Consider the following 57671-nt stretch of genomic DNA (forward strand, 5'->3'; position numbering starts at 1 on the left):
GAGAGCTTCACGAACTATTCCGAAGCCCTGTTTATCGATTACCATTTTGGTAAAGAAGCCAGCCAGGCTTATGTCCACGGAAACAGACAAGGTATATTGAATGATAAACCTATGCAAGGCCCGTACGGGGTCAATAAAGAAGGTTCTGGCGACATGTACCCGAAGGGAGGTGTCCTGCTTAACATGATCCGGACGATTATTGACGACGACCAAAGATGGCGTGCCATCCTTAGAGGCCTAAATGAAAAGTTCTACCACAAGACTGTTGACTATCAGGATATCGTTTTATACATAAACGAGCAGAGTGGCTTAGATTTTACTAAGGTCTTTGAACAATACGTTCAGCATAGGAGCATCCCCGTGCTGGAGGTTAAGAAACAGAACGACGGTAGGATTGCCTGCCGATGGATTGCCGAGGCGCCTGGCTTTCGGATGCCTGTTCACCTGGGTATAAAAGGAACACGGCTCAACCGTTTCGACGTGACGTCAAGCTTTCAGATCCTGCCGGTTTCAGTCGACGACCTCGCCGATCTTGATGTCGACACGTTCAACTACTATATCGGCGTATTGAGGCAATGACGTGGTGCTTATTTCGAGGTTTCAAGATCATCCGCTTGTGACCAAAACATTTACGAAACGGCACATTTTTTACTTAATTACAGATGGATAAAACCATTTTTTTTGTTTAGGTTTGCATTAATTTTTTAAGATAAGACAATACATACTCCATGGGGTTATTTAACTGGTTTACGCAAGAAGTTGCTATCGATTTGGGAACTGCCAACACCCTAATCATACATAATGACAAAGTAGTAGTAGATGAACCTTCTATCGTTGCTTTCGACCGGACGACAAACAAAGTCATCGCAATCGGGCGTCAAGCCATGCAGATGGAAGGAAAAACACACGATAATATAAAAACAGTACGGCCGCTTCGCGACGGCGTTATTGCCGACTTCACCGCTGCCGAACACCTGATCCGTGGTATGGTGAAATTGGTAAACAACGGGAAGTCCTGGTTTTTTCCTTCATTGCGTATGGTCGTTTGTATTCCTTCCGGAATTACGGAGGTGGAGAAACGTGCTGTACGCGACTCTGCGGAAATCGCCGGCGCTAAAGAAGTTTATCTTATCCACGAGCCGATGGCGGCTGCAGTCGGAATTGGAATCGACGTTGAAGAACCTGTGGGCAACATGATTATTGATATCGGTGGAGGTACGACGGAGATTGCCGTCATTGCTCTTTCGGGAATAGTATGCGATCAATCCATCCGCGTTGCTGGAGACAATTTCGACTCTGACATTGTACAGTATATCCGCAGGCAACATAATATCATGATCGGTGAACGTACAGCAGAAAAAATAAAGATCGAAGTGGGCGCAGCCTTACCCGAGTTGCAAGACCCTCCGGCAGATTTTGCCGTTCAAGGTCGGGATTTGATGACCGGTATCCCTAAACAGATCACTGTCTCGTACACGGAGATCGCTCACTGTCTGGATAAATCTATCTCCAAAATCGAAGAGGCAATTTTAAAAGCATTGGAAATTACCCCTCCGGAGCTGTCAGCCGATATTTATCAGACAGGCATTTACCTGACAGGCGGGGGTGCTTTATTAAGGGGATTGGACAAACGGGTACAGGCAAAAACCAAGCTACCGGTTCATGTGGCCGAAGATCCGCTGCGCGCTGTGGTTAGGGGAACAGGAATAGCGCTGAAAAATATCGGCAGATTTAAATTCCTGATGCAATAACGGAATTAGAATAATTTATATCTCTGCGCGATATAGAAAAGTGTTAACGATTCTATATCGCGTATTTGTTGGAAGACTCATTAACAACGGACATTTATGAAGAACCTTTGGCTATTTCTTGTTCGATATAATGCCATTTTTTGGTTTATTCTCTTTTTTGTGCTGTCGGTTATCCTCGTAGTCAACAACAACAACTTTCAAAGGGCCTCCTTCATCAATTCATCCAATATTTTGGTTGGCTCCTTTTACAAGCAGGTCAACTCCTGGAAAAGTTATCTCTCTCTTTCCGACGCCAACGAAAAGCTTGCTGCGGAAAATGTCCTATTGCGGCAACAGATACAGAATCTCTTACAGGCTGATACGACAGCAGATTCTGTCTATCTTGCAGACTCTATTGAACAGGGCCGATATGCTTTTATCGTTGCGAATGTTGCGAATAACAGCGTGCACCAGAAGAGCAACTATTTAACGCTGGACAAGGGATCTGAAGCAGGTATTGAAAAAGGAATGGGGGTTATTACTTCGAACGGCGTCGTTGGCATCGTCCTTCAGACGTCGCGACATTTCAGTTCTGTACAGTCGCTGCTTCATCCGGACACGAAGATATCCGTTACGTTGGACAGTTCGGGGATTTTCGGCTCGCTCGTCTGGGGAAGCAATATCGACCCGCGCTTCGCCATGGTTCGGGATATCCCGAACCACGTACAGGTGAAACAGGGGCAGAAGGTTTTCACATCGGGCTATTCGTTGTTCCCTGAAGGTATTGAAGTCGGGGAAGTTATCGAGACCGGTATAAAATCGGGAGAAAGCTTTTTGGACGTCAAAATCAGATTATCGACAAACTTCTCCAACCTCAGCCACGTTTATGTCGTACGCGACCTATTGGTAAAAGAAAAGGAGACACTAGAAGAAACAAGTCAGGATAATGGGTAGAATCATCATCATAAATATCGTTCGTTTTTTTATATTGGTGCTTCTGCAGGTAGCCTTGTTCAAGAATATTGGATACTACAATGTGGCGGCAGCCTTCCCGTATATTTTCATAATTTTCCTTCTACCTATAGGCTTGCCGAATCTGCTTCTTTTTATTCTGGCTTTTTTAACGGGGTTGACCGTAGACGCCTTTTACGATTCCGTAGGCGTACATGCAGCAGCATGTGTAACGCTGGCACTTTACAGAATATTTTTCCACAAAGTAACGTTAGAAGTCGAGATAAAAGACTCCTTTAACACGCCGTCGCTCGGGGAGATGGGCACGAAATGGTTCCTTTCTTATATCTTTTTCGGAACGCTGATACATCATCTCGTTCTTTTCCTTCTCGAGACCTTTTCATTCGCAAATTTTCTTTATACACTGGCAAGCATCTTCTTAAGTAGTATATTTACAGTAGCTGTCTTGCTTCTGATGAGCCTGCTGGTTTATAGAAAAAAGTCGCGTATCAGCAACATATAATATAGAGTTTTACGTTCATGAATAGTTTTTTCGCACGTAAATTTGTTATCCAGGGAATATTTATTGCCGTAGCGCTGATTATTGTCGTACGGCTCTTCTACATACAGATTATCGATAAGACCTATCTACTCTCAGCAAATAACAATGTTTTACGTAAGGTGGTCGTTTATCCGGCCCGGGGAGTAATCTTCGATCGACATGGAAAGGTACTGGTTCAAAACGAACCGGTATACGACCTTCTCGTGACTCCGCGGGAGGCGAAGGACATCGATACGGCCCTATTATGTCAGCTCATAGACATCGATATAGAAGGTTACAAGACAAGGATGCAGAAGGCCCGGGAACATTCCCCCTACCGTGCTTCTATCTTTGAAAAGCAGCTTTCGTCGGCAACCTATGCCCAGCTGCAGGAGCACCTCTATAAGTTCCGTGGTTTTTATGTGCAGAACCGGACGGTCAGAAGTTATCCAGACAGCATAGCGCCCCAGTTGCTGGGCTTTATTCAGGAGGTCAATGAAAAGGACATTGAACGTTCCAACGGATTTTATCGTCCCGGAGATTATATTGGAGGTGCAGGTATAGAACGGTCGTACGAGGACCTGCTGCGGGGGCAGCGTGGTGTTAAAAACCAAATGGTAGATGCGCTCAACAGACCAAAAGGCGTCTTTATGGATGGCAAATACGACACCTTAGCCGTGTCCGGCGAAGGTTTGATTACCACCATCGACCGCGAACTGCAGGTGCTGGCTGAGCGGCTCATGAAAGGAAAAATGGGGTCCGTCGTGGCCATAGAACCGGCTACCGGCGAGATTTTGACATTTGTGAGCGCACCTTCTTACGACCCGAACATGATGGTAGGACGCCAGCGGGGCAACAATTACATGAAACTGCTGAACGATGAAACGCGCCCGATGTTTATCCGTCCTATCCAGGCCTCCTATCCCCCCGGATCAGTTTTTAAGGTCGTTGCAGCCTTGACAGCACAGCAAGCCGGCGTAATCGATCAAAACACCTCATTCTATTGTCCGGGAGGGTATCGCTATGGTGGTGGGCGGGCTATCATGCGTTGTACGCACGTTGACGGGTCGACGGATTTAATCAAATCGATTCAACGATCGTGTAATACCTACTATGGTTATACTTACGCCCGGATGATCGATTCCAGAGGGATGTCGGGGCCAAGAGCATACGACCTCTGGCGCGAAGGTCTTCTAAAATTTGGCCTCGGCCACAAATTGGGTATCGATTTACCTGGCGAAAAGCCGGGACTGGTTCCTACGTCAGACTTTTACACGAAGCGCTACGGCAGCGATAAATGGCGGTCGGGATTCAATATCTCGCTTTCTATCGGTCAGGGCGAAATGGGCATTACGCCCCTGCAGATGGCCAATATTATGGCAATTGTGGCCAACCGGGGGTTTTATTATCGTCCACACCTGGTAAAGGGTATAGGCGAGAAGAAAATCATCAAGAAGGAGTTTACGGAGAAGATCGATGCCGGCGTTGATGCGAAGTATTACGAGCCGGTGATCGAAGGCATGAGTAGAGCAGTGAATATGCCCGGAGGAACGGCCTATAGTGTTCGGATCCCTGGGATCGAAATGTGTGGAAAAACGGGTACTGCGCAGAATCCCCACGGTGAAAACCATGCCGTTTTCTTTGCTTTCGCCCCCCGCGAGAACCCTAAAATTGCGATCGCCGTGTTTGTGGAAAACGCTGGCTATGGTGGTACATGGGCGGGTCCGATTGCCAACATGCTCGTTGAGAAATATATCAATGACACGATTACGCTGCCCAAATACATTCAGGATAGAATTTATAACGCTAACTTCATTCCAAAGCCGGCAAAAAAAGAATCGATAAAGAAAGATACAACTAGCAGCAAGAAAGATGTCCCGAGGCAGACGGTGCGCAACACACCGCCAGAGGAACCTTCAAATGCAGCGTTTTATGTTCACCATAGTCAAATAAGAAACCGGTATGAATAGATTAGGGGAAAAGAGCTTTTTTGGACGTATTGACTGGCTGACTGTCGCGCTGTGGCTCACACTCTGTACGATCGGATGGTTTAATATCCATGCTGCGGTCTTCGATCCCGAACAGCCCAGTCTTTTTAACCTTGCAACAAACTACGGAAAGCAATCTATTTATATTTTTACTGCGCTGATTATCGGCTTTAGTATTCTGATTATTGATGAAAAGTTTTTTATCTCGACAGCGCCGTTGGTTTATGTTCTTGTCGTCCTGCTGCTCGTTGCCGTGCTTGTTATCGGCCGGAACGTGGGAGGAAACCAGGCATGGATACCGATAGGCAGTTTCCGCCTGCAACCGTCGGAGTTTGGAAAACTTGCTACTTGCTTGCTTTTGGCCAGTTACCTGAGCAGCCAGATAAACAAACACCCCAACAAGAAAACGCTTCTGATCGGGGCTTTAATTGTATTGTTTCCGGTGGCCCTCGTCATGTTGCAGCCCGATACAGGATCGGCACTGGCATTCTTCGCATTGATTTTCGTTTTCTATCGCGAAGGATATGTCGGAAACGAGCTTCTAGTTCTCGGCGGGTTGGCAATCTTATTATTTGTACTTGCCCTTCTGGTGAACCAGTGGATCATCATCGGCATCTTGTTTGTTGTGGCCGCGCTTTTTGCCTATGCGCTGCGTAAAAAGCGTAAATATCTTATTAATATAGGCGCCTTGTTTTTGGGAAGTTTGGTATATGTACTGTGCGTAGACTTTGCTTATGAGCAGGTCTTACAGCCCCACCAACGCAACCGGATTGACATCATCCTTGGAAAAATGGACGACCCCCGCGGACAGGGGTACAATTTAAACCAGTCGAAAATAGCCATTGGTTCCGGCCAGCTGTTCGGAAAAGGATATCTGCAGGGAACACAAACGAAGTACAACTTCGTTCCTGAACAGAGTACCGACTTTATCTTCTGCACGATCGGGGAGGAATGGGGATTTGTAGGCTGCGTTATTCTCATAGCGATCTATCTGACCCTGCTGGTGCGTTTGGTAAATATCGCAGAACGACAGCGGACGGCGTTTGCAAGAATCTATGCCTATGGTGTCGCCTCCATCCTGTTCTTCCATTTCTTTATCAACATCGGTATGACGATTGGAATCGTCCCTGTGATTGGAATTCCGCTTCCTTTTATCAGCTACGGGGGGTCTTCCCTGTGGAGTTTCACCGCGCTACTTTTTATCCTGCTGCGGTTCGATTCGAGCCGAAAGGGGCTGAACGGCTAGTGGATTCCCTGCGGGCCAATCGCGCTACAGGCGTTCAAGCACATGACGGATGGCCTTGTCGATTATTTCCTTTGGATTAGCCGCAAATGCATCGTTTACCCTGCTTGCTAAAATAGCATTTATGGACAGTGCGTGATGTCCAAACATGTTAGCGAGTGCATAAATACCCGCAGTTTCCATCTCCAGGTTCGTGATTGTCCGTCCTCCTACGTCGAAGGAGCTCGCACGCTGGATAAGGTCTGGGTAAACATTCATTGAACGGACGGAACGCCCCTGCGGGCCATAAAAGCCCGGAGCGGTCATCGTCATTCCCCTGGGCAGGTCGGAAGCAATACGGGCGAGCAGCTTTTCGCTCGCGCGCCCGACATAAGGCGTGAAGGACAACGTGTCAAAGGTTTTTTCTATAGCCTCCTGAATGACAAGTTCTTCGGCAGAATAACTTTTTACATAATATTGCATAAGCGTATCGAAACCGATCGCGAACTCACTTGCCAGGATGACGCCCATCTTTACATCGCCCTGAATAGAACCAGACGTGCCAATACGTATAATATCCAAACTGGTAAGTTCTTCCTTCAACGTCCGCGTTTCAAAATCAATATTAACCAACGCGTCAATTTCATTAAATACAATATCAATATTATCTGTACCTATTCCCGTAGAAATAACGGAGATCCTTTTATGCCCCAATACACCCGTATGGGTAATAAATTCGCGCTTTCCTTTCTTAACGTCGATACGGTCAAAGTATTTCGAGACCTCTCCCACCCGATCAGGATCCCCAACGAATATAATGGTAGAAGCCAAATCCTCCGGTAACAGATTAAGATGATAAATACTTCCATCTGCGTTAAGTATTAATTCTGAGTCAGCAATCATAATGTGGTTAGATAAAAATAGTTCACGCCCTCCATCGTTTCCAGTTGATGAACAACCTGATTGACTTGTGTTTTCCGGATCTCTACCTCGAGTGAACAGGTATTATCAAAATCCTGCTTTAATATAGTTAAATTTTCATCTTTTACCAAACGCATGATGTCATTCATCCGCAAATAATCGAAATCAATACGGTATACGTCATTGACGGTCCGCTGAACAACCTGGGCAGACGCCAACGCCTCGACCGTCGCATTTTTATAGGCGTTAATCAGTCCGGGCACTCCTAAAAGTGTCCCTCCGAAGTACCGGACAACCACAACCAGTACATTGGTAATATCCTTCGACAGCAGCACATTTAAGATGGGTTTTCCCGCCGTACCAGATGGCTCGCCATCGTCGTTGATGCGCCAGACTGATCGATCTGTGGATAGCCGGTAGGCCCAACAGTGATGGCGCGCCTTCGGATGAAGGGCTTTTAGTTTATTAATCGTATCCTTCAAGGTGGCTTCGCTCCGGAAGGGGAAGGCATAAGCATGAAATTTACTCCCTTTATCTCTAAATATTCCTTCGCTAACCGTTTCGATCGTTAAATAGGTATCTTCAAATAGACTCACAGAAATGCAATGATTAAAACAGAAATAACAGCCAACAACAGCCCAATCTTATTCCACCAGGTCAGCTTCTCGCCAAAAACACCGATACCAACCAAAGCACCCAGCAGGATAACGCCTACATTCATGCCTGTGAAAACGACAGAAGGGCTTTCAGAAAGCGCTCTATGCGCCTTCATGTAAAACAAAATGTTCCCAAAATTAAACAATCCCAGCAATAGACCCCACAAAACGGACCGGAATTCCATCCGTTCTTTGCGTTTCATCATACGATAAAATAGAAAGCTAAACGCGGATATCATGGACAACACAAAAACCATGAGCATGGAGAAAGCATACGGAACACCCTGGTACAAGGCCATTTTTTTAAATAAGATATCGATGACCCCCATTCCCACGAACACCGCAGCTGCATATCTCCATTTTCCGGACGTCCCCGACTTTTTTTGCCAGCCGATGGAAAGCAAGATAGCCAGAACGCCTATCGCTATACCGACGAACTTCGATTTGCTAATCTGCTCGCCAAAGAGAAAATATGCTGCCAGCAAGGGTATAAATAACGACAGCCGCTGTGCGACCTCCGTACGGACAATACCGCTGTATTGTATAGCATAAGCTATACACAGAAAGATGGATGGCAGGAGTACCGCCAACCCCAGATAAATTGTCCAGGGTAACTGGAGAACCGAAGAACCCGTCATCGGAGGCTTCAGAAAAAGTATGGTCGCCAAGGTGGCTACCGGATAGTTCCAGACAATAAGATGAAGATGATTGACGCCGTCTTTTCTCGCGTATTTGATAATAACAGACACGGTCACACTACAGACCACACTAATAAGCACGTATAGCATATATTCGAACCTCTATCGGTATTTGGCTTCAAGTGTACGAAAACTTCTCCACATTTCTCCCATATCGATGCTTTTCCCCGGCCCCGCATCTGAATCCCGGCGTCGGACGGTGCAGAGGAGCGCAAGATAAACCAATATCACGCAACAAAAATCTCGGCTTTACCAACAATTTATACATAAAAGTTAAGCAAAAAAATACGCCGTAAAAACAGAATAAAACACCCACATTTTACGCCCAAAAAAACACATTTTAAGGAACTACGAAAATGTACAAAAACGCCCAACAACAACCATAACATCCTATTAAACAGCTGTATAAACACAAACAAGAGAAACCAAAAAGAATAAAAATAAGAAAAAAATAGCACAAAAAATTGAGCATAAAAACGTTAAAAAAAACAAATAAAAATAATGAGTTTTTTAAGCCGATAAATAGCATAAAACATATAAAATTTAAAAAAAAATTTTGCTTAGTAATTTTTTAGTTCTACATTTGGATTGTAAATAGAGACATGAAGACAAATACGACATACTTTTACTTTGGTTACTTTTATTTTAAACGATAAAAGCCGGGAAGTGTGTGTCTAAAGTAGATAAGCAAAAAGGTCCCGGATAACATTCGGGACTTTTTTTTAGGATCACAGAAAGGAAATGAAACAAAAAATTGCGATACAGGGTGTAAAAGCGTCTTTTCATGAAGAGGCCGCTTATAAATATTTTGGCGAAGATATCGAAACCATTGAATGCGAATCTTTCAAAAAAACCTGCGACATGCTTAAACAGGGGAAAGCGGATTATGTCGTAATGGCTATAGAAAACTCTATTGCCGGCAGTATCCTCCCCAATTATAATTTATTACGGGATTACCGTTTTCATATTATTGGGGAAGTGCACCTAAACATCCAGCAAAACTTGTTGGTGCTCCCGGGGGTGAAAATTTCAGACATTAAGGTGGTGGAGTCTCACCCTATCGCTATCCGGCAGTGCGACGAATTCCTGAGCGATTATCCCGAGTGGACTATTAAAGAAGGAATGGATACCGCTGCCTGCGCGAAGAACATTGCAGACAATAAACTGAAAAATACCGCAGCTATAGCCAGCACAATGGCAGCCAAGTTGTACAATCTCGAGATTTTGGAAAAGCGGATCGAAACGAACAAGAAGAACGCGACACGTTTTTTAATCCTCTCTAATGAGGTTGTCGAGCAAAAAAATGCAAACAAGGCTTCCCTTTCTTTTCAGACGGGAAACGCTGTGGGCTCATTAGCAACGGTATTACAGTGCTTCGCCGAACAAAATGTCAACCTTAGCAAGATCCAGTCGATGCCGGTGGTTGGTAAGAGAAACGAATACGACTTTTATGTCGATGTGGAATGGAAAAAACAAAGCGACTACGACGCCGCTATCCGAAAAGTATTGAAACACACCGTGAATTTTAACATCATGGGCGAATACGTGAAAAACGAGAGAGTTTAAACAATTGACGAAAACAGATTATAAAACAGGCTTAAACCGGAAATTTAGTAAAAAATGAAACATACATTAGACATCGTCCCTTTGAAATCTTGGATCGACACTGGCGACAAACCATTGATTATTGCAGGCCCCTGTAGCGCCGAAACAGAAGAGCAACTTGTTTCCACAGCACATTTGCTGGCGAATACGGGTAAAGTAAACGTACTGCGGGCAGGTATCTGGAAACCGCGTACCCGTCCTGGTGAATTCGAAGGTATAGGCAGCGTCGGACTGGCGTGGTTGAGACGCGCAAAAGAGGAAACCGGCCTGCGGACAGCAACAGAAGTGGCAACAGCAAAGCACGTGGAAGAAGCATTGGCTGCGGGTGTCGACGTACTTTGGATCGGAGCCCGCTCAACGGCGAACCCGTTCACTGTACAAGAGATTGCGGATGCATTGAAGGGTGTAGATGTGCCGGTGCTGATTAAAAACCCGGTGAATCCCGACCTCTCTCTTTGGATTGGTGCGCTCGAACGTGTTAACCGTGCGGGCATAAAAAAACTTGGAGCAATACATAGAGGATTTTCTTCGTTCGAGAAAACGGCATTCCGTAACGAGCCGATGTGGGACTTGGCCATCCAGCTGAAATCGGCGTGTCCGGAATTACCTATCATAAACGACCCGAGCCATATCTGCGGCAATAGGGAGCTGATTCCGTATATAGCACAGAAGGCTATGGATATGGACTTACAAGGATTAATTATAGAATCTCATATCGATCCGTCAGTAGCATGGACAGACGCTAAGCAACAGGTTACGCCTGCCGCTCTCTCGGACTTACTGGATAATCTAGCTGTCCGTCATCCGGAGTCTAACAACCCCGCGTTCGAAGACAAACTTGCGGAGTTGCGTAAACAAATAGACAAACTTGACGATGCAATCTTACAACAAATCGGCGAACGGATGAAAATAGCTGAGAAAATCGGCGAATACAAACGCGACAACAATGTCACTATCCTTCAGGTTAATCGCTGGGATGAGATCGTCCAGAAAAGGCTACAGCTGGCAAAAGCTCTTTCACTGAGTGACGATTTTGCTTCTAAATACCTGGAACTTTTGCATAATGAGTCTATCCGGAAACAAAACGAGGTGATGAACATAAAACCTGTTGCCGAGGCATGATGAGTTCTGAGAAAATAAAACTCACCCACCCAACCAGAAAGATAAACGGCACGGTTCAACTTACAGGCTCTAAATCGGAGAGCAACCGTGCCCTTATCATACAGGCACTAAGCCATGGAGCGGTCCACGTGAACAACCTGTCAGAAGCGGCAGACACCGTTATCATGCAGAATGCGCTGGCGCTAGCAGATAAGGCGGCGCCGGAAGGACTGACAACAATCGATATTGGTCCCGCCGGTACAGCAATGCGGTTTCTGACATCGTATTTAAATTTGAAAAAGGGACGCTTCAGGTTGACAGGCACTGAAAGAATGCAACAACGTCCGATCGGTATTTTGGTCGACGCGCTGAACGATCTCGGAGCAGATATTCAGTACGAAAAGAAAACCGGTTATCCCCCGTTGGTCATTGAGGGTGGGATGCGTCAGCGAAAAGGACATGTTGCGATCCAAGGAGACATCAGCAGCCAATATATTTCTTCCTTATTGCTTATTGCCTCCTCGTTGGAAAAGGGCCTCCGCCTGGACATCGCCGGCGAGCTGACCTCCCGACCGTATGTGACAATGACGCTAAACATGCTCCAGGAAGCGGGAATACAACATGAGTGGACGGAGAATAGTATCGTTATCAAACCGCAGTCCTTCCAAGAGAGCACCATCTATGTCGAGCCCGACTGGAGCGCCGCGTCGTACTGGTATGCCATGGTGGCTCTGTCCGAGCAGGGATCTGTTCTTTTGCCGGGACTGAAAGCACACAGTTTACAAGGTGATATCGCTATCGTCGATATAATGGCTCATTTCGGCGTAGCAAGTTCTTTTCAAGAGGACGGCCTGCACATCGCCAAAGTGAGCAAGGGAAGCGACCAGGTTTATTTTGATTTTAAAGAATGCCCGGATCTGGCACAGACCGTTGTCGCGCTGGCGGCAGCGATCCGCCGCGATATATCGATAACTGGCGTGGAAACTTTAAAAATTAAAGAAACAGACCGGCTAGCCGCGCTGAAAGCAGAAATCGAAAAATTCGGTGCTACCATCATCGCAGAAGAAGAAACATATCATGTCAAAACCTCGGACGTCGTCTATCCACCGCAAGTCACGTTCGATACATACGAGGATCACCGGATGGCCATGGCCTTTGCTCCCTTAGCGTTAGTCTTCGATGAAGTATACGTTAATGAGCCCTTGGTTGTCGAAAAATCATATCCCGCGTTTTGGGACCACCTGATATCTCAGGGCTTCCAGATCAGCAAATAATAATACTAAATCAGCAATAATAGTTCCTTGTTATTGCTGATTTGGTATATTTACCGAACATTAACAATTTTATGGCAGGAAATTCATTCGGCAACGTATTTAGTATTACTACATTTGGAGAATCGCACGGCAAGGCCATAGGCGTCGTCATCGACGGTTGTCCACCTAATATCGACATCGACGAGGAATTTATTCAATCAGAATTGGATAAGAGAAAACCGGGGCAATCTAAAATTACCACACAACGGAAAGAAAGCGATATTATACAGATCTTATCAGGCACATTTGAGGGAAAATCTACGGGAACACCTATTGCCATTGTGATTCCTAATGAGGATCAGCGATCGAAGGATTATTCACACATAGCAGATAAATACCGTCCTTCTCACGCAGATTACACGTACCAACAGAAGTACGGCGTACGCGACTATCGGGGCGGGGGCCGTTCCTCAGCCCGCGAAACGGCCGCACGTGTAGCTGCGGGAGCAATAGCCAAATTATTTTTAAGAACAAAAGGAATTGAAATTTTTTCGCACGTCTCAGCGGTCGGCCGCCTGGAATCGCCGAATCTGGACACTGCGAACCTGGCTCAACTGCTGGAGATTCGGGAAAGCAACATTGTGCGCTGTGCCGATCCGGCAACGGCGAATGAAATGATCGCCCTAATCGATCAGGTCAGAAAAGACGGTGACACCATCGGAGGAAAGATATCTACGATTGTCCGCGGCGTACCCGTTGGACTGGGCGATCCCGTGTTTGACAAGCTACACGCCGATCTGGGAAAAGCTATGTTAAGCATCAACGCCGTACATGGGTTCGAGTACGGTTCAGGATTTAGCGGATCGGAAATGCGCGGGTCTGAACATAACGACATCTTCGTCAAGGATGGAGACACCGTGCGGACAAGAACAAATTTTTCGGGTGGTATCCAAGGAGGTATCTCCAACGGAATGGATATCACATTTCGAACTGCCTTTAAACCGGTAGCCACCATTATGCGCGATCAGGAAACCTTAAACGTATCCGGAGATCATACGACCATTTCGGGAAAAGGGCGCCACGACCCCTGTGTCGTCTCCCGGGCTGTCATTATTGTAGAGGCCATGACAGCATTAGTATTAGCAGATCATTTTTTAAGAAATAACGCATACGTAGATGAAAAGTAATTTTGTAGTCGCCTCGGATATTGGAGGCACCCATATCACGTCTGCGGTGGTAGATATAACAACATGGCAAATTTTGGAAGAAACGATTTCCAGAAGCCATGTTAATTCTCGGGCAGATGCTAAATCGATTTTATCCTCATGGAGTAGCTGCATACAACAAGCAGCGGACCTTTGTCACGACCAGGTTACCTCTATCGGCATTGCCATGCCCGGGCCGTTCGACTACGAGAACGGGATTTCCCTGATGAAAAATCAGGACAAATATGACGCATTGTACAACATGAATGTGTCGAACGGCATTTTAGAAAGGCTCTCAAAGGAAAAAGAAGTACGTTTTATTAACGATGCGGCAGCGTTTTTACAGGGAGAAATCTACGCAGGGAATCTCCAACACAAAACGGGCATTCTTGGAGTTACCTTAGGCACAGGACTAGGATCAGCCGTTTGGCACCAGGGTGAAAAGGCGTTCGATGCTGATTTATGGAATACGCCGTACAAAGATTCGATTTTTGAAGAGTACCTGGTTACACGCTGGCTGACGAGGAGATTCAAGGAGTTATCCGGCCATGAGGAAGAAGGCTTCAAAGATATTTTGACGAAACACCGGAATTCGACAGCCTTTGATCAGCTATTGACCGAGTACACACAATCTCTTGAGGATTTCCTTCAATATTTTTCCGATACACATGGGTCACGCTGCTTTGTGCTGGGGGGCAACATCACAAATGCGTGGGAACTTATCCGGTCGTATAACGAACAGGCATTTGACCAATATGAAATATTTACGGGAAAGTATGCAGAACATGCTGCTATCCTAGGAGCGGCCTCACTATTTAAAGGTTAGCCGATGCGATCCATATAGGTACCCTAAGCTTTTTAAAAAAGCTTAGGGTATTTTTGTTGATTATAATCGCTCATCATTTCGTATGCCAGCTCGATAACGTCGTCGACGGACGGTTTGGTGAAATAGTCGCCGTCCGAGCCGTAAGGAGGCCGATGTGCTTTGGCAGACAAGGTTCGGGGTTGACCATCGAGCAGAAAATAACCCTTCTGGTTTTCAAGGATTTCCTGAAGGATAAATGCGCTAGCTCCTCCCGGCATATCTTCATCGACCACCAACAGTTTATTCGTTTTCGCCAAAGAAGCAGCGGAGATCTGCGTCTGATCAAACGGCTGCAGGCATTGCGCATCGATAATTTCCAAGGAAATACCCAATTTTTCCAGTTCGATGGCCGCCTCCTGCACGATCCGCAATGTTGCGCCATAAGATACAACAGTGATATCGTTTCCTTCACGTATACGCTCGGCGACACCGATAGGAACAGTGAATTCTCCTACATTGGAAGGCATCTTTTCCTTCAACCTATAGCCGTTCAGGCACTCGACAACCAATGCAGGTTCGTCTGCACGTAACAGGGTGTTGTACATACCCGCCGCCTGCGTCATATTCCGTGGCACGCAAATGTGTATACCACGTAAACCGCCCAGCAGGACGCTCATCGGCGAGCCTGAATGCCAGATTCCTTCCAGCCGATGCCCCCGCGTGCGAATGATTACAGGCGATTTTTGCGTTCCTTTCGTCCGGTAGCTTAAGCTCGCGAGATCGTCGCTCAGGACGGGCATGGCGTAAATTAAATAGTCCAGATACTGAATTTCAGCGATGGGACGTAGTCCTCTCACCGCTAAGCCCAAACCTTTACCAATAATTGCTGACTCCCGAATACCGGTGTCGAAAATACGAAGCTCGCCGAACTTATGCTGAAGGCCGGCAAACCCTTGGTTTACATCGCCTATTTTCCCTACATCCTCGCCAAAGGCAACAATGCGTTCATCACGGGCAAAATTGGCGTCGAAGCAAGCATTCAACACCTCCCTACCGTCTACCACCGTCGCTTCATCGTCGTAACTCGGAGGAATAATCTCCTGTTTAAGGGGCGACTCTGCAGTATCCGTAAACAGCTTATCGTTGTATCGCTGGTAGTTCTCCTTTTTCTTGCGTTCATACCAGGTAAGCAACTCATCCTTCGACGAAGAGGCTGACATACGCAGATCGCGGATAGCGCGACGGACATTACTATAGATCTCCTTTAATGAAGGTTCTGCCAGCGACTGCAGCGTTTTCAGCGGAATATCCACCTCGGTGTGGTCTACTGCAGAAAGCAGCGAAATCGCCTCGTCCAAGTCAGTCTGAATCGTCTTGTGATAGTCGGCCCAAGCCCGGCGTTGCTCCTGACGGACAAAGTCTCTGGCTTCTTTTTCCAACGTTGCGAGCTCCTCTTCCTTGGCAATGCCAGACTGCAGCATCCATTCCCGCATCTTGACATTACAGTCGTACGCGTTTTCCCATTCCAGCCGTTCGGCAGATTTGTATCGCTCATGAGAACCCGACGTGGAATGGCCCTGCGGCTGCGTCATTTCCGTGACGTGTACAATACACGGCACATGTTCATCGCGCGCGAACTTCGCGGCTTGCTCGTATACCTCGCATAATGCAGGGTAGTCCCATCCCCTGACCTTGAATATTTCCAGACCGTTTCCTCCACCGTCGCGCTGGAACCCTCTTAATGCCTCTGAAATATCGGCTTTTGCTGTCTGCACCTCATTTGGCACAGAGATTCCATATCCATCGTCCCAGATTGAAATTACGACAGGAATCTGTTTGACAGCGACCGCATTGACGGTTTCCCAGAACACGCCCTCAGACGTGGATGCATTGCCCACCGTACAGAAAACAACCTCATTTCCTTTGTTGGAAAAGAAGGTTAGATAGTCTAAACGGTCGTTTTGGCGGTATAACTTAGAGGCGAGTCCCAGCCCCAGAACCCTGGACATCTGGCCTCCGGTAGTGGATATATCGGAAACGGAATTCTTTTGAGCAGTCTGATCTACCCATTTACCGTCGCTATCTAGCAGTTGGGTGGAAAAATGACAATTCATCTGGCGCCCGCCTGAGGAAATATCAGCCTCCAGATCGGGGTTAGCGTAAAGCTGTGAAAAGAAGTGATAAATATTTGAGATTCCGGAAGCAAAGGCAAACGTTTGATCGCGGTAGTATCCCGACCGCCAATCTCCCGGCTTAAACACCTTCGCCAAAGCAATCTGTGCGATCTCCTTGCCATCACCAAAAATACCAAACTTTGCCTTTCCGGTAAGCACCTCTTTCCTTCCAAAAAGGCTCACAAACCGACTTTGCACGGCAATCTTATAATCGTTCAGAATGATTTCGCGAAAGTCGTCGAAACTGATTTTCGACGTTTCAAAATCACTGTGTATGTTCATGGTGATATTTGACATAATTACTTATGGTTTCCAACAAAAGTAGTAAAATATACGGGTTATTCCCAATTCAAGGGGAGGGCGTACGCCTACATAAAATCGGAAAAGTAGTTTTTCTTTACAGCAATTATAGTTACTTTTAGGCTCTTTTTTAGGGTTTAGACGAGATGAGTATACGTGAAAATAGGCCGAACGGACAAGATAGCCTTTTAGGCGATCTAGAAAAAACGATCATTGTCAACCAGTTAATGGAGGTTCCATTTGCTGAGCGAAATGAAGCGTGGCGAGATAGGTTTCTGGGAAATATAGCCGGTGCAAATTTGAAGTTAGGTGATCCGGAGGTGATCCTAAGTAATGACGGTTTCCCCTATGTTCAGCTGCAGACAGTAAAAAACGACGAAAGCTTTCAGGCTTATGTAATCGAGCACCAGCTCGAGGTACTATTGGAACAGGGATTCGGTGTGGTCGTTAACGCCCATCTGGAGCAACCGGACTGGGTATTCTCCTATGGCGACCTGGTTAATTTAAAACAATGCGGTTCATTTTATACAGACAAGAGCTTTTTCTCCAATCCGAAGGAGTATAACAGCATTGGACAAGATGAAGATATATTGGTCGGCCAGCCATCAGAAGACATCTTCCCGTCCTATTTACGGAAACATGTCCGCGATTTTCTCCAATATGCAGGGGTCAAGCACCCGAAAGTTATGTTGATTGCGAGAAATTATACGGACGAAGAGCGTGCATCGCAAGATATTGTCTTTAACGTAATGCCTAAACAGTTTGCCAGCGAGAAAGATTTTACCAACCTCATGAACACGCTACAATGGTTTCTACCTAAGCATTATTCTTTTTTCGGTGTTGATGAGATGGCGATCGAGAACGGGTTTGAGCCGTTGTAACATAGACAACAGCTATGTCTCAACGGGAGAGGATGAATTCAAGATGTGGACTGGAAGTACGTGGTGTCAGGTAGGTGCCTGACACGTATCCATCTTTTAAAAGCGAAGTAATGTATTTATTTAATGTTCGCGTTTACGGTATCTTACTAAACGACGAAAACGAGGTTCTGATCAGCGACGAGAAGACGTCGAACGTGTCATTCACGAAATTTCCCGGAGGCGGCCTGGAATATGGAGAGGGTTTGCTTGACGCGTTGAAGCGGGAGTTCATGGAAGAATGCCAACTAGATATAGATATCGTACGGCATGTTTACACGACAGATTTTTACGAAAAATCAAGTTTCAACGAAAGTCAAATACTCTCTGTGTACTATGAAGTAAAAGCTGCTGGACCTATCACCTTTGAAGTAAAAGCAAGTCCTTTCGATTTTTCCCGGGAAAAGCAACAAGAGAAAATGGAAGTATTCCGATTCGTGCCGGCACAGGCACTCGCCGCTGAAGAACTTACCTTTAAAACCGATAAGAAAGCATGGGAAATTTTCAAGTCGTTGTTACCGAAAGTATAGCTCTTTCGGTAACAACGATTGGCTACCTATAGATATTTTATTAGAACAGACAATACGATGATGATTACGATGCAGGCAATAATCAATATCTTGTTCCTTCTACTGTCATTGTAGGCTTCTTCGCTTTTGAAACGATAGTCTCTTTTAAACTTATTCATGTCCATAACGCCTCCTTTTTTATTAGGATGAAATAATCTCTTAATTTACACATTTTTTTTACTCGTGATGATACGGCTCGCCGCGCATGATCGTAAAAGCACGATAAACCTGTTCTATAAAAAACAATCGGATCATCTGATGGGAAAATGTCATCTTCGAAAGCGACAGCTGCTGATTTGCCCGTTGATATACCTCCGAAGAAAAGCCATATGGACCTCCGATTATAAAAACAAGGCGCTGCACCGACGCGATCATTTTCTGTTCCAAAAACCTCGAAAAATCGATAGACCGGAACTCCTTTCCACGCTCATCCAGCAATATTACAACGTCGTTACGGCTTAATTGTTTAAGAAGCAACTCCCCCTCTTTTACCTTCTGCTGTTCTTGGCTTATGTTTTTTGCATTCCTGATGTCGGGAATGACAATAAGCTCAAAATTGATATAATGCTTCAGCCGCTTGGTATAGTTCTCAATACCCAACTTTACGAACTCCTCATCGGTTTTACCTATGCATAACAAACATATTTTCATCCATCTATCTGTTTAATGAGAAATAAATGCCTCTTCTTTATAGCGGTTAAACGATTGACGACACTAAAAATGCCGTAAGAGATTTATCCGGCTATACGTCCGCTTTTCATTTATAAACCAAAAATACATTATTTACCAAGAAGCGCGGGAAAAAGGACGCTATCAGGCGACATTTCTGCACTTACTGGGACGTAAGGTGGCGAAACTGTATTTTTAAAATTCCCTTTACCGCCTCAGATCCGCGATGACGCGGCTTCCCTCTCCCCTTTCCTGTGCAAAAAGAAAAGCCTGGAAGAATCGGGCGATTTTCCAGGCTTTAAAAATATAACCTCCTGTTGGAGGTAATCAACCTAAACCTGAGACAAAGGTAAAATATAATTTTTATAACCCGAAAACATTTTTTATTTAAATAGTAATTTATTTTTTGACAGACAGCTTAAAAGATTGATTATCAGGCACAAAAAAAAAGGTTTTCAAACGGGGAGAATGAAAACCTTAAATAACCAATTATAAACCTAAATTATGATAGAACAAAGATAGTGTATTTTTAACACTATACAAATTTTTTATTCTTTTTTTTCTAGAAGACGTATACGTACCTTTGTAAAAAGACACGATCAATATGTTTACCGGTATCATAGAAACGTTAGGGACGATAAAAAAAATCGAACAGGACAAAAGCAATCTCCATTTTTATATAGAGTCGGCCATTTCCAATGAATTAAAAATAGATCAGAGCGTATCGCACAACGGAGTATGCCTGACCGTCGTAGAGCTGGACGGGTCGGTACATAAAGTAACAGCTATCCGGGAGACACTGGCCAAATCAAACTTAGGAGACCTGCGGGTGGGCGATCTGGTTAACCTCGAGCGATGTACACCCGCCGGCGGAAGATTCGACGGGCACATCGTCCAAGGACATGTCGACCAGACGGCGCGGTGCATTAACAAAGAAGATCAGGATGGAAGCTGGCTTTTTACGTTTGAGTATGATAGAAACGACGAAAATATAACGGTTGAGAAAGGCTCTATAACTGTCAACGGTATCAGTCTCACTGTTGTAGATTCACAGACCGACCGCTTCTCCGTAGCAATTATACCATTTACGCTCGCCCATACCAACATGAAACAAGTGGAAATCGGACATGTGGTTAACTTGGAATTTGATATCATAGGCAAGTACGTCGCCAAGATGATGACCATGCGGGGCCAAAAGTTGCTGTGATCGGCACGCGGATCCGGCGACCACCTACTCCAGGTAATGCCCCTGTCTGACCAAGAGGGCCCGGTACTTGTTGAATACGCTAGACTTTGATATAAAGCCCAGGTACTTATGCTGTTCGTCTACAACCGGTAAGATCCATACGTCGTCCCGGTTCATCTTAGACATCACGACTTCCATGTTTTCCTTGTCCCTGATAATATCGTTTGGCTTTTGGACCAGCTTATCAAAGGTTTTATCCGCCCCGTCTTCCTCTCCCAGCAAGATAGCAAAAAGACGCTCGCTATAAATTATGCCCAGCAATATCCCCTTTTCGTCGACGATAGGGAAAATATTACGTTTGGAATGGATAATATCTGATTTCCGGTCGTTCGGCGTCTCCTGTGGCCGCAGCACGACAAAATTTGTCTCTAGAACATACCGGAGCTTCATCATACTTAAGACAGTACGGTCTTTGTCCTCGTAGGATAACAAGTCGCCGGACTCGGCCAGAACTTTCGTATAAATAGAGTGGGTCAGCATCGAGCGGTTAATCAGGTACGAGATAGAAGTCACCAACATCAGCGGCACCATAAGTGTGTACCCTCCTGTGATTTCAGCGATCAAAAACATCCCCGTCAACGGCGCGTGCATGATGCCCGCCAACGCGCCGGCCATGCCGGCCATAACGAAATTGGGTACATTGAGCATAACCACGCCCGTTTGGTTCATCCCATAAGCGAAAGCGAAACCGATCAATCCGCCCATCACCAGACTCGGACCGAAAACGCCGCCATTCCCACCTCCATTCAACGTAAAGAGAGCTGCAAAGGACTTCGCAAAAAGCGTGAGAACCGTGTAACATACCACTACCCAAGCCATATTTTTATAATCGGAGAAGAGGCTGTTCTTGACAATGGAATCGAACTGGCCGTCCAAAATCTGCTGGATCGTTATATAGCCCTCTCCGTACAAGGCCGGAAAAATAAATATCATCACGCCGAGCGCAATCCCGCTAAACCAGACCCGGTTGTACGGATTGCGGACCTTCACAAACCACTCCTTAACGACATTACTGATCTTTGCGAAATATACGGTATATAACCCGACGATAACGGCCAGAAACATGTAAAAGAATAGCGCTTCCACTTCCCATTCGGTTGTAGCGGTATGAAATAGGGGCTCGCTATATAACAAGCGGGAAACTACGGCAGCCAATGCGGCGGAGATCAGCAACGGGATAAAAGCCGGTATCGAAAATTCGGGCAAGAGTATTTCAATGGCAAAAATCATTCCGGCGATAGGACTATTAAAAGCTCCGGAAATTCCTGCCGCCGCGCCGCAGGCGAGCAACATCGTAATTTCTTTGTACTGTAATCCGAAAAAGCGCCCTGTATTCGAGCCTATAGCCGATCCACTGTAAGCAATGGGAGCCTCCAGTCCGCACGACCCTCCAAATCCCACTGTTATTGCGCTCGTGACAATCTGCGAATAGACATTGTGTACTTCGATACGGCTCGACTTCCTTGAAATGGCATAAATGATCGGCGTAATACCATGCTCGAACTTCCTGCCCCTCAAAAATTTCCGGACATATAATACGCTGAACAAAATTCCGAGCAGTGGCAAAACCAGGTAAAACGAATATTTAAAGTGCCACTCTATGTCATTCTGAAGTTTAGAAGCTATAAAGTGTGTTAACCCCTTTAGCAGCGCCGCCGCAAGCCCGCCGATGATGCCTACAGCAAAAGCCAAAATAACCAGAAAATTCCGGTTGGAGATTTTCTGCATCCGCCATCGGTTCAGCTGATCTAACTTTTGCTGTATTTTCAGTTTCATTATAGTAGTTGTTCGTTATCGACTGTGCCTGACCATCTCGTTGAATGACAGCTCCGCATTATCGCTGCAGTCTGCTTAGTGATCAAAACCCATGATCTCCTTTTTCTTCTTGCTCTTAAACCGTTCAGGGACGATGGCGAGTATTTCGTTTTTTAACGCATTAACAGCTTGCTTCTTCACGAAGTTCCTCGTTGTGACCAAACTGATTTCCCTCACGGGTTCCGGTGCCTTAAAATAACGGACATGACTCAGTTGATCTTCATCGTATCCTAAAATGCTCATTTCGGGCAGGATCGTGATGCCGGCGTTAATATCCACCATACGCTTGAGCGTCTCTACACTCCCCGTATTGTACTCGAAAGACGCATCAACGCCCTGATTATGTTTATAGTGACACAAGTTGAGAACCTGTCCACGCATACAATGTCCTTCATTCAGCAGCCACAGTTTTTCATTCGCTATCTCATCGGTAGTAACCATCTTTTTCTGATATAACGGACTTTTTTCCGACACATAAGCGACAAAGGTCTCGTAATATAAAGGTATTTCCTCTATACCATTCTCCTGTAACGGCGTAGATAAGATACCGCAATCCAGCCGTCCGACCCGCAGCTCCTGAAGTATGCGCTCAGTGGTGTACTCCCATATCTGTAGCTGCAATTTCGGATAAGCTTTCAGAAAACCCGTCAGGACGTCTGGCAACAAATAAGGTGCCACTGTGGGGATAACCCCTACCTTGAGCTCGCCCGAAATCTCCCCTTTCTCTTCCTGTAGCAGCTCTTCTATTTTTTTACTCTCATTGAGAATTACGCGTGCCTGCCTGATGATTTTCTCCCCTATTTCCGTCGGTACAACAGGCTGACGGCTACGGTCAAAAATCTTCGCTCCAATAGACTCTTCCAGTTTCTGTATTTGCATACTCAGTGTAGGCTGGGTCACGTAACAATGCTCCGCGGCAGCAACAAAACTTCGGTACGTATCTACAGCTATAACGTATTCCAATTGCACCAATGTCATTCTATAAATTTTAGCTATGCAAAGTTAGTAAAATGGTTTTGAGAAACCACTCTTTTTGCCAGAGCAAAACCGCACACGGAGAAGCAAAAGGAGCTACGCCCGAAAAAGTGCCGGCGTACACGCATCCTGACTACGGCAGACTAAGGCTGAAAAAGCCGTGTTGTGCCGTTTTTACGCGCATTTACTGACAAAATCTTCTTACCTTTGGGCAACGGTAAATTTGGAAGATTATGATAAAAACAACGTTTAAACGCAGCTTTATATGTGCTCTTTTACTTGGGATGAGCGCATTCCATTTTTCGGCGGCGATTCCCGACGAGGGCATGTTTCCTCTCAGTGAACTAAGTCGTGCAGGGTTAAAAAAAGCGGGGCTGAAAATATCGGAAAAAGATATATACAACCCAGGGCAGGTAGGACTGGTCGATGCGCTGGTACAGGTTAGCGGCTGTACGGGGTCCTTTGTTTCTTCCAACGGATTAATAATAACGAACCACCATTGCGCGTTCAGCGCTGTTCAGCTGGCGAGTACGCCCGAGTTCAATTATCTAAAGAACGGCTTTGTCGCCAATGCGCTGGAACAGGAGATACAGGCTAAGGGCCTAACCATTCGGATAACGGAGTCGTACGAAGACGTTTCGAACGAGATTCTCCAGGCGGTAGCCAACGTTACGGATCCCGTCGAACGGATCAACACCATCAACAAAAAACGGGCGGAGATCGCTGCAAGAGCGGAACAGCAAGATCCGACCATTAAAGCAGAAGTATCGGAAATGTTTATCGGAAAAAGCTATGTGCTTTTCCGTTATAAAACGATTGAAGATGTTCGGCTCGTATATATTCCACGACAGGATATCGGCGAATTCGGGGGCGAGACAGACAACTGGGTATGGCCCAGGCATACCGGCGACTTTTCTTTTCTCCGAGCGTACGTCGCGCCTGATGGCTCCTCCGCCAAATATGCAAAAGAAAATGTTCCTTATAAGCCGAAGAAGCATCTAAAAGTTAATCCTCGCGGCGTATCGGAAAATGATTTTGTATTTATTCTGGGATATCCGGGCCGCACGTTCAGGCACCGTCCGGCCGCCTACCTCGAGTATCAGCAGCAATTTCTTCTTCCCTACACCGCTGCGCTGTACGAATTCCAAAACGAGCAGATGCTGCTTGCCGGAAAGGACAACGTCGCAATGCAGCTAGCCTTAGCGACGCGTATAAAACGCAATGCCAACGTGTTGAAGAATTACCGCGGGAAGTTAAAGGGGCTACACAACCTTGGGCTGGTCGAAGAGAAACGCAAAGAAGATCAGGCTTTGGCGCAATTTATCGAAAGTAAGCCAGAACTTCGGGCGCAGTACGGTACGCTGATGTCGGACATTGATCAACACTACCGGACCGTCTTCGAGACAGCGCAGAAAGAACTATGGTTTAACAACATGTATAGCAGCCTTTCTCTTCTTCGCGTTGCCAGCGCTATAAACAGTTTCAAAAACGCCATCTTAAAACAAAATGGAACAGACGCACAGAAAGAGATTTTTGCGTTAAACATTGAGGAAGTAAAAAGACACCTGGACGGCATCTATGGCAGCTATAATCTCGCCGTTGACAAAGCAATCGGAGAGCGGATGTTCGGCGATGCATACGATTTCACGGGAGCAAACCGTATCGATTTTTTCGGTAACCGCGCCTTTTCAAGCAAAGAGGATGCTGTAGCCTACCTGTTAACGGCACTGGAGAAGTCCAAGCTGGGCGACAAGGAAGTGCTCTACAATACGATATTGAAAGATATTCAGTCTTTAAAAAACTATACCGACGACTTATTGAGTATACAAAAAGGTCTGGATGCAGAGCTTTCGTCCTTCAACGAAGAGCAGAGACGACGCGAAGGTATCCTAAGCCGTTTAATGGCAGATTACATAGCCGTCAAAGAACAGTATCAGGCAAAAAGGTTTATTCCTGATGCAAACTCCACCCTGCGCCTGACATTCGGAAATATCAAAGGCTACAGTCCGGCCGACGCCACGTATATGAATCCTTTCACCACGGTCAAGGGACTCATAGAAAAAGGGAACTCCGGATTGTCTGAGTTTACGTATCCGGAAAGTATCAAAAGCGCATGGCTGACAAAAAATTTCGGTGCTTACGCGAAAAAGGAACTAAATGATGTTCCGGTGAACATATTGTACAATATGGATACCACCGGCGGAAATTCCGGATCTCCGATTATGAACGCCCACGGCGAATTAATAGGCGTAAATTTCGACCGTGCGTACGACGCCACCATTAACGACTTCGCCTGGAACGAGAACTACAGCCGTTCGATCGGCGTAGACATCCGTTATGTATTGTGGATCGCCGATAAGATCGACAACGCTCAGTTTATTTTACGGGAAATGGGAATCTAACCATTAAAAATAACGGAGCGCAGATTAGCCTGCGCTCCGTTATTTTTAATGGCCTCCGGGTAAGCACCTACACTATGCAATCGCATGCACGGCCAGAGCCCGGACCAGTTACTGATTGTCTTTATTTTTATACTTGAGTTCCAGGTTGAGAATAATATCTCTTTTCTTGCCTTCAATCCATGACAGGTTACCCGCTACAAATACGCCTTTCTTGCCCGTTTTTTGATTTGATATCCCGTATACAGTAGACTCGTCATCAGGATTAGAGGGCCCCTCATAACGATACAGATGATCAATCTGGTAATCGTCTGCGTCTCGGAGGACTTCATCAAATTCCACGTTAAAATCGACCGTATAGCCCATTTCCTGTAGTTTGGCCAAAGCGACATCGGCCGTCTCGTAGTTATGCTTCGTTTCCATAAGTATAAATTTTCTTTCCGTTTAAAATAACAATCTATGGAAAGGTTCTGTTTTATTTAATTTCCAACACAGTCCATATATGCGGGTCGGGCGTCTACACCGGGGTTACGGCAGGTTCGAAATGTCAGCAGCGTCTCCTCTTCGCCTGTTGAGGGCAGGACTATATTGCATATAAAGATGAATTTACTTAGGTTTGAACTGCAAACAAAAGGCTTAAAAACAACACATGGGACACGAAGCTCCACAACCTCAGAACACGCCCGCAATGGCTTTTGAAAGACTATTGTCTATCCTCAACACGCTACGGGCAGAATGTCCTTGGGATCGCAAACAGACATTCGAATCGCTAAGACATCTGACGATTGAGGAAATGTACGAACTTACCGACGCTCTGTTGGAAAACGACTACGATGAAATCAAAAAGGAGCTCGGCGACGTGATGATGCATTTAGTTTTCTACGCAAAGATAGCTGATGAACAGCAACAGTTCACCATTACCGACGTGCTTAATGCGGTCTGCGACAAGTTGATCAACCGGCACCCCCACATATACGGCGATACGACGGTTAACAGTGATGATGATGTCAAAAATAACTGGGAAGCCATAAAACTGAAAGAAGGCAATAGTTCTGTTCTTTCCGGTGTGCCCAAAGGATTGCCCGCACTCATAAAAGCTTATCGTGTTCAGGATAAGGTCCGCGGCGTGGGCTTCGACTGGAAAGACAAAAGGCAAGTGTGGCAGAAAGTGGAAGAATAGCTTGCGGAGTTCAAGGCGGAGTTTAGCGTGGAAGAGCCCGCTGCAATAGATAAAAGCCGTGCCGAAGAGGAGTTTGGAGATCTTTTATTCTCGCTTATCAACTACGCACGTCATCTGGGGATTAATCCGGAAAATGCACTCGAACGGACCAATAAAAAATTTATAAAGAGGTTTATGCATATAGAAAAGAGGGCGGCAGAAAACGGGCTTCAGCTAAAAGAGATGACCCTGGAGCAGATGGATGTTTACTGGAACGAAGCGAAAAATCTCCCCGGGTAGTCGCGGCAACCCCGCACTGCTGCACTGTGAGGCACCTGTTTTTTTTGGATCCCAGAGTACCGTGCAGTTAGGCCCGTAAACGGCCGGCTTAAGATTGCGCCGCAAGAATCTTCTGCGGGCTTCCGGCCGGGAGCCGTCGTCTCCGACGACCTGTTTCAGCGGGGAGCCACTGGGAAAGCGGCAGATATGCTTCCGGAGCGTGCATCTGCTGCTGCCGAAGCGTCGTCCGGTTTAAAAGTAATATGGGCGCGTTGCTTTTAATTAGCAATTAATACGTAAATTCGCGACATGAAGGAAACTGTTGTTAGTGGTATCAGAAGTACCGGAAAATTACACCTGGGCAATTACTATGGAGCGTTGAGTAACTTCGTAAAAATGCAGAAGGAATACAATTGCTTCTTTTTTATAGCCGACCTCCATTCGTTAACAACCCACCCGACGCCCGGCGATCTGAGCCGTACTGTCAGGGAGGTGGTTGTTGAATACCTTGCCGCCGGTATCGATCCTGAAATATCGACGATTTACGTACAGTCTGACGTCCCCGAGGTCGCCGAACTGTACTTATATATGAACATGAATGCCTACCTCGGCGAGCTGGAGCGTGCTACAGCGTTCAAAGACAAAGTACGGGCTAATCCGGACAACGTTAATGCAGGATTGTTGACCTATCCGGTTTTGATGGCCTGTGATATTTTGATTCATCATGGCACAAAAGTGCCCGTCGGTAAAGACCAGGAGCAACATCTGGAGATGACCCGCACGTTTGGAAACCGCTTTAATCGACTTTACCAGGTAGACTATTTTAAAGAAGCTTTTGCTTTCTCTTACGGGGATAAGCTCGTTAAGATTCCGGGGCTGGATGGCAACGGTAAAATGGGGAAGTCCAACGGAGAAGCTAGCTGCGTCTACCTTAGCGATTCCCCTGAAGTCATCCGCAAGAAGGTCATGCGCGCCGTCTCTGATTCGGGGCCGACGGAGATAAACCAACCGAAACCGGAGCCTATTCAAAATTTATTCGACCTGATGAAGGTCGTTTCCAGCCCCGACACCCTCGCGCATTTCGACGAACTTTATAACAAATGCGAAATCCGATATGGCGACTTTAAAAAACAGCTGGCGGAAGACATGGTCCTGGCCACTGAGCCTGTGCGGTCGCGCATCGAAGAGATTTCCTCGGACGAAGAATATATAAGAAAAGTCATTCGCCTGGGGGCTGAAAAAGCCGGCGAAAGCGCCCGTAAGACAATAAAAGAAGTCCGTGAAATCATCGGAATAAAGAAACTATTTTAGCTTTCTACGTTAGGAAAAAACGAGCAGTAGGCTCGGTAACAGAGTTTTCACTTTATTAATTTGGCAACATGCACATAGCCATCGTTGGAAATATCGGAGCGGGAAAAACTACATTAACAGAGCTCTTAGCTCGCCATTTAAACTTCGAGCCGCAGTTTGAAGCGGTGGAGAACAATCCTTATTTAGAGGATTTTTATAGCGATATGAAACGCTGGGCTTTCAACCTACAGATCTTTTTTCTAAACAGCCGTTTCAGACATATTGTTGATTTACAGAGCCGCGGGATCAACATGATCCAAGACAGGACGATCTATGAAGACGCCTACATTTTTGCGGAAAATCTTTATGATATGGGCCTCATGAGCGCCCGGGATTTCGAAAACTATAGCAACATTTTTCAGAGTATCGTTCACTATATCAAACCGCCGGATTTACTGATTTATCTACGGGCTTCCGTTCCGACCTTGGTGAATAATATCCAGAGGCGGGGACGCGACTATGAGTCTGCCATCCGCTTAGATTATCTATCCAAACTCAACGAAAAATACGAGAAATGGATCGGCAACTATAAAGAAGGAAAGCTACTTATCCTGGATAAGGATAACCTGGACTTCGCCAACAAGCCCGAAGATCTCGGAAAAATAATAGAAAAAATTGAGGCGGAGATGTTCGGTCTCTTTTAAGAACGATAAAACCACGCGTTAAACGTCAGAAAGCTGTAGAACTGACAGCTTTTCTGACGTTTATAGAAGCCCTTCATCCCGAAAACTGAAATAGGACGCGTCCGTGAAAATGATATGGTCGTTCACTTCGATATCCATAGTGCGCGCTGCCGCGACTATTTTCTTTGTCAGTTGCTTATCTGCCCCGCTAGGGTTCAGCGTTCCTGACGGGTGATTGTGAATCAAGATCAGGGAGTGGGCTTTGAACTGTAAAGCGTACCGTAAAATGACGCGAATGTCCACGGGCGTGAAGTCGTTCCCTCCTCGTCCAATAAGCTGTTTGTCCACCAGCTTGCATCCTGTATTCAGATAGAGAACCCAAAACTCCTCATGCGTCAGATCCTGCATATACGAGCGAAAAAAGTCGTACACCCGCTTGCTGCTATTCAACAGCGGCAATATATCGGGCTCTGTGTCTTTACGGCGACGCCCCAGTTCAAGTGCGGCGATGATACTAATTGCTTTGGCTTCACCGATTCCTTTGTACTTGCATAAGTCCTGCGCTTCCCATTTGGAAAGATTATTTAGGCTGTTCCTGGCGTCGGATAATATTCGCTTACAGAGCTCCAGCGCCGTCTCATCTTTGGAGCCCGATCCGATAAGGATAGCCATCAGCTCGGCATCCGTCAGTGAACGGCGTCCCTGCTCCATTAGCTTTTCGCGCGGACGATCGGATTCAGACCATTTTGGGATGGTTAGTCTTTTCATTGGTTTTACGTTATAAATGGTACTCTAAGATACAAAAAGCCGTCTAAAACACAAAATCAACCCGCTATTAATTAGCGCCTTAACAAATCTTAACCAATTGTAAACACCCTTTTCGTCCAGAAACTTTATCTTTGCAGTTCCATAAGTAAATTAGAAAAACTATGAGTAAAGCTATTATTAAGACGGAAAAAGGCGATATGACTGTGCAGTTCTACACAGAGGACGCTCCTAATACAGTGGACAATTTTATAAAGTTAGCAAAGTCGGGTTATTACGATGGTTTATCTTTTCATCGGGTTATACCGGATTTCGTTGTACAGGGAGGATGTCCTAATACGCGCGAAGGAGCTACCGGCATTCCCGGAACGGGCGGACCGGGCTATAAAATTGATTGCGAATTGACCGGGAACAATCAGTACCATGACCGCGGTGTTCTATCGATGGCCCATGCCGGACGCAACACGGGAGGATCACAGTTCTTCATTTGCCACAGCCGTAATAATACTGCGCACCTGGACAGGAACCACACCTGTTTTGGCAAAGTGGTCGAAAACATCGATGTTATTGATGACATTAGACAAGGAGATCGTATTTTAGCAGTTGAAATTATCGAAGACTAATCAGGGGAACCATGAATTTAAGAGCTTTAGTATCCGTAACAGGGAAACCGGGCCTGTTTAAATTAATTGGCCAAAATAAGGGAGGATTCATTTTGGAGTCTCTAGATGAGAAAAAAATAAAATCTACGGTAAACCTCTCCACTACCAAAATGGCCACATTGGAAGACATAACCATCTATGGCGAAGAAGACGAGATACGTTTGGTGGACGTGTTCGAAGCCATCAAAGAACGAGGAGGTGATACACCTGACGTAAAAGCAGACGGCAACGCGTTGCGTGAATTTTTCCGGGAAGTAGCACCTGGACACGACGAGTCCCGCGTCTACTCTTCTGACATCAAAAAGATTATATCTTGGTATAATATTATCAAAGACTTGCCCCTATTTGAAGAAGAGGCACCTGCCCCGCTTCAATAACCAGGCACGAAGAAAAACGGATGCACAAACCATCCGTTTTTTTTCTTTTAGAACAACCGTAACTGTCCACTGCTGTCAGGTCTGTCGAAAAGATCCGTCCGCAGCACAGGTCTTTCTTCTTTACCCATATATTTTTTTTCTGCCATTTTGAAAAGCTGACGTATGCCTTCGGCAACCTGTCCATCTCCCCTTATCCGCCTCCCCCATTGGCTGTCGTTGAGCTTCCCTCCATGGCACGCTTCTATTCCATGTATAATCTTTTCGGCCCTGTCAGGGTAGTTCTTATAAGCCCAATCTTTAAAGATATCGGCGATGGAGCCGTTTAGGCGTACGATCGTATAACTTGCCCACTTGGCACCCGCATCTGCACCGCTTTTGATCAGCGCAGGCATTTCATCGCTGTTAACAGCGGGTACTATCGGCGCGATCATCAACGAAACAGGAACGTTCTTCTCTGCAAGGCGTTCTATTAATTTTAGTCTAGCCTTGGCGGTAGCCGTCCGCGGCTCCATCTTTCGTCTTACCTCTTCCCTCAGACTGTTTATCGTGACGGACACACTGACTAGCCCCATTGATGCGAGTTCGGCCAAAATATCCAGATCACGTAACATTAACACGTTCTTGCTAATCAACGATACAGGATGTTTATAAGCCAACATCGTTTCCAGGATACTTCGGGTAAGTCCTAACTTACGTTCCAAAGGCTGATAGCAGTCGGTGTTACCGGACATGAAGATTACCTCCGGCACATAACTTTTTTTATCGAACTCGTCCCTCAACAACTCAGCAGCGCTGTATTTTACCAGAATCTTTCTCTCAAAATCCAACCCGGCGCTGTACCCCCAGTATTCATGAGAATTCCGTGCGTAACAATAGATACAGCCATGCTCGCATCCCTGGTAGGGATTTAATGACTTGTAAAAACCTATATCGGGGCTATCCACTTTTGAAAGAATCTGCTTCGGATAGGTAGGGATTATTTGCGTCGGAGACGACTCTAAAAAAGGTTCGTCCAATCCTTCTACATGTTCCTGCACGTAGTTTCTCGAGATGAACTTGTTATTCGGATTAACCTGCGCTCCTCTTCCCTTAAAATATTCTCCCTTGTTTTCCTCAGTATCCATGCTCAAAAATACTAAAAAAATTAGTATTTTTTCAAGCTATACTAGTTCTTTTTTTGGTATTGGAACATCCATTCATAGAGGTCGGTTTGGTGAAACAGTCTCTCAACGCTTCCGTGGGTACCTCCTGGTATTATAGTCAGTCTGGCTTCTGCATCGGGATTAACGTTTTTTATCGCCTTGTATATCTTCCGGGATTCCGAGGCGGGAACTGCTCTGTCGGCGCTTCCATGCTGGATCCAGAGGGGAACGCGCGAAAGGTTCTCGGCATACTTTAGTGTCCCGCCTCCACAGATGGCAACAGCAGCAGCCACCGATCCGGGATATTTTCCGACGAAATCCATGGTCCCGTATCCGCCCATACTCATTCCGCAGACGTACACTTTAGTCTTGTCTACATTGTAATTGGTGGTAACATAATCCAACACATCTTTTATCTTGTCGGGGTCCCATCCGCCGGAGGTCTGGGGCGCCACGATTAGTGACGACGGTATCGCCACACCCCGGTTCTTCGCATAGAGCACGCCATATCGTTTGACCCTGTTTAAATCTTTTCCAGACAGGCTCCGTCCATGAAGGAATATCAGCAAGGGGCTTTCTTTATCTGCATTGTAATGCTCCGTGTCAATTAAAAAGTCGTACGCAGCCTTTCCATGGATAGCTTGCTGCTGGCTAAATAACAGACAGGGGGCTACAAGCGCAGCAAAAAACAAGATATATTTGAACATAAACAACCATACATTTAGCAAAAACAGTCTAGTATATGCCACCTCTGAGGAATGTGACAATGCTAAAATACAAATTAACAGTTAAAAGTACATTGTAATTCAATATTCTACCATTCTAGATCAGTACGCCTTTTGATAGACTGTTCGGAGCACATGTGAATGTAAAGCATTTTACGTAAGTTTGGAGGAATAAGCTGGGATAACGCCGCAACTACCCGATCCGGGTAACGCTGCGGCTTACGGGCTGGCAATTAAAAAGATACTAAATACGATGAAACCGACCATTTCAATTTTTTATTGCCCAAAGTGCGGTTGGATGTTGCGGGCCGCGTACATGGCACAGGAACTATTGACCACATTTACGGACGATATTTACGGGGTAACGCTGGTGCCCGCTGATGTCAGCGGCCGATTTACCATTGCCATAGACGGCGAAACGGTATTCGATAGAAAAAAAGCCGGCAGATTTCCCGAAATCAAGGAACTCAAACAGCTGGTGCGGGACGTGGTGAACCCGGACAAGAACCTCGGCCATTCCGAGAGACAATAGCATCAGCTTTTTGCTTATCGGCCTGCAAGCAGCTTAAGCCGTTAAAAGGGCCACATCATCGAATGCGTTGCTGCTTCGTTCGAACGAGAAATCCGGAATCCCTGTAACCCACTGCTTATCAGGCGGGCACATTGCAGATAAGCAGACGTCAGTTGTCTTTCTGCCCCGTTGGATTTGTGACTTTCACATTTCTTAACCAATTTTACATATAGTTTTCGTTAATTTTATATTCCAACACCACAACAGCATGAAGATTTTGCATACAGGCGACTGGCATTTGGGTAAACGGTTAGACCACTTTTCAAGGTTGGACGAGCAACGGGCCGTCCTCTCGGAAATCTGTGAAATAGCGGACAAAGAAAAGGTAGATGCCGTCATTGTTGCTGGCGACTTGTTCGATGCGTTCAATCCGCCAGTGGAAGCTATGGAACTTCTGTATCGGACTTTACGAAAATTGAGTCATGAGGGGCGGCGTCCCGTGATCGCTATCGCCGGAAACCACGACAGTGCAGACCGCATCGACGCTCCCGACACGCTGGCCCGTGAGTGTGGGATCTTATTTATTGGGTACCCCAAAGCCGAAATAAACCCATGTACCATTCCCGGCGGATTTAGCGTCAGCCAATCCGCCCAGGGCTTTGTGGAAATAACGCTTCCCGCGTACAGCTATCCGCTGCGCATCGTGCATACCGCATTTGCCAATGAGATCCGTCTTAAGCAATTTCTGGGTTTCGACGAACGAGAACTCCAGGTTAACGAGCTTCTAAAAGAACATTGGCATGATCTTGCGGAGCGCTACTGTGATAATCAAGGATTAAATATATTAACGGCGCACCTCTACATGTTAAAAAGAAACGGAGAACTTCTCGAAGAACCAGAAGGTGAAAAGCCAATCAAGCTGGGCTATGCGGATCTCGTCTACTCAGACAGCATTCCCAAGCAAATTCAGTATACCGCTCTGGGACATCTGCACCGCTTCCAGCAAATAGGAGGTCATCCAGCGCCCGTCGTGTACGCAAGCAGTCCCTTGGCGTACTCTTTCTCTGAAGCCGGGCAGGAAAAAAACGTAGTCCTCATAGAGGGCGTCCCCAATCATCCGGTACAGTATCGTCCGATTCCCCTTACTGCAGGACGTAAGTTACATCGCAAGCGCTTCGAGGACGTTGATACCGCCATCCAGTGGTTAGCAGCGCATCCGGAAACATTGGTGGAGCTAACCATCGTCAGCCAGGAATTTCTCAGTTCGGCTGACCTAAAACGTCTGCATGAGTCGCACGAAGGCATAATTCATATTATACCGGTCGTACAAAGGGAAGAAAGCGCCATTGCAAAAGCCCGGTCTGTCAACCTGGAACAGGAAGTTGATCAACTTTTTAAAGATTATTTTTCATACCGCCTGGGCCAGGAGCCTAACGAGGAGATCATGGACCTATTGAATGAAGTAATAAACAGTGAACCAGAAAAGGAGGAGTAAACGTGCTACCTGTATACCTCAGCATAGAAGGATTATATTCCTATCAACAAAAACAAGAAATTGACTTCACACGCCTAACGGAAGCGGGCTTATTCGGCATATTCGGTAAAGTGGGCTCTGGAAAGTCGACCATCATAGAAGCGATTAGCTTCGCTTTGTACGGGGAAACGGAACGATTAAACAAACAGGAGAAAAGAACATACAATATGCTCAACCTGAAGTCTGAGGGGGCCCATATTGTATTCGATTTTCTCAATTACCAAAACCGGAAGTTCCGCTTTGTTGCACGGTGGAAACGCCGTAAGAGGTTTGAAGAAACCACCACTTTGGAACGTATTGCATACGAATGGAGGGGCGACAGCTGGGTGCCCATGGAGTCTGCCGACGCAGGCCTGGTGACGAATCTCAGCTATCCCAACTTCAGACGTACTATCATTATTCCTCAAGGGCAGTTTAAGGAATTTCTGGAACTTCGCGGAAAAGATCGCTCCGAGATGATGAAGGAAATTTTCAACCTCGACCGCTTTGATCTCGGACCCAAGGTATCGGCGCTCCAGAAGAAGAATAACAGCCTGCTTGAACACCTGAAAGGCGCGCTTTCGGGATTTGAATCGGTCAGTATGGAAGTACTGGCTGCAAAACAGGAGGAGCTTGCAAGCGCGCAAAAGACCTTGGCGGCTGTCAGAGCAGAAACCAGTGTGCTGGAGCAGGAGATTGCCCGCTTAACCGAGGGCAGGCGTCTTAGGGCTGACCTCGCCATTAAACAACAGGAGGCGGCCAAGTTGCTAAATGAACAGGCTAAGATAGACACACTCGAGAAGGACTTAAATATCTATGAGCGTACGAGCGTAGCATTCCGGGAAATCCTCCATCACACCCAGCAGCTAAATAAAGAGAAAGAACAGCTGACCTTTAAAATAGAGACGCTCACCGGGAAAAAGCAGGACATTCTGTCCCAATTGGAACAACAGGAGCAGGAATGGGAAAACATTGTAGCCGAATATCTGCGGCTGGACGCATTCAAGGCAGAGAGCGACGATCTGCAATTGCTCGTCGGCATAGCGCAGAACAGGAAGTTACAGGCGTCGCTTAATAAGCGCATCGCCGATGGACAGCCGCATTTGTTGAGGGTGCAGGAAGAGGAAAAAAAGCTTCTGGAAGCCATCGGCGCCAAAGAAAGCGAGCTTGAATCGCTGAAGAACAGTAAAATTGATACATCTATCCTGCTGGCTCTCGAATCGTGGTACCAAACCGACGAACATCTGTCTGCCCAGATTGAGCAGCTCGGGAAACAAGCTGACCTTCTTCGGGGCGAACTTGCTGAAATCGCATCCATTTTCGATACCCAAGGCTTAGCTATAGATGCGTGGGAAGCCCTCCTTCTTGATCAGGAAGATCAATGGAATACCGCTTTGATAGAGTTACAGCATGAAGAAACTCAGTTACAGGTCCAAACAAAACTCGCTGCGTTTGCGCACGACCTGGTTGAAGGACAGGCCTGCCCACTATGTGGATCTCTTGATCATCCTTCGCCGATGATTATGCATGATCTTCATCTGTACGAAAAAGACCTCACTGATCGACGTAGCGAACTCAGAAACAATCTTCGACAGCTTAAAGAAAAATACCAACAGTTAATGCAGGCATCAACCCGCTGGAAAGAAAAGAACGAACAGGTAGAACAAGTTGACTCTGCACATATGCAACTTCTGGAAAGAAGAAGCCTGCACCGTCAACAGTTTAGCTGGGACTCGTTTTCGGCAACGGACAAAACGCTATTTTTGTCGTACAAGGACAAAAACAAGCTAGAAGAGCAACATATCAAGCGTGTTGAACAGACGCTGAAAGACGCGCGTTCCCAGCTGCAGGATACGCAGTTAAAAATTGAAAAATATCGAAACTCCCTGAACGAGTTTGAGCAACGTATGGCTGTCACGGCCGGTCTGATTCAACAGAGCGAGGCCCAATTGCGCATATTAACCGTTCAGGATTTTGCCCTGCTGGACGAAACCCAGCTGTTGTACAGGAAGCTCCAGGTCGAAGAAAAGGTTCGGCTTTTGGAAGACAGCCATAAACGGTTATCAGAGTCAATACAGCAATTGAAAACGAATTTTGCCCATATCAACGGGGAACGTAGCGCAGCAAAAGAGCAGTTCCAGCAGCTATATCAGCAGCTTAGCGCGCGTCAGGCGGAGATTTCCGCGCTGTTAAAAGAGCACGGTTTCGGGGACATCATGCAGGTGCAACAGATACTGCAGCGAAATATAGATATCGACAGCACTAAAAAAGTCATTCAGGAATTTCACGTAAGGCTGGATTCCCTGTCGTCGCAAATAGCAGATCTCGAGAAACGTGTTGCGGAAGATCAGTTTGACGAGGTTACCTTCGAAGAAAAAATGAATCTGCATAGCTTGAAACGTGAAGAGTTAGAGTTGCAAATCCGCTTTACAGGAGCTTTAGAAAAAGAATGCGCACGTCTGCAGGTTGAGTTTGCAAAAAAAGAAAAGCTACTCGACGCCTATGAGAAACTTAACTTACGGAAGAGCAATCTCACCACGCTGGAAAATCTCTTCCGCGGCTCCGGATTCGTTAACTACGTGTCCAGCATCCATTTACAGCGATTATGCGAGATTGCGAATGTGCGTTTTCACCGGTTAACCAGAAACAAACTCAGTCTTACCGTCAACGAAAACAATGAGTTTGAAGTGGTCGACTTCCTAAACAACGGGTTTAGACGTTCGGTTAAAACGCTTTCCGGCGGCCAGAGTTTCCAAGCTTCGCTGTGCCTGGCCTTAGCACTGGCGGAAAATGTGCAATCCTTAAACAAAGCCGACAAAAACTTCTTCTTTATTGACGAGGGATTTGGAACGCAAGACGCCGAAAGTATCAACGTTGTGTTCGAGACCCTACAATATCTCCATAAAGAGCGTCGAATCGTTGGTATCATTTCACATGTTGAAGAATTAAAAGAGCGTATTCCGCGCGCCGTCACCGTGGTCAATGATGTAAACAACGGGAGCCAACTTCATTACGTCGGTTAGCCGGCTTTTGACAATGGAAAATCTATCGTGCGCCCGTTGCGGTATAGCCATTACTATTTGTATTTTAGCATATGCAAAAAAGATATGTCATTATCGTCGCCGGCGGGACGGGCAGCAGAATGGGAAGCGATCTACCCAAACAATATCTGCCGCTTGGAAACCGGCCTGTACTAATGCACACCATAGCCCGGTTTACTGAAGCAGAAAGTTCGCCTGAGGTGGTGCTGGTAATCAACGAAGCCATGCATGCTTTGTGGAACGACCTGTGTGAACAGCATCATTTCGATATTCCGCATACCATCGCGTACGGGGGAACCAGCCGCTTTCAAAGCGTTAGAAATGGATTACTTAAAATCGTGGAGAGTGTACGGCAACCCTTGGAACACACGTTGATCGCAATTCATGATGCCGCAAGGCCTGTTATAAGCCCCGAGTTGATCGATCGTTGTTTCGAAGAGGCGTCGATCCATGGTTCAACCGTGCTGGCCGTATTGAGTACGAACTCTGTCCGTCAGGGAACGCTCGCTTGCAGCAGGTCGATAGACCGTTCACAGGTGTGGATGGTGCAAACGCCGCAGACGTTCCGGGGAGATATTATCGAGCGAGCGTTCCAACAGGAAGAATCGTCCGAATTTACAGACGATGCCTCCGTAGTCGAAAAATTGGGTTATACGGTCAGACTCATTCCCGGCGACCATAGGAATATAAAAATCACCTTTCCTGAAGACATCCGTATAGCCCAATATTACTTGGAATCACCTAAAATTTAGGCAGAACCGCGTATGACTCTTAATAAGATCGCAATGATGGCAATGACCAGTAAGATGTGGATAATTCCACCTGTCGCATAACCGCCGAAGAAGCTAACAGCCCATATGATGACTAGAACTACGGCTATTAAATAAAGAATGTTTCCCATAACTTTTTCAATTGATTTAAAAAACTATATCCAATTCTATTACAAGAACAGTATTTGTATAGAAAAAGTTTTGGGTATTTAAGAAACGATTAGTTTATCTCTATGGCGAGACCATCAAAAGCAACAAAAAATCCCTCTGGAAGGCCTTTTTGTATATCCTGATGTTTACCGAAGCGATGGCTGATATGTGTCAAAAAAGTCTTTTCAGCCTGTATTCCACGTGCGAAAGCTATTGCTTCATCCCTCGTAAAATGAGATATATGCGGTTCCTCCTGAAGCGCATTTACAACGAGTGTACGAACCCCTTCCAATAACGATCTTGATGCATCGGAAACGGTTTTGGCGTCGGTGATATAAGCAAAATCCCCGATACGGAAGCCCATAACCTGCATTTTATAATGCATCACCTCGAAGGGAAGGATACGTTGCGTGCCGATCAAAAAAGGCTCGCCGGCCACGATTGTTTCCAACTGCAGCCGCGGCACGCCGGGATATTTACGTTCCCCAAATGCATAGTAGAACTCACGTCGCAAGGCATCCTGCGTTTCCGGCGAGCTATAAACGGGGATGGGCGCCTGCTGTTGGAAGTTAAACGCCCGAACGTCGTCCATGCCGGCAATGTGGTCTTTATGGGAGTGGGTAATCAGTACAGCGTCGAGATGCCGGACATTTTGCCTAAGCATCTGGTAACGGAAATCGGGGCCGGTATCCACCACGATGGTGAATTCGCCATCTTCGACCAATATTGACGTCCTAAGGCGCTTATCTCGGGAGTCGTCTGAACAACAGACGGCGCATTGACAGGCGATGACCGGCACACCCTGTGATGTCCCTGTTCCTAAAAAGGTAATTCTCAAAATGCCGCCTCTTCTTTCTTTAGCATCTTATAAAAGCCTTTCTTTTTATCGTCCAATAAAGATTCATCAATCTCCATCTCGCGGAGCAATTGTACTAACGATTGAATCCTTACTTCAAGATTGGAAAACTTATTGACAACAATAACTTTGGTATTTTGTAAGATACAGGCGCCTGTCCGGAACGAACCTTTTTCGTAACGCACCCGATACCCCAGCACCGCAAACAGTTCCTCCAACTTTCCTAGATTATGTTGTGTAAATGCAATCACTGTTTTAAATTTTTAGACAAATTAAAAAACTTTATTCTATTTTTCTAGGCCGACTGCTGCTCTTTTTTCAACAGTACGTGTTGCATGTAGCTGCTAAGGAAGCCCGTCCCATATGCGATAAGCTGCGTGTAGGCTGCTACAACCGCCAAACCGGCGACCTTCCAGCTCTTGGTAGACATCCACGCATGGGAAAACAGCAACAGGGTATATATGCCTATCAAGGTGTTTCCCAACACGCACAGGAAAGAGACGAAATGAAGTCTTTCTTCAGCGATAAAGACGGAAAGGTTCAATAGCAGTAGTGTCGCAAGAGCAAGTACAAAAAAGGCAGGTAACATATGTACTGCTTTCAGTTCGGCAGGGAACAGCTTGTATATATCGATCCGGCCTTTGCCAAATGCGTTTGTTTGTTTAAAAAACTGCGGAAAGGTCGCCCGACGCTTATGGTAGACGAATGCCTCTGGTATCAGTCCGACCTTAAATCCGGCTTCAATCATCCGTATACTGAACTCTATATCCTCCGATCGCCTCGACAGACGAAATCCGCCGGTCGCATCATATACCGATCTTGAAATTCCCATATTAAAGCTCCGGGGGTGGAACTGTCCCACGTGCTTCTTGTTTCCCCGGATTCCGCCGGTCGTAAAAGGGCTAGTCATAGAATATGATATCGCCTTCTGAATTTCCGTAAACGAAGGGTGGGCAGCATCAGGCCCTCCGAAAGCGTCCCAGCCGTGCTGACCGATAGCCGTTTGCACATGATGCAAATAATCTTCCGGCACCAGAACATCCGAGTCGAAGACAATAAAATAGTCGCCCTTCGCATACGCGAAGCCGTGATTTCTAGCAAATCCCTGCCCCTGGTTATCTTTTACCAGATAGCGGACATCTAACCTATCCTTAAAATCTTCTACTACTCGCTTCGCCGGTACCGACGAACCGTCTTCAACAACGATCACCTCAAAGGAAGTATAACGTTGGTGCGTCAAAGACTCCAACAGTTCCTTAATTTCCTGTGGACGATTGTACAGCGGGATAATAATCGAAAAGAACATGTCTAAATCATCTTTTCAATATGGTATTTGTTACGGTCGGTCGCGTTGCGGGATACCAGTTCCGCTATAAAGCCGGTAAGAAATAGCTGTGTTCCGATCAGAATAGCAACCAAAGAAAGATAAAACAGCGGCTGGTCGGTGACATTCCGATATGCTGATCCATTCGCTATGCTCATCAGCTTCTCGAAGATCAGATAGCAGGTGATAAAGAATCCGACCAGGAAACTGAGAACACCGATGGTACCGAAAAAGTGCATCGGTCTTTTGCCGAACTTCCCAACAAAAAATATGGAAAGCAGATCCAGAAATCCCTTAATAAAGCGGCCTGGCCCGAACTTGGTTGTTCCGTATTTGCGGGGATAATGCTGTACCACCTGTTCCTGAATCTTTTTAAAGCCGGCCCACTTCGCTAAAACCGGGATATAGCGATGCATTTCGCCATAGACTTCAATACTTTTTATAACATCTTTACGGTAGGCCTTCAGACCGCAGTTGAAGTCGTGAAGATTATGGATTCCAGACATGCTTCTGGTAACGGCGTTGAACAGTTTCGTCGGGATAGTTTTCGTCAGGGGATCATAACGTTTCTGTTTCCATCCCGATACCAGATCGGCCTGCTGATTGACGATACGGTCATACAGTTCCGGTATTTCGTCGGGACTATCCTGAAGATCGGCGTCCATCGTGATAACGACCTCGCCCTCCGCAGCATTAAACCCAACATTTAATGCCGCCGATTTCCCATAGTTACGGCGAAACTTAATCCCGATAATCTCCTCATGCCCGCGTCGCAGCTCTTCTATCACCTTCCAGGATTTGTCACTGCTTCCGTCGTCTACCAATATTATCTCATAAGAAAATCCGTGTTTTAACATCACCCTGCGAATCCAATCCGTCAGCTCCGGCAAAGATTCTTCCTCATTATACAACGGGACAACAACTGATATATCCATATTAAAATTAAAGTCAAAATAATTCACACAGGCAGGGAGCACCGGGCGCACGGCAAAAATCCGTTCCAGAAAAAGCCTCAATGCCGCAGACCGCGAAGCAGGCATCAGTAATGTATGCGAGCCCGGTAGGTCCGGTTCGACAAGTCTTCCTTTTTCGTTGTCAGACCGTAGCGCCGTGCCTGGTCGCTTTAACGAGAGCGCCTTACCTCCCAATCTGTGATGCACCCGAAAACACCTTCTCGGCCGTCTCTTTTTTAGCCATTCCCGTCTTCCTGCACCGGCGTCGCGTCATTGCCCGTGTTACTTACATTTAAGAAGGCAGGTCGCTCCCGTTTTAGGATCGCCGCCAAGATAAGTGCAAACACAAAATACATAATGAGGCTAACGCCTAGTCCTTTCAACGTCTGTCCTACGGAGAAAGTACGCAATTCGTCGCGCGTCTTCTCGAGATCCGCGACCTGCTTGTCGATAAGGTCGTCGTCTGCGCCGACACTTTCCATAGTTTCGATCGTCATGTTGATCGTCTTGTCAAAGATCACTTGCTGTGGCTCGGGGTTGATCAGGTTAAACAGTGCGCCGCCCACAGTCGAGATAACGACAGCGATAGCCAACATGATAAAGATATTTTTCAATGCCTGACTAAAGTTCCAAAATCCGCCTGCAGCCTTACGTAGTGACACGGCAAAATAGGCGGATAGGGCAATCATCAGGATTAATGTAAGTCCGCCGGTTACCATCGAACTGGTTTTAAAGTTCGCACTATTCATGAGTACGTACATGGAAACAATGCTGATGACCAGGGAGATAATCCCTAAATAAATGCCAAATTTTACGCCTTCCTTTTTTACCTCGGCGGCCGGAAAGGTTCCATAGGGTTCTTGAATCATAATTTTATCTATTAAAGTTTACAATAACTTGGTAAATAGCCGTGTCAAATGATTTGTTGAGCGCGTTGTCTTCAAACTCGTTCAGTTGCTGCGACGAAGGAGATGGCTCCATAAAGAAGCTCACCATTGGATAAAACAGTTCTTTTAAGTCGTCTTGATAGGACAACGAAGCTGCAACTTTACTGATCTCTCCGTAACTACTTTCGACCAGTATCTGGTTGGCAATCACCTTCTCATAAATTGCATATTCGTCCTGAAATTCATCTTCCTCAACTAACAAGAACTCCTTTAGGTAGTCTTCCAATGAAGGCTCTATTTCGTCGTCAGCACATTCTCTAAGATATAAAAATATATTCAACAATTCGGTACCTCTTTCAATGGTATCCTCTTCAATTGCTTCCCACTCCGGAGATTCAAGGTAGTCTTCTTCGAGCTTCTGCACGTCGGCCGCAAAAAAGTTGACCATCAGCAGGTCGAAGTACACTTCCCGCAGTTCCTCGAAACGCGGATGATTATCGAACGCGTCGTCCAGGGCCTGCACCTTATCCATAAAAGGCGCCTCCTTATCGAACGCCGTTTGCAATAGACCGGCAAATACAGAGGCTTCGATACCTTCTGACGCTGCGTACGCTTCGATGCCCGCATCGAAAGCTTGTTTTACTTTTCCATCCATAGCTTATTTGTTTTCGACCAGTTGGCCATGATTAATTACTGCTCTTACTTTTCCCTGCAAACGCTGTCCAAGCACAGGACTGTTTGCTGCTTTTGATTTATTGGTATGTTGATCATACACCCATTGATCTTCCATACTGAAAAGCACCAGGTTGGCGGCACTTCCTTCTGTAATGCCGGGCACAGTCTGTCCAATAATCTGGCGCGGGTTAATCGCCAGTTTGGTGACAATATCCTCGGCAGAGAGTCCTGCTTTCACCAAAAAAGGCAACACGGTCTGCAATCCTATGATCCCCTCTTTTGCAATATGAAACTCCACATTTTTATATTCGATTTCATGCGGTGTATGCTGGGAAACCACCGCGTCGATGGTGCCTTCCCGTAGTCCTTCCAGCAAGGCATCGACGTCTCTTTGGGTCCGCAACGGTGGGTTAACCTTAAAATTACTATCGAAAGCGACCACCTCCGCATCCGTGAAAACCAGGTTATGCGCTGCTACGTCGCATGTCACCTGGATACCTTTTGATTTTGCTGTTTTTATCAGTTCGACAGACTCCGCTGTAGAAATGCTCGTAAAATGAACGGGGGCCTCATTATATTCTGCCAGGAATAAATCGCGTGACACCATTAACGATTCTGCAAGGTTTGGTTTCCCTTTCATACCTAAATAGGTACTCATCTCGCCTTCGTTCATCTGATGCCCGCCTGCAACCGAGTGATCTTCCGGAAAAGAAATGATTAGACCTTTAAATCCTTTCGAATAAAGCAATGCCCTGCTCATGAGACCAGCTTGCTGCAAACTGCGGTCGCCGTCGCTAAACGCGATCGCCCCTGCCTGCTGCATATCGTACAGCTCTGCCAGTTCATTTCCATCTCTTTTCTTGCTGATTGCGCCTATCGGATATACATCCACTAAATTTCCCCTGGCGGTGTTAACCAACAAAGACACCTCCGAACGGCTATGTATCGGCGGGTTGGTGTTAGGGTAAACCGCCACAGCCGTAAAACCTCCCGCCGCAGCTGCGGCAGTTCCAGTTGTCACGTCCTCTTTCGTCTCCAGCCCCGGCACTCCAAAGTTGGTATGCAAATCGAAAAAACCGACCGAAACGAAGCATCCTTTACCATCAACGATATGCGCATCTACATCTGCGGACGTGGTGGCGTCCGCAATTCGACTGATGTTCCCTTTTTCTACCAGAATATCAACGATATGGCCGTGTTGCAGGTGGCCGGGGGATATAAGCGTAGCAGAGGTGATTAGAATATTATCCATGAATGTTCTTTAAACGAATTAGTGGTGAAAACAAAATAGCGTAAACAACGAGCTGAAAAGTCAAAAACGACGCAAGTAATTGTTGCATTTTTTCTTTTGGTAAGACAATGAAATATGGAATAAAAAGATCCAAATCAATACGTCGTTTCATTGAAAAACAAATGTACAAAATTATATGGTAACCCTATTTCAAAAATAGCGGTTTTTATCTATCCTCTCCCCAGGAGTAGCTATCGATACGGATGTCGCATAGAGAAAGTACGCGATCTATCACGGTTGCAGCCAGATCTTCAAATGTCCTGGGCAGACTGTAAAAGGAAGGGCTTGCAGGACAGATAATGCCGCCGGAGTTGGTTATGATGTCCATATTCCGTATATGCATCGCATTCAGCGGCGTTTCCCGTGTTACTAAGACAAGGCGTCTTCGTTCCTTCAACACGACATCTGCCGCCCGCGTCGTCAGATCTGAGGAAATACCATGTGCTATACGCGCTAATGTGCCCATGGAGCAGGGACATACGATCATAGTCTCGTAACGTGCCGATCCAGACGCGAACGGCGCCATAAAGTCGCTTTTCTGATAAAATTTAAACGGATAGGTCTTATAATCCTCGGTTCCCAACTCAAACCTCCAGACATCCTTTGCATTGTCGGACATGACGACACCTACTTCTTCAACCTGGTCTGTCAAACAGGCCAGTTTATCCAGTAAAACCTTTGCATATATTGCTCCGCTGGCGCCCGTAATGGCCACGACGATCTTTTTCTTTTCTTTCATAGCTTCCTTGGCAAAAGTAAAGAAAACTTTCATGATTCCATTGAACCGTCGGCCGTCATCCACTTCTCAGAAGCCCTGAAAAGAGCGACCTACCTTTCTGGATATTGATGAACAGGTGTAAAAAAAGGGTCGAATATGAATATTCGACCCTACATCTACCTATGAAAAACATGCCCCTTGGGAAGGGCATTACAAAAGTAGGTTATAGTTGACGATATACAAACCTTTACGCTAGGTTTTTCAACACTTGTAGAGCATTAGCTACAACACATAAAAAATTAAATGTAGAAACATCTTTTTTTTACGATCTTATTGATATACCGCCGGAAACACTAAAAATTTATTAATTGCTTTTTTGTCGGCAGACGCCCAAACTTTTCAAAACTAAAAGAGATTGTGTCGTTATAGCTTCAATTATACATTATGCACACTTAAAATGTTATTCACAATTGATTCTAATTTCGTATTTTTTTATTTAATTCGTAGGCGTCAATAGAAACAATCAATGAGTTTATACAAGTTAGAAGAGTATATCGAGACCGGAAACCACCACGATTTGGAGGTGTTACTTCGTGCACAGCCGGAGTTATTAAGGGAGAAGACCAGCCACGATATATCTCCATTGTTGCTAGCCTGCTACTACCATAAAGATCAGGTTATTAAAACAATCTTAAACCACCTGACGACCATAACTATACATGAGGCCTGCGCAATCGGCCTCGCTCCACAAATTGAGGCCATGGTGAAACAGAAGCCAGATGTAGTCGAAGAGTTTTCGTCTCATGGGTTTACCCCGCTGGGAATTGCCACCCACTTTGGACAGGAAGCAGTCGTTCGAACACTTTTAACAAAGCGGGCCGATCCCAACGTCTGCTCACAGAATGGCTATCATGTCTATCCGCTGCATACGGCAATTACGGGCCGTTATGACCAAATCAGCAAAATGTTGATAGAAGCCGGCGCTGAAGTGAATGTTGTTCAGAACGCACGCATTACGCCTCTGCACCTCGCCGCACAACAAGGTAACATTGACATAATCATCCTTCTATTGGAGAATGGTGCAGATATTAGCTTGAGGACCGACATGGGTATGACCGCTTCCGACCTGGCTTTTGAAAAAGGTTTTAAAGAGATAGCGGAGATACTGCGCGTCGCTTAATGTCGGAGGATGGAAACGCCGATTGGACATTGCAGACATTTCCTGGCGTTACAATAGTTATATTTTAGATGTAACAGCCCTTGGGAATCCAAGGCGTTCGTTGCCGCTAAAGAATGCTTCGAAAAACTCCGGACAATATTGTTATCTTCTTTATCCAGCTCTTCCAGCCAATGAAAAGCCCTCCATTGCAGTTCTTCCTGTCCCATCTCTTTCCCGTATGCAAAGAGTACCGGAATAAAACAATTAATAATAAGGTGCTCTATAAAACGTGTTGAAAGCTTCGTATCATGCTTCGGCGATTTCTTCTCCATATTAAAATGGTATTGCCAGAAGGGGGTGGCTCTGACACTCTTTAACATCTCGACAAGGGGCGTAATGTCGTTGGAAGACAACAATAAAGCAAAAATATATGGACTACTATTATATAGGGCCGCGAGCTGGGCTAGTCTATAGGTCGGAAAGTTATATGGCCTCATCCGTAGGAACTTCCATTCGGCCGCCGATATTTCTGACAAGTTGTGCACCCTTTTCAGGTAACGGTATTCCTCCTGCAGCTCTTTCAGATAGGACTCATCGAGATCTTTCTGTAGGAAGCCGGCCTGTCCGAAAAACATGGCCTCCAGCTTGGTTGTATCCCCATGGTATTTCCAGACCAAAGTTAAGTCAACTTTTTCTGCTAGTCTTTGAAAAACATCTGCATTAACCTTCGTGCCGAAGCTGCGACACAGTTGCTGAAAAAGGCCATATTCCCAGCCCTTCTGTTCTGTCACGACAATACGCCGTAGATCTCCTACCCGTTCTTCCAGCCGTAACACGGCCATACGCTGCAAAACCTGAACCTTCAAAACAGATGATACCGTATCGAGTTGCTTTGCACAGGGGATCCAAGCTCTGTGCAGCAACATCCGTTTATAGCGCTCTACCAGCTGCTTCGGCAGCAGCTCTTTGATCACCAACGTCGGTATCATGGTTTTGTCCTGTCGGAAAGCGTCAATTGGAAAGGTGTATACAACATGTAAAATAACATTGTTGTATTGCTCATCCTGATCGTGCCCGTGCCTTGTCCAATCCCGTCCATCGACATGGATTTCGACATGTCCGACCCAAAGCTTGTCGCCTATCAGCAACTGGCAGTACAAAAAATCCGGACCCGCGTTAATGTTGTGCTCGCCTACCTGCACAATCACGACCTTTTCACCCTCTGTATTATACAGGTCAAATTGGTTAAAAAGCCGAAACTGCCAAACAAAATGGAGTAGCTCTTCTGCAATCATAACTTAAAGTTATAAAAATTAACTATACATACGATAAATATAATTGTTTTTTTAGGTATATTCGTATAAGCGAGAATAATATGAACATGGATATTAAGCACCTTAAAGCCGGCAAAGGGGTCCAATTGAACCGTATGCCCACCGATGTGTCCGATAAAATCAGTCCTGATTTTGCACAGGAAGAGTTAAAAAAGCTACGTAAAAAGTTGGCGAAACTTCAGGACGTCATGTATGCGCACAACCGCTATGCCGTATTGGTGTGTCTACAGGGCATGGACACTGCAGGAAAAGACAGCCTCATCCGTGAGCTCTTTGAGGAGTTTAATGTCCGTGGCGTAGAAGTTAAAAGTTTTAAGACGCCCACTTCGCAGGAGCTTCAGCACGACTATCTTTGGCGCCATTACATAAATCTTCCTCCCAAGGGGAAATTTGGTGTTTTTAACCGTACGCATTATGAAAACGTACTGGTCACGCGGGTGCACCCTTCGTATCTTTTAAACGAACATATTCCCGGCATTACCTCGGTCAAGGATATCCCTGAGAATTTCTGGCGGCAGCGCTTCTCACAGATCAATAACTTTGAGCGGCATCTAACGGACAATCACACGATCGTTTTTAAGTTCTACCTCCACCTAAGCAAAGCAGAACAAAAGAACAGGCTATTGAGAAGGCTGGAAAAGGAAGAACATAACTGGAAGTTTTCTCCCGGAGATTTAGCCGAACGTAAACTTTGGGGACGTTACATGGAATGCTACGAAGAAGCGATCCGCGAAACCACAAAACCGTACGCCCCATGGTATATTATTCCGGCGGATAACAAGGATATATCACGGTATCTTGTTGCCAGGGTTTTATGGGACACCCTTTCGAAATACCACGACATCCAGTATCCGGAATTGGATGAAACTATTCAAGAACAGATTCAACATTATAAAAAAGAGCTGGAAAAGGAATGAGTTTAACGGGCGTCCGTCATCCGTTTGACGCATTTCTTATCTACAAGCTCGATCAGTTATTAAAGCAGGCCGGCTGCTGCCCCGCCATCCAGCGGGATCGCCGCTCCTGTCAAAAAAGAAGCGTACTCCGACGCTAAGAACGCAACTAATGAGCCATACTCCCGCGGGTCGCCCAGCCGCTTCACCGGAATGGCCTCGATACGTCGCCTCTTCAATTCGTCGAACGGGATACCGGTGTCATCGGCCTGCTGCTTCAGCAGGCTATTCAACCGGTCAGTATCAAAGAATCCAGTTAAAATGGAATTAACAGTGATGCCATCCGATGCAACTGCCGATGCCAACGTCTTACTCCAGCTAACTAAAGCTGTCCGCATCGTATTTGATAACACTAAGGTCGCACTAGGTTCTTTGACCGTCATCGAGGATACGTTAATGATACGGCCAAAACCCTGATTCCTCATATGAGGGAGAGCGAGCCGGGTTGTATTTACAGCATTTTGAAATAAAAGCTCAAAAGCGCGTTGATAGTCGGTTTCCGTTTTTGTAAAAACTCCTCCAGCTGCGGGTCCGTTGGTGTTATTTACCAAAATATCGACATGGTTTACCGAAAAAAAACGTGCCATGCACTTATGGTGCTGATCATAGTCTTCAAAATCCGTTACGATATAACGGTGATGTTGCTCCTGGTCCACCGGAAGCTCTTTCAATGCAGCTTTCAGCCGGTCCTCGCTTCGTGCCATCAAAACCACGCTTGCACCACTCGCCGCCAGCTGCTGTGCGATAGCCTTTCCTATGCCGGCCGAACTTCCACCGACCAGTGCTGTTTTCCCTGTTAATGTAATATTCATTGAGTAGATTTTTTTCTAGTCCTATCCCACCGTTAAAATAGTGATTTTACTAGTATACGGCAACCGTTAAATTAAAAGAAGCGAGAACGGGTCTCGCTTCTTCTATTATTAGTATCCTGGGTTTTGCACCAACTTCGTATTTCTGTTGGTCTCGTCCCGATGAAAAGGGGCGAAATACATTTTGTCGTTCCAGGTTCTATTTTCAATTCCGGGGTCCAATGTACCGACTGTATAAGTGTAGTTATAGTTCTCGGTATTATATCGGTACACAGACACCTGTTTTCCCGGCTTTAGTTTACCTTCTATGCGGATGAGACTAACCTTCCGGCCGAGTGTCTGTGGCGCAATCATCCAACGCCGGGCATCGAAGAATCGATGTTCTTCATACGCCAGTTCGATGCGCCGTTCATTTTGATAACGCCTCTTCAATGCCTCTCCGCTGTCGTTGATGGCAGGCATGCCTGAACGAAAACGAATACGGTTTATCCAAAGTTTTGCCTCTTGTTCCTCGCCTAGCTCAATACAGGCTTCTACATAATTCAGTACGGCTTCTGTATAGCGGAGGATCGGCCAGGGAATCGACTGTCTTGTATTCTGGTCGACAATTGCAGGATCAGCATCTACGAACTTACGATAATAATAACCGGTGTACGAACCGTTCCAATCTTCAATAGGTCCATTCCTCGTATCCAGGCCGAACTGTACCGTTTTTGTCCCAGATCCATTTCCAATTTCATATTGACCCGTTTGTATCTGGTTATATGGGTCACGATTTTTTACGTCGTCTGTCCGAGGCTTCCAATCTGCGCCGTCGTACAGTATAGTGGCATAAAAGCGAGGGTCGCGATTGCGGTATGGCGCAGCTTTATGCTCTGGATTATTCCAGTCAAACCGGTTGCCGTTAATCATCTCGTAGTCGTCAACCAACAGCTGCGTAGGTGTATTTCCCGACCAGTTATGGTAGCCGTTTGGCCCATTATCGCGACCTACCCAACCTCCCCGCTCGTCTTTAAGATCAATAAAGAAGCGCCCGAGAATCAAGTCTCTTTTAGCGTCGGTATCCGCCAGCTTGCTTCCGCCTCCCATGGCGAGAGCTGTGTAATTAGCTCTGCCTTCTTCTGCTGTGACAGGCCCGTCTAGGTCTAGCTTATAGCGGTATTCGGCATGATCCAGAACAGCTTTACTAGCCTCTTTTGCTTTCTGCCAGCGCTGCATCCGGTCGCCCGTCGTGTATCCGAGATACTCTGGGTTAGCATAGTCTCCCAGTACATCTGATTTCGACCTGGCGGTAGCGTTGTCAAACAGATCGCTCGCGGCGTATGTCAATACACGGGCTTTCAAGGCCAGCGCCGCAATCTCGTTTGCCCGGCCATCTACTTTTTGCTTCTCCGCTAATAGCAGAGCTGCAGAGTCGCAATCGTCGACAATGAAATCAATACATTCTTCAAAGGTATTACGGCTGAGCGTATAGTCTGGATCTCCCAGTTCATAAACTATATTCACGAGAGGCACGCTTCCAAACATCCGCACAAGCTGGTGATAGTAGTAGGCTCTGAGAAAGTACGCTTCGCCCAGCAGCTGACTTGCTTTAGTCGGATTATCGAACTGCGGATTCTGCAGATTCATGATAGCGGTATTAGCCGCCCGGATCCGGGTATACATGTTTCCATACTGATAGGTATCCATAATATATCCCTGATCCGCGGCGTTTGCCCGACCTTCATTAACCGTATTAATGCCCCGTCCCGGATGTGTAAAGAGCGCCTCATCGGTCATGGACGCCAGTTGCTGCTCATAGAAGCCCCCCACGCCGAAGCCGTTGTATATCTCAAAAACAAACGCTTCTGCCAATGCCGCGTCGGTCCAGACAACTTCCTTGGGTACTTCTCCTAAGGGTTGTGTGCTCACAAAGTCGTCGTTACAAGATAAGGCAAATGCACTAATCACAACGGTATACAGCAAATATTTTAAGTTGTTCATGTCTAAATAGTTAAAATGATACCATAACGCCGGCGTTCACCAGACGTGCCTGCGGATAATATTGTCCCAATTGATTTGTTGACTCCGGATCGTATACCTTGATCTTACTCCACGTCAGCAGGTTTAAACCGCTCAGATAAACACGTAGATTGTTAATGCCCACTTTATCTAACAAATTTTTCGGCAGATTGTACCCCAGCTCAACATTCTTCAAGCGAATATAGTCGGTGCTACGTAGCCAATAGGTGTTATTGTTTGAATAGTATTGATCACTCCTGTCGGTGATACGCGGATGTATGCTGCTGGGATCATCGATTTTCCATCTGTTCTCATAAAAGTCCAATAAATAGTTTCCTATTGCTCCGGACTCATCTGTGCCTACGCGCAGCTCTCCGCCCGTAGCTCCCTGAAAGAGGATGCTTACATCAAAATTTTTATACGTTAAACCGAGGTTAATACCGCCCTGAAAGGTAGGATCAGTATTTTTGTCTCTCCGTACACGATCGTCGGGCGTAATCTGTCCATCTCCATCGTAGTCCAAGTACTTCATATCGCCGGGGCGAAGGTTTCCTATTACCGCACTATAGTCGATATTGTTTGCATCTATTTCAGCTTGATCACGGAATACGCCATCGTAGATGTAATATAGCCCGGCGTTAATGGCTCTTCCGGTACTTTGTTGCCACGCGGGAGCACCTGGTGCTTCATCCCAAAAGATAATCTTATTTTTCGCATAACCGCCGTTTACGGACACCCGGTATCCGACCTCTCCTATCTGATCTTGCCATCCGACGTTAAATTCCCATCCCGAGTTGTCCACTTTTCCGATATTCTCGGCCGGTAATGTCATCCCCGTGCTTTGGGGAATGGAGGCATTACGACGCCAAAGAATACTTTCCCTGCTGTTCTTAAACAGATCGATCTCTGCGTTCATCTTTCCGCCAAAAAACTGAAAGTCAAAGCCCAGATTATAATTATTGGCTACCTCCCAGGTGATAAAGTTGTTTGGTACACGGCTCTCATATAATGACTTGACGACGTCATTGTTGATGATATACGTTCCAAACGCATACGTAGAATAGTACTGATATTCCTGCAAAGCATCGTCGTAATAAATATTATCATTTCCCATCTCCCCATATGAACCGCGGATCTTAAAATAGTTAATAAATGAAATATTATCTTTCCAATAATCCTCTTCCGACACGAGATAACCTAGCATAATTCCGGGAAAAAAGCCATAGCGGGAATTTTCCGGAAACATATAGGAACCATCATACCGCCATAGAAACTCCCCGATATATTTATTCTTAAAGTTGTATCCGACCCGCCCAAAGTAATTCAAACGAGCACGCTCCCATGCCCCCCCGTTATTGTCTTTTTCTGCATCTCCTCCTGCAAAAAGATAGTCAATACGCTGCGAGATAAAATAGCGTCGGAACGCACTGAAGTTATCATTACGTATCGTTTCTCTGTTCACCCCGGCCAAAAGGCTCAGGTTGTGATCACCGATAGACTTATCGTAACTTAACACCGCTCCCATCAAAATATTTAGCTGATCTTCGTCGCCCTGGGTCAGCCGTGGGTCGGCAGGTCCCCGGATTCCACGAACGAGCCTTGGCGTAGTCCCATCTTCTTCATAATCCCCTTGCCAAGTATATAGGTACCAAGGAATCTCCCATCTTTTTGTCTTTTTGATATACTTATCGACCGACGCATTTAAAGACAATTTTAACCCTTCTATCCAGGGGTTCGTGATATCAATCTGTCCGTTGGTTTGCAGGTAATAGCGCTTGTCTCTGTCGTAACCGGTCTGATCCGTCGTGATTACGACCGGGTTTTCCCCATGTTCGATATCGGGTCCGGGCATACCGTTGGGCCAAAAGGCAGGCATCGTCGGGTTACCGCGCATGAGCATCCGGAAGATTGTGCCCGCACTCTTGGTCGGGAAGTTACGGTCTTCCTGCCGTCCCAACACGCCAAACTGCGTTTTTATATAGGGGCTGATATTGGCGTCGAGGTTGATCCGAAAATCGTACTGCTTATACCCTGTAGCCGAGTTTTTGTAATAACCGTCCTGATTTTGATATCCGATCGATAAAAGATAGCGCATATCCTCTGTCCCTCCGTCGATCTGGAGGTTATGCCTCTCCTGAGGCGACCAATTTTTCAATGCGGCGCCATACCAGTCGGTGTTCGGATGGCCCCATGGGTCTGTTCCATTAGCAAAGAGTTCCCGGTCTTCCGGTGTAAATGGCGCTGTTACAGTTGTCCCGTCAGGGCGGGCATAGCTTCCCGTGGTATTGAAACCATTTAAGGCGGCGTTCCACTCGGCTACGGGGAGCTTGAAAATTTCCAGCTCATTCCGCATCTCCGCGTATTGAACCGCATCCGCGAGTTTGGGCACGACGGTGGGCTGGGACACGCCGTGGTTGTAATTATAAGACAACTGTGGCTTTCCGGTTTTGCCTCGGCGCGTGGTGACCAGAATGACGCCGTTGGCGGCCCGCGCTCCGTAAATGGCGGCCGAAGCGTCCTTTAATATGGAAATGTTCTCGATATCCGCTGGGTTAAGGCGTTCGAAGCCCCCTTGCCGGGCGGGAATGCCATCGATCACAATGAGCGGACCACTGTCTCCCAGAGAATTTGTACCGCGGATTTTGATGGTGGAGCCGTCGTATCCGGGTTCAGCACTGCCGTTTGTTGCGATCACCCCCGGCACCCTCCCGGCTATGGAATTGGAGACGTTCAAAGCGGGCGATTTTTGCAATTCAGTCCCCTTCACGGCAACGACAGAACCCGTCACGTTCTCCCTCTTCTGTACGCCGTAACCGACCACTACCACTTCGTCAATGTTGGCGTTGGCTGAAGTCAGCGAAATATCGATGGCGCTTCGCCGAGAGATGCGTTCGGTAACCATCTGCATTCCCACCATGTTAAACTGTAACTGGCCATCGGCAGGAACATCCTGCAGTTCATACCCGCCATTGGCATCCGTCGTAGTTGCCAGCGTAGTCCCAACAACGGAAACTGTAACTCCGGCCATAGGTTCACCGGTCTCCTGATTGCGAACAACCCCTCTTACCGTGATCTTTTCCTGCTGGAAAGGGCTCAGGACGCGAGCTTCAGAAGTGGATGTGTAGGCATGACTGTCTAAAACAGGATAACCACAGCATAACAACGCGGTCCCTCCTGCCCACAGGAGCTTTTTCAGCTCTTTTCTGTAGAATCTTTTGATTAGCATACGTGTAAGTTTAAGTTTATATGATTAGATTTATTTGATTCCCTCTTTAAAATACGCTGCATCATTACCCAACACACACCCAATATATGTTTAAATGACACTTAAATTTTTTCCACAGGACTGCCCACTCTTAGGTAACCGCCAATATGAATTACGGAAGGCCTGTCGGCGCTCGATTCTGCACCGTTGCACAACACAGCGTACCGCAAGTCAATAAATCACCAGAAAGAGCAGAAATCCCTAAGTTTTTTGTTTAATTGTTAGCAAGTTGATACCAATGTGGTTCATAGTAGTTTTTGTTTACAGTTGATTAAATAGTAGCTTATAGTTGATAGTTACAAAACGAAAGAATTCGATATATGTTTTACCGCGTTTTTTAGAATATTGAAAATGAGCAGATTATTTTTTTTATCCTAACCATGTTGCACGAGAATACCTTTTGCAATCGGCAGATGTGAAGAGGTTGGCTGACGCCGGGCTACATACGTATCTCCTGCCTCACCCCTCTTCTCGGCACCATCCGATCAGGTCCGCCAAGCTTTAAGTACGCGTTATAGAATCAAAAAACGCTTACATGTTTTTTAAATACCTTCTTTTTCGTAACTTTAGGATAATTATAAACTTCTATTATTATGCACACGAAAACAGAATACCTTATTTGGGACAAAATCGTCAATAGTGCTAAAAACAGAATAGATCTAGCTAGCTATGGGGAGAGAGCCAGCAAAATCAGCCCAGAGGTGATGGACAAATTTATTCTCCATATTATAGCAGCCTTCGCCTCCGGAGAAGATCACTGTAGTATATCGACCAACTTACACAATGAACTTCACCATATCGGCATAGACGTTCAAGAGGATGTTATCGACAAAATCATTGAAGACAAGCATGTGGTCTTCAGTGCGGAAATATATGCCGCCTACCTTACCTTCTCTATGTTAGAAGACGGCTATTCGGAACAGGAAGTGCTGGGCTATATAAGTGATTTGTTGGATAGCCCTAAAATACATTAAACTTCCTTGTAGTAGAGTTTTAGCCGGTCGTCCCCCACGTTAATTTCTTCAGAAGGAAATTGTTCGATGCGTGGAGAAGCTTTTCCTTTGCCCCATCGAGCGGCCGATTCAAACACACGGGCCTCGTCCCACAAGCCTGCATCCAAGAAAAGCTGCAATGTCTTCGCTCCGCCCTCAACGATCAACGATTGTACATCCATCAGGTAGAGTTGGTAAAGGATATTCTGTGCAAGATAGAGATCGAAATTCTCTAGCTGAATTAACTTCTTATTCGGTTTCCAATCGGTTTGCTTTGCGTTGAAAACAATAGCTTCGGACGTTCCGTCGAAAATCGCAGCATCGTCTGCTATGCGGAGGTCCCGATCGATGACAATGCGTTTAGGATGCTTGCCCTTCCACAGACGTGTGGTTAATGCAGGATTGTCTATTATTGCAGTAGCCGCTCCTACCAGAACAGCGTCTTCTTCGCTTCTCCATTTATGTACAAGCTGCCGGCTGGCTTTATTGGTTATCCAGCGTTGCGCATCTTCTTCGGGTGCAAAAAAACGGTCCGACGTTTCCGCCCACTTTAAAATCACATAGGGGCGCTGCTTCGTAACCCGCGTAAAAAAACGTCGGTTTAAAAATAGACATTCCTGTTCCAGCACGCCAAGTTCGGTTGCTATGCCGCCGTCACGAAGTTTTTTGACCCCCTGTCCGTTCACCTTCGCAAACGGGTCAAGGCACCCAATAACCACCCTATTGAATCCTTTAGCAACAAGCATATCCGCACAGGGGGGCGTCTTTCCGTAATGGGCACAGGGTTCGAGACTCACATACAGCGTCGATCCATGGAACAGCTTCGAAGCCTCCTGTTCACCGAACCGGGCGATCGCCTCCTCAACAGCATTCACCTCGGCATGCGGACCGCCATAAGGGGAAGTATAGCCTTCACCGATAATCCTGTTCTCATATACAATAACTGCGCCTACCATTGGATTGGGGCTGACCGTTCCCATTCCAAGGACGGCGAGGTCGAGACAACGCCGCATGTACCTCTCGTCTTGTTGCATACTGCAAAACTAGTATTTAATATCAAAAAGTGATTCAAGCTTTTGTAAGTTTGTTGTCTGAAATATGTCGTCTTATGCAACTGGGCGTGAACCGGGACTAACCGTTCGTGCAAGCATATACGCTTAAAATACATGGCCATACGGCGATCCAGAAGTAATTTATATATATGAAAACCTTAAGAGAACTAGCAGATGCTTATCAACAGGCATTACATTCACTTTACGAGCCTTCGGAAATTAAAGAACTTTTTCTGACGGCCTACACGCATATTACAAAAAAGCGGCGTGTAGACTATGCCTTAGATAGCAACATGGCGCCGGAGGATGACGTCCTTGCTTCCTTGCATGCCATCCTGGATCAGCTTCAAACCGGACAGCCTATTCAATATATTGTGGGACACGCCCCGTTTTATGGTCTAGAGTTTTCAGTTAACGAGCACACCTTAATCCCCAGGCCGGAAACGGAGGAGCTGGTAGACTGGATCCTTCGGGAAAACAATGCGCCGACTTCCTCGCTGAACGTTCTCGATATAGGGACGGGCAGCGGATGTATTGCCATTACATTAAAAAAAAATATGCCGAATGCTTCTGTTACGGCTGTGGATATTTCCGG

53 protein-coding genes and 1 pseudogene (2 of these 54 running past the window's edge) are annotated in these 57671 nt (G+C 46.2%); 28 read left to right on the plus strand and 26 right to left on the minus strand.

All coding sequences use genetic code 11. The features are described from left to right. From BC792_RS03390 to rodA, 6 genes are all read left to right on the plus strand, one after another. Window positions 1-579, plus strand: the final stretch of a protein-coding gene (locus tag BC792_RS03390; protein WP_148907582.1) for a M1 family metallopeptidase. 1080 nt of this gene lie to the left of the window's left edge; only the last 579 of its 1659 coding nucleotides appear in the window; the start codon falls outside the window, past its left edge; it ends in the stop codon at window positions 577-579. A 149-nt stretch (window positions 580-728) separates the two neighbouring features. After that, complete coding sequence (locus tag BC792_RS03395) at window positions 729-1751, plus strand: rod shape-determining protein (RefSeq protein ID WP_133640853.1); 1023 nt, start codon at window positions 729-731, stop codon at window positions 1749-1751. Between the two features lie 96 nt (window positions 1752-1847). Further along, window positions 1848-2684, plus strand: a complete 837-nt coding sequence (gene mreC, locus BC792_RS03400; protein WP_148907583.1) for a rod shape-determining protein MreC — start codon at window positions 1848-1850, stop codon at window positions 2682-2684. Next, window positions 2677-3204 (plus strand): rod shape-determining protein MreD, encoded by a 528-nt coding sequence (locus BC792_RS03405; RefSeq protein ID WP_148907584.1) that lies wholly within the window; start codon window positions 2677-2679, stop codon window positions 3202-3204. The genes mreC and BC792_RS03405 overlap by 8 nt, the downstream gene beginning before the upstream one ends. Before the next feature lie 17 nt (window positions 3205-3221). Then, window positions 3222-5192 (plus strand): penicillin-binding protein 2, encoded by a 1971-nt coding sequence (gene mrdA / locus BC792_RS03410; protein WP_148907585.1) that lies wholly within the window; start codon window positions 3222-3224, stop codon window positions 5190-5192. Further along, window positions 5185-6456, plus strand: a complete 1272-nt coding sequence (gene rodA / locus BC792_RS03415) for a rod shape-determining protein RodA (RefSeq protein ID WP_148907586.1) — start codon at window positions 5185-5187, stop codon at window positions 6454-6456. Before mrdA ends, rodA begins: the two co-directional genes overlap by 8 nt. Window positions 6457-6480: 24 nt before the next feature. Here rodA and BC792_RS03420 read toward each other — a convergent pair whose 3' ends face one another. The 3 genes from BC792_RS03420 to BC792_RS03430 are packed head-to-tail and all read right to left on the minus strand — an operon-like array spanning window position 6481 to window position 8797. Further along, window positions 6481-7335: a nucleoside phosphorylase gene (locus BC792_RS03420; protein WP_148907587.1), complete on the minus strand. Its 855-nt coding sequence runs from the start codon at window positions 7333-7335 to the stop codon at window positions 6481-6483. Next, entirely contained in the window at window positions 7332-7949 is a 618-nt protein-coding gene (locus BC792_RS03425) for an IMPACT family protein (protein ID WP_148907588.1), read from the minus strand. Before BC792_RS03425 ends, BC792_RS03420 begins: the two co-directional genes overlap by 4 nt. Beyond that, window positions 7946-8797, minus strand: a complete 852-nt coding sequence (locus BC792_RS03430; protein ID WP_148907589.1) for a DMT family transporter — start codon at window positions 8795-8797, stop codon at window positions 7946-7948. Before BC792_RS03430 ends, BC792_RS03425 begins: the two co-directional genes overlap by 4 nt. Window positions 8798-9448: 651 nt before the next feature. Here BC792_RS03430 and BC792_RS03435 point away from each other — a divergent pair. The 5 genes from BC792_RS03435 (at window position 9449) to BC792_RS03455 (ending at window position 14697) form a co-directional block, all read left to right on the plus strand. After that, the gene (locus BC792_RS03435; RefSeq protein ID WP_148907590.1) at window positions 9449-10273 is read left to right on the plus strand and encodes a prephenate dehydratase; all 825 of its coding nucleotides are present in this window, start codon (window positions 9449-9451) and stop codon (window positions 10271-10273) included. A gap of 54 nt (window positions 10274-10327) precedes the next feature. Next, window positions 10328-11434 (plus strand): chorismate mutase, encoded by a 1107-nt coding sequence (locus BC792_RS03440; RefSeq protein ID WP_148907591.1) that lies wholly within the window; start codon window positions 10328-10330, stop codon window positions 11432-11434. Next, on the plus strand, window positions 11434-12687 hold the full coding sequence (gene aroA, locus BC792_RS03445) for a 3-phosphoshikimate 1-carboxyvinyltransferase (RefSeq protein ID WP_148907707.1): 1254 nt from the start codon (window positions 11434-11436) through the stop codon (window positions 12685-12687). Before BC792_RS03440 ends, aroA begins: the two co-directional genes overlap by 1 nt. A gap of 71 nt (window positions 12688-12758) precedes the next feature. Continuing rightward, window positions 12759-13853, plus strand: coding sequence for a chorismate synthase (aroC, locus tag BC792_RS03450; protein WP_148907592.1), 1095 nt, complete (start codon window positions 12759-12761; stop codon window positions 13851-13853). Further along, window positions 13843-14697, plus strand: a complete 855-nt coding sequence (locus tag BC792_RS03455) for an ROK family protein (RefSeq protein WP_148907593.1) — start codon at window positions 13843-13845, stop codon at window positions 14695-14697. Before aroC ends, BC792_RS03455 begins: the two co-directional genes overlap by 11 nt. Before the next feature lie 32 nt (window positions 14698-14729). On the opposite strand, the gene BC792_RS03460 is transcribed toward BC792_RS03455, so the two are convergent. Continuing rightward, a complete protein-coding gene (locus tag BC792_RS03460) occupies window positions 14730-17147 on the minus strand; it encodes an alpha-ketoacid dehydrogenase subunit alpha/beta (RefSeq protein WP_148907594.1) in 2418 nt (805 codons plus the stop codon). Between the two features lie 149 nt (window positions 17148-17296). Here BC792_RS03460 and BC792_RS03465 point away from each other — a divergent pair, with 149 nt between their 5' ends. Both BC792_RS03465 and BC792_RS03470 read left to right on the plus strand, forming a co-directional pair. Then, complete coding sequence (locus BC792_RS03465; RefSeq protein ID WP_148907595.1) at window positions 17297-18031, plus strand: hypothetical protein; 735 nt, start codon at window positions 17297-17299, stop codon at window positions 18029-18031. Between the two features lie 110 nt (window positions 18032-18141). Further along, window positions 18142-18597 (plus strand): NUDIX domain-containing protein, encoded by a 456-nt coding sequence (locus tag BC792_RS03470; RefSeq protein WP_148907596.1) that lies wholly within the window; start codon window positions 18142-18144, stop codon window positions 18595-18597. Window positions 18598-18623: 26 nt separating this feature from the next. Here BC792_RS03470 and BC792_RS18275 read toward each other — a convergent pair whose 3' ends face one another. Both BC792_RS18275 and rlmH read right to left on the minus strand, forming a co-directional pair. After that, a complete protein-coding gene (locus tag BC792_RS18275; RefSeq protein ID WP_170249942.1) occupies window positions 18624-18761 on the minus strand; it encodes a hypothetical protein in 138 nt (45 codons plus the stop codon). A 52-nt stretch (window positions 18762-18813) separates the two neighbouring features. Beyond that, window positions 18814-19287 carry a 23S rRNA (pseudouridine(1915)-N(3))-methyltransferase RlmH gene (rlmH, locus tag BC792_RS03475; protein ID WP_148907597.1) on the minus strand — a complete coding sequence of 158 codons (474 nt, stop codon included), beginning with the start codon at window positions 19285-19287 and terminating at the stop codon, window positions 18814-18816. A 622-nt stretch (window positions 19288-19909) separates the two neighbouring features. Between rlmH and BC792_RS03480 the strand changes: the two genes are divergently transcribed. Beyond that, the gene (locus BC792_RS03480) at window positions 19910-20512 is read left to right on the plus strand and encodes a riboflavin synthase (protein WP_148907598.1); all 603 of its coding nucleotides are present in this window, start codon (window positions 19910-19912) and stop codon (window positions 20510-20512) included. A 24-nt stretch (window positions 20513-20536) separates the two neighbouring features. Here the strand turns inward: BC792_RS03480 and BC792_RS03485 are convergent, their stop codons facing one another. Both BC792_RS03485 and BC792_RS03490 read right to left on the minus strand, forming a co-directional pair. Next, the gene (locus BC792_RS03485; protein WP_148907599.1) at window positions 20537-22327 is read right to left on the minus strand and encodes a chloride channel protein; all 1791 of its coding nucleotides are present in this window, start codon (window positions 22325-22327) and stop codon (window positions 20537-20539) included. A gap of 75 nt (window positions 22328-22402) precedes the next feature. Then, complete coding sequence (locus BC792_RS03490; protein ID WP_148907600.1) at window positions 22403-23344, minus strand: hydrogen peroxide-inducible genes activator; 942 nt, start codon at window positions 23342-23344, stop codon at window positions 22403-22405. Between the two features lie 281 nt (window positions 23345-23625). Here BC792_RS03490 and BC792_RS03495 point away from each other — a divergent pair, with 281 nt between their 5' ends. After that, the gene (locus BC792_RS03495; RefSeq protein ID WP_425262446.1) at window positions 23626-25743 is read left to right on the plus strand and encodes a S46 family peptidase; all 2118 of its coding nucleotides are present in this window, start codon (window positions 23626-23628) and stop codon (window positions 25741-25743) included. 108 nt (window positions 25744-25851) lie between these two features. On the opposite strand, the gene BC792_RS03500 is transcribed toward BC792_RS03495, so the two are convergent. Continuing rightward, the gene (locus tag BC792_RS03500; RefSeq protein ID WP_148907602.1) at window positions 25852-26163 is read right to left on the minus strand and encodes a hypothetical protein; all 312 of its coding nucleotides are present in this window, start codon (window positions 26161-26163) and stop codon (window positions 25852-25854) included. 226 nt (window positions 26164-26389) lie between these two features. On the opposite strand from BC792_RS03500, the pseudogene mazG reads away from it, so the two are divergent. The 3 genes and pseudogenes from mazG (at window position 26390) to BC792_RS03515 (ending at window position 29172) form a co-directional block, all read left to right on the plus strand. Next, window positions 26390-27199: pseudogene (mazG, locus tag BC792_RS03505) on the plus strand (nucleoside triphosphate pyrophosphohydrolase). 288 nt (window positions 27200-27487) lie between these two features. After that, a complete protein-coding gene (gene trpS / locus BC792_RS03510; protein ID WP_148907603.1) occupies window positions 27488-28489 on the plus strand; it encodes a tryptophan--tRNA ligase in 1002 nt (333 codons plus the stop codon). 68 nt (window positions 28490-28557) lie between these two features. Further along, window positions 28558-29172, plus strand: a complete 615-nt coding sequence (locus tag BC792_RS03515) for a deoxynucleoside kinase (protein WP_148907604.1) — start codon at window positions 28558-28560, stop codon at window positions 29170-29172. 60 nt (window positions 29173-29232) lie between these two features. Here the strand turns inward: BC792_RS03515 and radC are convergent, their stop codons facing one another. Continuing rightward, entirely contained in the window at window positions 29233-29919 is a 687-nt protein-coding gene (radC, locus tag BC792_RS03520) for a RadC family protein (protein WP_148907605.1), read from the minus strand. 161 nt (window positions 29920-30080) lie between these two features. On the opposite strand from radC, the gene BC792_RS03525 reads away from it, so the two are divergent. Together BC792_RS03525 and BC792_RS03530 are read left to right on the plus strand one after the other, a co-directional pair. Next, complete coding sequence (locus tag BC792_RS03525) at window positions 30081-30539, plus strand: peptidylprolyl isomerase (protein WP_148907606.1); 459 nt, start codon at window positions 30081-30083, stop codon at window positions 30537-30539. Window positions 30540-30550: 11 nt separating this feature from the next. After that, window positions 30551-30955, plus strand: coding sequence for a DUF5606 family protein (locus BC792_RS03530; RefSeq protein WP_148907607.1), 405 nt, complete (start codon window positions 30551-30553; stop codon window positions 30953-30955). A 47-nt stretch (window positions 30956-31002) separates the two neighbouring features. Here the strand turns inward: BC792_RS03530 and BC792_RS03535 are convergent, their stop codons facing one another. Next, the gene (locus tag BC792_RS03535) at window positions 31003-32079 is read right to left on the minus strand and encodes a PA0069 family radical SAM protein (protein ID WP_246154825.1); all 1077 of its coding nucleotides are present in this window, start codon (window positions 32077-32079) and stop codon (window positions 31003-31005) included. A 41-nt stretch (window positions 32080-32120) separates the two neighbouring features. Next, on the minus strand, window positions 32121-32804 hold the full coding sequence (locus tag BC792_RS03540) for a carboxylesterase family protein (RefSeq protein ID WP_148907609.1): 684 nt from the start codon (window positions 32802-32804) through the stop codon (window positions 32121-32123). 271 nt (window positions 32805-33075) lie between these two features. On the opposite strand from BC792_RS03540, the gene BC792_RS03545 reads away from it, so the two are divergent. From BC792_RS03545 to BC792_RS03560, 4 genes are all read left to right on the plus strand, one after another. Further along, on the plus strand, window positions 33076-33354 hold the full coding sequence (locus BC792_RS03545; RefSeq protein ID WP_148907610.1) for an Rdx family protein: 279 nt from the start codon (window positions 33076-33078) through the stop codon (window positions 33352-33354). A gap of 247 nt (window positions 33355-33601) precedes the next feature. Further along, window positions 33602-34828 (plus strand): metallophosphoesterase family protein, encoded by a 1227-nt coding sequence (locus BC792_RS03550; RefSeq protein WP_148907611.1) that lies wholly within the window; start codon window positions 33602-33604, stop codon window positions 34826-34828. 2 nt (window positions 34829-34830) lie between these two features. Continuing rightward, window positions 34831-37869 carry an SbcC/MukB-like Walker B domain-containing protein gene (locus BC792_RS03555; RefSeq protein ID WP_148907612.1) on the plus strand — a complete coding sequence of 1013 codons (3039 nt, stop codon included), beginning with the start codon at window positions 34831-34833 and terminating at the stop codon, window positions 37867-37869. A 71-nt stretch (window positions 37870-37940) separates the two neighbouring features. Further along, window positions 37941-38639 (plus strand): 2-C-methyl-D-erythritol 4-phosphate cytidylyltransferase, encoded by a 699-nt coding sequence (locus tag BC792_RS03560; RefSeq protein WP_148907613.1) that lies wholly within the window; start codon window positions 37941-37943, stop codon window positions 38637-38639. On the opposite strand, the gene BC792_RS03565 is transcribed toward BC792_RS03560, so the two are convergent. The 9 genes from BC792_RS03565 to BC792_RS03605 form a co-directional block, all read right to left on the minus strand. Continuing rightward, complete coding sequence (locus BC792_RS03565) at window positions 38636-38788, minus strand: lmo0937 family membrane protein (protein ID WP_148907614.1); 153 nt, start codon at window positions 38786-38788, stop codon at window positions 38636-38638. The two genes, BC792_RS03560 and BC792_RS03565, sit on opposite strands and share 4 nt — an antisense overlap. 89 nt (window positions 38789-38877) lie before the next feature. Then, a complete protein-coding gene (locus tag BC792_RS03570; RefSeq protein WP_148907615.1) occupies window positions 38878-39645 on the minus strand; it encodes an MBL fold metallo-hydrolase in 768 nt (255 codons plus the stop codon). Further along, the gene (locus tag BC792_RS03575) at window positions 39642-39914 is read right to left on the minus strand and encodes a hypothetical protein (protein WP_148907616.1); all 273 of its coding nucleotides are present in this window, start codon (window positions 39912-39914) and stop codon (window positions 39642-39644) included. Before BC792_RS03575 ends, BC792_RS03570 begins: the two co-directional genes overlap by 4 nt. A 44-nt stretch (window positions 39915-39958) precedes the next feature. Continuing rightward, the gene (locus tag BC792_RS03580; protein ID WP_148907617.1) at window positions 39959-40969 is read right to left on the minus strand and encodes a glycosyltransferase; all 1011 of its coding nucleotides are present in this window, start codon (window positions 40967-40969) and stop codon (window positions 39959-39961) included. 2 nt (window positions 40970-40971) lie between these two features. Continuing rightward, entirely contained in the window at window positions 40972-41922 is a 951-nt protein-coding gene (locus tag BC792_RS03585) for a glycosyltransferase family 2 protein (protein ID WP_148907708.1), read from the minus strand. Between the two features lie 254 nt (window positions 41923-42176). After that, window positions 42177-42809: a DUF4199 domain-containing protein gene (locus BC792_RS03590; protein WP_148907618.1), complete on the minus strand. Its 633-nt coding sequence runs from the start codon at window positions 42807-42809 to the stop codon at window positions 42177-42179. 4 nt (window positions 42810-42813) lie between these two features. Continuing rightward, window positions 42814-43482 carry a hypothetical protein gene (locus BC792_RS03595; protein WP_148907619.1) on the minus strand — a complete coding sequence of 223 codons (669 nt, stop codon included), beginning with the start codon at window positions 43480-43482 and terminating at the stop codon, window positions 42814-42816. Between the two features lie 3 nt (window positions 43483-43485). Further along, complete coding sequence (locus BC792_RS03600) at window positions 43486-44754, minus strand: dihydroorotase (protein WP_148907620.1); 1269 nt, start codon at window positions 44752-44754, stop codon at window positions 43486-43488. 205 nt (window positions 44755-44959) lie between these two features. After that, complete coding sequence (locus tag BC792_RS03605) at window positions 44960-45532, minus strand: UbiX family flavin prenyltransferase (RefSeq protein ID WP_148907621.1); 573 nt, start codon at window positions 45530-45532, stop codon at window positions 44960-44962. A 505-nt stretch (window positions 45533-46037) separates the two neighbouring features. On the opposite strand from BC792_RS03605, the gene BC792_RS03610 reads away from it, so the two are divergent. Next, window positions 46038-46691, plus strand: coding sequence for an ankyrin repeat domain-containing protein (locus tag BC792_RS03610; protein ID WP_148907622.1), 654 nt, complete (start codon window positions 46038-46040; stop codon window positions 46689-46691). Here the strand turns inward: BC792_RS03610 and BC792_RS03615 are convergent. Next, the gene (locus BC792_RS03615; protein WP_148907623.1) at window positions 46688-47965 is read right to left on the minus strand and encodes a DUF2851 family protein; all 1278 of its coding nucleotides are present in this window, start codon (window positions 47963-47965) and stop codon (window positions 46688-46690) included. The two genes, BC792_RS03610 and BC792_RS03615, sit on opposite strands and share 4 nt — an antisense overlap. 80 nt (window positions 47966-48045) lie before the next feature. Between BC792_RS03615 and BC792_RS03620 the strand changes: the two genes are divergently transcribed. Then, window positions 48046-48921 carry a PPK2 family polyphosphate kinase gene (locus BC792_RS03620; protein ID WP_148907624.1) on the plus strand — a complete coding sequence of 292 codons (876 nt, stop codon included), beginning with the start codon at window positions 48046-48048 and terminating at the stop codon, window positions 48919-48921. A gap of 59 nt (window positions 48922-48980) precedes the next feature. On the opposite strand, the gene BC792_RS03625 is transcribed toward BC792_RS03620, so the two are convergent. The 3 genes from BC792_RS03625 to BC792_RS03635 form a co-directional block, all read right to left on the minus strand. Then, on the minus strand, window positions 48981-49769 hold the full coding sequence (locus tag BC792_RS03625) for an SDR family oxidoreductase (RefSeq protein ID WP_148907625.1): 789 nt from the start codon (window positions 49767-49769) through the stop codon (window positions 48981-48983). A 108-nt stretch (window positions 49770-49877) separates the two neighbouring features. Continuing rightward, on the minus strand, window positions 49878-51749 hold the full coding sequence (locus BC792_RS03630) for a RagB/SusD family nutrient uptake outer membrane protein (RefSeq protein WP_148907626.1): 1872 nt from the start codon (window positions 51747-51749) through the stop codon (window positions 49878-49880). Window positions 51750-51759: 10 nt separating this feature from the next. Then, window positions 51760-54993, minus strand: a complete 3234-nt coding sequence (locus tag BC792_RS03635; protein WP_148907627.1) for a SusC/RagA family TonB-linked outer membrane protein — start codon at window positions 54991-54993, stop codon at window positions 51760-51762. A gap of 632 nt (window positions 54994-55625) precedes the next feature. Between BC792_RS03635 and BC792_RS03640 the strand changes: the two genes are divergently transcribed. Continuing rightward, window positions 55626-56006 carry a hypothetical protein gene (locus tag BC792_RS03640; RefSeq protein WP_148907628.1) on the plus strand — a complete coding sequence of 127 codons (381 nt, stop codon included), beginning with the start codon at window positions 55626-55628 and terminating at the stop codon, window positions 56004-56006. Here BC792_RS03640 and ribD read toward each other — a convergent pair. Next, window positions 56003-57058 (minus strand): bifunctional diaminohydroxyphosphoribosylaminopyrimidine deaminase/5-amino-6-(5-phosphoribosylamino)uracil reductase RibD, encoded by a 1056-nt coding sequence (gene ribD, locus BC792_RS03645; RefSeq protein WP_148907629.1) that lies wholly within the window; start codon window positions 57056-57058, stop codon window positions 56003-56005. The two genes, BC792_RS03640 and ribD, sit on opposite strands and share 4 nt — an antisense overlap. 167 nt (window positions 57059-57225) lie before the next feature. On the opposite strand from ribD, the gene prmC reads away from it, so the two are divergent. Continuing rightward, window positions 57226-57671 carry the 5' portion of a peptide chain release factor N(5)-glutamine methyltransferase gene (gene prmC, locus BC792_RS03650; RefSeq protein ID WP_148907630.1) on the plus strand. It continues 415 nt past the right edge of the window, so the window shows 446 of its 861 coding nt (coding positions 1-446); its start codon is at window positions 57226-57228; its stop codon lies beyond the right edge, outside the window.

The organism is Sphingobacterium allocomposti (genome assembly GCF_008124885.1).
Classification (GTDB): domain Bacteria; phylum Bacteroidota; class Bacteroidia; order Sphingobacteriales; family Sphingobacteriaceae; genus Sphingobacterium; species Sphingobacterium allocomposti.

What these genes read in the sequence shown, in the direction of transcription:
- BC792_RS03615 (WP_148907623.1), bottom strand. Translation starts at nt 47,965, where the DNA reads ATGATTGCAGAAGAGCTACTCCATTTTGTTTGGCAGTTTCGGCTTTTT.
- BC792_RS03610 (WP_148907622.1), top strand. Translation starts at nt 46,038, where the DNA reads ATGAGTTTATACAAGTTAGAAGAGTATATCGAGACCGGAAACCACCAC.
- BC792_RS03595 (WP_148907619.1), bottom strand. Translation starts at nt 43,482, where the DNA reads ATGGATGGAAAAGTAAAACAAGCTTTCGATGCGGGCATCGAAGCGTAC.
- mrdA (WP_148907585.1), top strand. Translation starts at nt 3,222, where the DNA reads ATGAATAGTTTTTTCGCACGTAAATTTGTTATCCAGGGAATATTTATT.
- radC (WP_148907605.1), bottom strand. Translation starts at nt 29,919, where the DNA reads ATGAAAAGACTAACCATCCCAAAATGGTCTGAATCCGATCGTCCGCGC.
- BC792_RS03560 (WP_148907613.1), top strand. Translation starts at nt 37,941, where the DNA reads ATGCAAAAAAGATATGTCATTATCGTCGCCGGCGGGACGGGCAGCAGA.
- BC792_RS03640 (WP_148907628.1), top strand. Translation starts at nt 55,626, where the DNA reads ATGCACACGAAAACAGAATACCTTATTTGGGACAAAATCGTCAATAGT.
- BC792_RS03545 (WP_148907610.1), top strand. Translation starts at nt 33,076, where the DNA reads ATGAAACCGACCATTTCAATTTTTTATTGCCCAAAGTGCGGTTGGATG.
- BC792_RS03550 (WP_148907611.1), top strand. Translation starts at nt 33,602, where the DNA reads ATGAAGATTTTGCATACAGGCGACTGGCATTTGGGTAAACGGTTAGAC.
- BC792_RS03540 (WP_148907609.1), bottom strand. Translation starts at nt 32,804, where the DNA reads ATGTTCAAATATATCTTGTTTTTTGCTGCGCTTGTAGCCCCCTGTCTG.
- BC792_RS03430 (WP_148907589.1), bottom strand. Translation starts at nt 8,797, where the DNA reads ATGCTATACGTGCTTATTAGTGTGGTCTGTAGTGTGACCGTGTCTGTT.
- BC792_RS03435 (WP_148907590.1), top strand. Translation starts at nt 9,449, where the DNA reads ATGAAACAAAAAATTGCGATACAGGGTGTAAAAGCGTCTTTTCATGAA.
- rlmH (WP_148907597.1), bottom strand. Translation starts at nt 19,287, where the DNA reads ATGAAAATATGTTTGTTATGCATAGGTAAAACCGATGAGGAGTTCGTA.
- BC792_RS03465 (WP_148907595.1), top strand. Translation starts at nt 17,297, where the DNA reads ATGAGTATACGTGAAAATAGGCCGAACGGACAAGATAGCCTTTTAGGC.
- BC792_RS03620 (WP_148907624.1), top strand. Translation starts at nt 48,046, where the DNA reads ATGAACATGGATATTAAGCACCTTAAAGCCGGCAAAGGGGTCCAATTG.
- BC792_RS03600 (WP_148907620.1), bottom strand. Translation starts at nt 44,754, where the DNA reads ATGGATAATATTCTAATCACCTCTGCTACGCTTATATCCCCCGGCCAC.
- rodA (WP_148907586.1), top strand. Translation starts at nt 5,185, where the DNA reads ATGAATAGATTAGGGGAAAAGAGCTTTTTTGGACGTATTGACTGGCTG.
- BC792_RS03455 (WP_148907593.1), top strand. Translation starts at nt 13,843, where the DNA reads ATGAAAAGTAATTTTGTAGTCGCCTCGGATATTGGAGGCACCCATATC.
- aroC (WP_148907592.1), top strand. Translation starts at nt 12,759, where the DNA reads ATGGCAGGAAATTCATTCGGCAACGTATTTAGTATTACTACATTTGGA.
- BC792_RS03585 (WP_148907708.1), bottom strand. Translation starts at nt 41,922, where the DNA reads ATGGATATATCAGTTGTTGTCCCGTTGTATAATGAGGAAGAATCTTTG.
- mreC (WP_148907583.1), top strand. Translation starts at nt 1,848, where the DNA reads ATGAAGAACCTTTGGCTATTTCTTGTTCGATATAATGCCATTTTTTGG.
- BC792_RS03440 (WP_148907591.1), top strand. Translation starts at nt 10,328, where the DNA reads ATGAAACATACATTAGACATCGTCCCTTTGAAATCTTGGATCGACACT.
- ribD (WP_148907629.1), bottom strand. Translation starts at nt 57,058, where the DNA reads ATGCAACAAGACGAGAGGTACATGCGGCGTTGTCTCGACCTCGCCGTC.
- BC792_RS03535 (WP_246154825.1), bottom strand. Translation starts at nt 32,079, where the DNA reads ATGGATACTGAGGAAAACAAGGGAGAATATTTTAAGGGAAGAGGAGCG.
- aroA (WP_148907707.1), top strand. Translation starts at nt 11,434, where the DNA reads ATGAGTTCTGAGAAAATAAAACTCACCCACCCAACCAGAAAGATAAAC.
- BC792_RS03635 (WP_148907627.1), bottom strand. Translation starts at nt 54,993, where the DNA reads ATGCTAATCAAAAGATTCTACAGAAAAGAGCTGAAAAAGCTCCTGTGG.
- BC792_RS18275 (WP_170249942.1), bottom strand. Translation starts at nt 18,761, where the DNA reads ATGGACATGAATAAGTTTAAAAGAGACTATCGTTTCAAAAGCGAAGAA.
- BC792_RS03490 (WP_148907600.1), bottom strand. Translation starts at nt 23,344, where the DNA reads ATGACATTGGTGCAATTGGAATACGTTATAGCTGTAGATACGTACCGA.
- BC792_RS03470 (WP_148907596.1), top strand. Translation starts at nt 18,142, where the DNA reads ATGTATTTATTTAATGTTCGCGTTTACGGTATCTTACTAAACGACGAA.
- trpS (WP_148907603.1), top strand. Translation starts at nt 27,488, where the DNA reads ATGAAGGAAACTGTTGTTAGTGGTATCAGAAGTACCGGAAAATTACAC.
- BC792_RS03525 (WP_148907606.1), top strand. Translation starts at nt 30,081, where the DNA reads ATGAGTAAAGCTATTATTAAGACGGAAAAAGGCGATATGACTGTGCAG.
- BC792_RS03405 (WP_148907584.1), top strand. Translation starts at nt 2,677, where the DNA reads ATGGGTAGAATCATCATCATAAATATCGTTCGTTTTTTTATATTGGTG.
- BC792_RS03395 (WP_133640853.1), top strand. Translation starts at nt 729, where the DNA reads ATGGGGTTATTTAACTGGTTTACGCAAGAAGTTGCTATCGATTTGGGA.
- BC792_RS03495 (WP_425262446.1), top strand. Translation starts at nt 23,626, where the DNA reads ATGAGCGCATTCCATTTTTCGGCGGCGATTCCCGACGAGGGCATGTTT.
- BC792_RS03480 (WP_148907598.1), top strand. Translation starts at nt 19,910, where the DNA reads ATGTTTACCGGTATCATAGAAACGTTAGGGACGATAAAAAAAATCGAA.
- BC792_RS03565 (WP_148907614.1), bottom strand. Translation starts at nt 38,788, where the DNA reads ATGGGAAACATTCTTTATTTAATAGCCGTAGTTCTAGTCATCATATGG.
- BC792_RS03515 (WP_148907604.1), top strand. Translation starts at nt 28,558, where the DNA reads ATGCACATAGCCATCGTTGGAAATATCGGAGCGGGAAAAACTACATTA.
- BC792_RS03625 (WP_148907625.1), bottom strand. Translation starts at nt 49,769, where the DNA reads ATGAATATTACATTAACAGGGAAAACAGCACTGGTCGGTGGAAGTTCG.
- BC792_RS03605 (WP_148907621.1), bottom strand. Translation starts at nt 45,532, where the DNA reads ATGAAAGAAAAGAAAAAGATCGTCGTGGCCATTACGGGCGCCAGCGGA.
- BC792_RS03420 (WP_148907587.1), bottom strand. Translation starts at nt 7,335, where the DNA reads ATGATTGCTGACTCAGAATTAATACTTAACGCAGATGGAAGTATTTAT.
- BC792_RS03500 (WP_148907602.1), bottom strand. Translation starts at nt 26,163, where the DNA reads ATGGAAACGAAGCATAACTACGAGACGGCCGATGTCGCTTTGGCCAAA.
- BC792_RS03590 (WP_148907618.1), bottom strand. Translation starts at nt 42,809, where the DNA reads ATGATTCAAGAACCCTATGGAACCTTTCCGGCCGCCGAGGTAAAAAAG.
- BC792_RS03460 (WP_148907594.1), bottom strand. Translation starts at nt 17,147, where the DNA reads ATGTCAAATATCACCATGAACATACACAGTGATTTTGAAACGTCGAAA.
- BC792_RS03530 (WP_148907607.1), top strand. Translation starts at nt 30,551, where the DNA reads ATGAATTTAAGAGCTTTAGTATCCGTAACAGGGAAACCGGGCCTGTTT.
- BC792_RS03630 (WP_148907626.1), bottom strand. Translation starts at nt 51,749, where the DNA reads ATGAACAACTTAAAATATTTGCTGTATACCGTTGTGATTAGTGCATTT.
- BC792_RS03580 (WP_148907617.1), bottom strand. Translation starts at nt 40,969, where the DNA reads ATGTTCTTTTCGATTATTATCCCGCTGTACAATCGTCCACAGGAAATT.
- BC792_RS03485 (WP_148907599.1), bottom strand. Translation starts at nt 22,327, where the DNA reads ATGAAACTGAAAATACAGCAAAAGTTAGATCAGCTGAACCGATGGCGG.